Annotated in this window: 52 protein-coding genes, 10 tRNA genes, 1 pseudogene and 1 riboswitch (2 of these 64 only partly in view); of the genes and pseudogenes, 5 read left to right on the top strand and 58 right to left on the bottom strand. The window is 34.6% G+C overall.

Translation table 11 applies throughout. The features are described from left to right. From atpF to clpP, 8 genes are all read right to left on the bottom strand, one after another. Positions 1–225, bottom strand: partial view of a F0F1 ATP synthase subunit B gene (gene atpF, locus THYS13_RS13615; protein WP_042835063.1) — the 5' end (the start) only. 267 nt of this gene lie to the left of the window's left edge; only the first 225 of its 492 coding nucleotides appear in the window; the start codon lies at positions 223–225; the stop codon falls past the left edge of the window. Positions 226–263: 38 nt separating this feature from the next. Then, positions 264–485 carry an ATP synthase F0 subunit C gene (gene atpE, locus THYS13_RS13610; protein WP_042835062.1) on the bottom strand — a complete coding sequence of 74 codons (222 nt, stop codon included), beginning with the start codon at positions 483–485 and terminating at the stop codon, positions 264–266. A gap of 68 nt (positions 486–553) precedes the next feature. Then, on the bottom strand, positions 554–1,207 hold the full coding sequence (locus THYS13_RS13605; protein ID WP_042835061.1) for a F0F1 ATP synthase subunit A: 654 nt from the start codon (positions 1,205–1,207) through the stop codon (positions 554–556). Between the two features lie 174 nt (positions 1,208–1,381). Then, a complete protein-coding gene (locus THYS13_RS13600) occupies positions 1,382–1,744 on the bottom strand; it encodes a DUF2294 domain-containing protein (protein ID WP_042835060.1) in 363 nt (120 codons plus the stop codon). 74 nt (positions 1,745–1,818) lie between these two features. Further along, on the bottom strand, positions 1,819–2,397 hold the full coding sequence (gene yihA, locus THYS13_RS13595) for a ribosome biogenesis GTP-binding protein YihA/YsxC (protein WP_042835059.1): 579 nt from the start codon (positions 2,395–2,397) through the stop codon (positions 1,819–1,821). Further along, positions 2,387–4,723, bottom strand: coding sequence for an endopeptidase La (gene lon, locus THYS13_RS13590; RefSeq protein ID WP_042835058.1), 2,337 nt, complete (start codon positions 4,721–4,723; stop codon positions 2,387–2,389). The genes yihA and lon overlap by 11 nt, the downstream gene beginning before the upstream one ends. Positions 4,724–4,821: 98 nt before the next feature. Beyond that, entirely contained in the window at positions 4,822–6,096 is a 1,275-nt protein-coding gene (clpX, locus tag THYS13_RS13585) for an ATP-dependent Clp protease ATP-binding subunit ClpX (protein WP_042835057.1), read from the bottom strand. 21 nt (positions 6,097–6,117) lie between these two features. Continuing rightward, positions 6,118–6,705, bottom strand: coding sequence for an ATP-dependent Clp endopeptidase proteolytic subunit ClpP (clpP, locus tag THYS13_RS13580; RefSeq protein ID WP_003868372.1), 588 nt, complete (start codon positions 6,703–6,705; stop codon positions 6,118–6,120). A gap of 449 nt (positions 6,706–7,154) precedes the next feature. On the opposite strand from clpP, the gene THYS13_RS13575 reads away from it, so the two are divergent. Beyond that, a complete protein-coding gene (locus THYS13_RS13575) occupies positions 7,155–8,396 on the top strand; it encodes an IS110 family transposase (RefSeq protein WP_042833067.1) in 1,242 nt (413 codons plus the stop codon). A gap of 124 nt (positions 8,397–8,520) precedes the next feature. Here THYS13_RS13575 and tig read toward each other — a convergent pair whose 3' ends face one another. Further along, complete coding sequence (gene tig, locus THYS13_RS13570) at positions 8,521–9,840, bottom strand: trigger factor (protein WP_042835056.1); 1,320 nt, start codon at positions 9,838–9,840, stop codon at positions 8,521–8,523. Between the two features lie 171 nt (positions 9,841–10,011). Further along, positions 10,012–10,096, bottom strand: a tRNA-Leu gene (locus THYS13_RS13565). A gap of 141 nt (positions 10,097–10,237) precedes the next feature. Here THYS13_RS13565 and THYS13_RS13560 point away from each other — a divergent pair. From THYS13_RS13560 to THYS13_RS13550, 3 genes and pseudogenes are all read left to right on the top strand, one after another. Next, positions 10,238–11,284: pseudogene (locus THYS13_RS13560) on the top strand (ABC transporter substrate-binding protein); the annotation flags it as partial. A 68-nt stretch (positions 11,285–11,352) separates the two neighbouring features. Further along, complete coding sequence (locus tag THYS13_RS13555; protein ID WP_042835055.1) at positions 11,353–12,237, top strand: branched-chain amino acid ABC transporter permease; 885 nt, start codon at positions 11,353–11,355, stop codon at positions 12,235–12,237. A gap of 10 nt (positions 12,238–12,247) precedes the next feature. Beyond that, a complete protein-coding gene (locus THYS13_RS13550) occupies positions 12,248–12,472 on the top strand; it encodes a hypothetical protein (protein WP_042835054.1) in 225 nt (74 codons plus the stop codon). A gap of 174 nt (positions 12,473–12,646) precedes the next feature. Here THYS13_RS13550 and THYS13_RS13545 read toward each other — a convergent pair whose 3' ends face one another. The 27 genes from THYS13_RS13545 to THYS13_RS13415 form a co-directional block, all read right to left on the bottom strand. Further along, positions 12,647–13,030 carry a hypothetical protein gene (locus THYS13_RS13545; RefSeq protein WP_042835053.1) on the bottom strand — a complete coding sequence of 128 codons (384 nt, stop codon included), beginning with the start codon at positions 13,028–13,030 and terminating at the stop codon, positions 12,647–12,649. Between the two features lie 41 nt (positions 13,031–13,071). Beyond that, positions 13,072–13,557 carry an energy coupling factor transporter S component ThiW gene (gene thiW, locus THYS13_RS13540; RefSeq protein ID WP_042835052.1) on the bottom strand — a complete coding sequence of 162 codons (486 nt, stop codon included), beginning with the start codon at positions 13,555–13,557 and terminating at the stop codon, positions 13,072–13,074. After that, on the bottom strand, positions 13,554–14,345 hold the full coding sequence (gene thiM / locus THYS13_RS13535; protein ID WP_042835051.1) for a hydroxyethylthiazole kinase: 792 nt from the start codon (positions 14,343–14,345) through the stop codon (positions 13,554–13,556). The genes thiW and thiM overlap by 4 nt, the downstream gene beginning before the upstream one ends. Beyond that, positions 14,342–14,983, bottom strand: coding sequence for a thiamine phosphate synthase (gene thiE / locus THYS13_RS13530; RefSeq protein ID WP_042835049.1), 642 nt, complete (start codon positions 14,981–14,983; stop codon positions 14,342–14,344). Before thiE ends, thiM begins: the two co-directional genes overlap by 4 nt. 3 nt (positions 14,984–14,986) lie before the next feature. Further along, positions 14,987–15,781 (bottom strand): bifunctional hydroxymethylpyrimidine kinase/phosphomethylpyrimidine kinase, encoded by a 795-nt coding sequence (gene thiD / locus THYS13_RS13525; protein WP_042835094.1) that lies wholly within the window; start codon positions 15,779–15,781, stop codon positions 14,987–14,989. A 58-nt stretch (positions 15,782–15,839) separates the two neighbouring features. Continuing rightward, positions 15,840–15,942, bottom strand: a riboswitch (TPP riboswitch). Between the two features lie 66 nt (positions 15,943–16,008). Further along, complete coding sequence (locus tag THYS13_RS13520; protein ID WP_042835048.1) at positions 16,009–16,737, bottom strand: hypothetical protein; 729 nt, start codon at positions 16,735–16,737, stop codon at positions 16,009–16,011. Further along, complete coding sequence (locus THYS13_RS13515) at positions 16,737–18,002, bottom strand: NAD(P)/FAD-dependent oxidoreductase (protein WP_042835047.1); 1,266 nt, start codon at positions 18,000–18,002, stop codon at positions 16,737–16,739. Before THYS13_RS13515 ends, THYS13_RS13520 begins: the two co-directional genes overlap by 1 nt. Continuing rightward, entirely contained in the window at positions 17,999–18,448 is a 450-nt protein-coding gene (locus THYS13_RS13510) for a 4Fe-4S dicluster domain-containing protein (RefSeq protein ID WP_042835046.1), read from the bottom strand. Before THYS13_RS13510 ends, THYS13_RS13515 begins: the two co-directional genes overlap by 4 nt. Before the next feature lie 11 nt (positions 18,449–18,459). Next, positions 18,460–19,965, bottom strand: coding sequence for a glutamate synthase-related protein (locus THYS13_RS13505; RefSeq protein ID WP_042835045.1), 1,506 nt, complete (start codon positions 19,963–19,965; stop codon positions 18,460–18,462). Further along, positions 19,962–21,086 (bottom strand): glutamine amidotransferase family protein, encoded by a 1,125-nt coding sequence (locus tag THYS13_RS13500; RefSeq protein WP_042835044.1) that lies wholly within the window; start codon positions 21,084–21,086, stop codon positions 19,962–19,964. The genes THYS13_RS13505 and THYS13_RS13500 overlap by 4 nt, the downstream gene beginning before the upstream one ends. Positions 21,087–21,394: 308 nt before the next feature. Next, positions 21,395–22,105, bottom strand: a complete 711-nt coding sequence (locus tag THYS13_RS13495; RefSeq protein ID WP_042835043.1) for a type 1 glutamine amidotransferase — start codon at positions 22,103–22,105, stop codon at positions 21,395–21,397. Positions 22,106–22,165: 60 nt separating this feature from the next. Next, complete coding sequence (locus THYS13_RS13490) at positions 22,166–22,504, bottom strand: P-II family nitrogen regulator (protein WP_042835042.1); 339 nt, start codon at positions 22,502–22,504, stop codon at positions 22,166–22,168. A 92-nt stretch (positions 22,505–22,596) separates the two neighbouring features. Further along, complete coding sequence (locus THYS13_RS13485; RefSeq protein WP_042835041.1) at positions 22,597–23,937, bottom strand: ammonium transporter; 1,341 nt, start codon at positions 23,935–23,937, stop codon at positions 22,597–22,599. 149 nt (positions 23,938–24,086) lie between these two features. Further along, a complete protein-coding gene (locus THYS13_RS13480; protein WP_042835040.1) occupies positions 24,087–26,186 on the bottom strand; it encodes a glutamine synthetase III in 2,100 nt (699 codons plus the stop codon). Between the two features lie 238 nt (positions 26,187–26,424). Beyond that, positions 26,425–26,500: transfer RNA gene (locus THYS13_RS13475), tRNA-Lys, on the bottom strand. 36 nt (positions 26,501–26,536) lie between these two features. Further along, positions 26,537–26,613: transfer RNA gene (locus tag THYS13_RS13470), tRNA-Arg, on the bottom strand. Positions 26,614–26,626: 13 nt separating this feature from the next. Next, positions 26,627–26,702: transfer RNA gene (locus THYS13_RS13465), tRNA-Gly, on the bottom strand. 7 nt (positions 26,703–26,709) lie between these two features. Beyond that, positions 26,710–26,796, bottom strand: a tRNA-Leu gene (locus THYS13_RS13460). A 33-nt stretch (positions 26,797–26,829) separates the two neighbouring features. Beyond that, positions 26,830–26,905: transfer RNA gene (locus tag THYS13_RS13455), tRNA-Lys, on the bottom strand. A 6-nt stretch (positions 26,906–26,911) separates the two neighbouring features. Continuing rightward, positions 26,912–26,986: transfer RNA gene (locus THYS13_RS13450), tRNA-Gln, on the bottom strand. A gap of 3 nt (positions 26,987–26,989) precedes the next feature. Then, a tRNA-His gene (locus tag THYS13_RS13445) sits at positions 26,990–27,066 on the bottom strand. Positions 27,067–27,077: 11 nt separating this feature from the next. Continuing rightward, a tRNA-Arg gene (locus tag THYS13_RS13440) sits at positions 27,078–27,154 on the bottom strand. 4 nt (positions 27,155–27,158) lie between these two features. After that, positions 27,159–27,232: transfer RNA gene (locus tag THYS13_RS13435), tRNA-Gly, on the bottom strand. A 175-nt stretch (positions 27,233–27,407) separates the two neighbouring features. After that, complete coding sequence (locus THYS13_RS13430; protein WP_042835038.1) at positions 27,408–27,908, bottom strand: metallophosphoesterase; 501 nt, start codon at positions 27,906–27,908, stop codon at positions 27,408–27,410. Then, entirely contained in the window at positions 27,909–28,505 is a 597-nt protein-coding gene (locus THYS13_RS13425; RefSeq protein WP_042835037.1) for an XTP/dITP diphosphatase, read from the bottom strand. Continuing rightward, positions 28,465–29,250 carry a ribonuclease PH gene (rph, locus tag THYS13_RS13420; protein ID WP_042835036.1) on the bottom strand — a complete coding sequence of 262 codons (786 nt, stop codon included), beginning with the start codon at positions 29,248–29,250 and terminating at the stop codon, positions 28,465–28,467. Before rph ends, THYS13_RS13425 begins: the two co-directional genes overlap by 41 nt. Positions 29,251–29,397: 147 nt before the next feature. Continuing rightward, positions 29,398–31,167: an N-acetylmuramoyl-L-alanine amidase gene (locus THYS13_RS13415; RefSeq protein ID WP_042835035.1), complete on the bottom strand. Its 1,770-nt coding sequence runs from the start codon at positions 31,165–31,167 to the stop codon at positions 29,398–29,400. A gap of 180 nt (positions 31,168–31,347) precedes the next feature. Between THYS13_RS13415 and THYS13_RS14730 the strand changes: the two genes are divergently transcribed. Beyond that, a complete protein-coding gene (locus THYS13_RS14730; protein WP_042835034.1) occupies positions 31,348–31,527 on the top strand; it encodes a hypothetical protein in 180 nt (59 codons plus the stop codon). Between the two features lie 23 nt (positions 31,528–31,550). On the opposite strand, the gene THYS13_RS13405 is transcribed toward THYS13_RS14730, so the two are convergent. From THYS13_RS13405 to THYS13_RS13305, 21 genes are all read right to left on the bottom strand, one after another. Beyond that, a complete protein-coding gene (locus THYS13_RS13405; RefSeq protein ID WP_042835033.1) occupies positions 31,551–33,125 on the bottom strand; it encodes a hypothetical protein in 1,575 nt (524 codons plus the stop codon). 53 nt (positions 33,126–33,178) lie between these two features. Next, on the bottom strand, positions 33,179–34,141 hold the full coding sequence (locus THYS13_RS13400; RefSeq protein ID WP_042835032.1) for an ABC transporter ATP-binding protein: 963 nt from the start codon (positions 34,139–34,141) through the stop codon (positions 33,179–33,181). Then, positions 34,134–35,165 carry an ABC transporter ATP-binding protein gene (locus THYS13_RS13395; RefSeq protein ID WP_042835031.1) on the bottom strand — a complete coding sequence of 344 codons (1,032 nt, stop codon included), beginning with the start codon at positions 35,163–35,165 and terminating at the stop codon, positions 34,134–34,136. The genes THYS13_RS13400 and THYS13_RS13395 overlap by 8 nt, the downstream gene beginning before the upstream one ends. Before the next feature lie 12 nt (positions 35,166–35,177). Then, complete coding sequence (locus tag THYS13_RS13390) at positions 35,178–36,095, bottom strand: ABC transporter permease (protein ID WP_042835030.1); 918 nt, start codon at positions 36,093–36,095, stop codon at positions 35,178–35,180. 2 nt (positions 36,096–36,097) lie between these two features. Further along, positions 36,098–37,027 carry an ABC transporter permease gene (locus tag THYS13_RS13385; protein ID WP_042835029.1) on the bottom strand — a complete coding sequence of 310 codons (930 nt, stop codon included), beginning with the start codon at positions 37,025–37,027 and terminating at the stop codon, positions 36,098–36,100. A 93-nt stretch (positions 37,028–37,120) separates the two neighbouring features. Further along, positions 37,121–38,773, bottom strand: coding sequence for a peptide ABC transporter substrate-binding protein (locus tag THYS13_RS13380; protein ID WP_042835028.1), 1,653 nt, complete (start codon positions 38,771–38,773; stop codon positions 37,121–37,123). 565 nt (positions 38,774–39,338) lie between these two features. After that, positions 39,339–40,991, bottom strand: a complete 1,653-nt coding sequence (locus tag THYS13_RS13375; protein ID WP_042835027.1) for a peptide ABC transporter substrate-binding protein — start codon at positions 40,989–40,991, stop codon at positions 39,339–39,341. 509 nt (positions 40,992–41,500) lie between these two features. Beyond that, positions 41,501–42,928 (bottom strand): Asp-tRNA(Asn)/Glu-tRNA(Gln) amidotransferase subunit GatB, encoded by a 1,428-nt coding sequence (gene gatB / locus THYS13_RS13370; protein ID WP_042835026.1) that lies wholly within the window; start codon positions 42,926–42,928, stop codon positions 41,501–41,503. Continuing rightward, on the bottom strand, positions 42,928–44,394 hold the full coding sequence (gene gatA / locus THYS13_RS13365; RefSeq protein WP_042835025.1) for an Asp-tRNA(Asn)/Glu-tRNA(Gln) amidotransferase subunit GatA: 1,467 nt from the start codon (positions 44,392–44,394) through the stop codon (positions 42,928–42,930). The genes gatB and gatA overlap by 1 nt, the downstream gene beginning before the upstream one ends. 12 nt (positions 44,395–44,406) lie before the next feature. Then, the gene (gene gatC, locus THYS13_RS13360) at positions 44,407–44,694 is read right to left on the bottom strand and encodes an Asp-tRNA(Asn)/Glu-tRNA(Gln) amidotransferase subunit GatC (RefSeq protein WP_042835024.1); all 288 of its coding nucleotides are present in this window, start codon (positions 44,692–44,694) and stop codon (positions 44,407–44,409) included. Positions 44,695–44,765: 71 nt separating this feature from the next. Continuing rightward, positions 44,766–46,754, bottom strand: a complete 1,989-nt coding sequence (gene ligA / locus THYS13_RS13355) for an NAD-dependent DNA ligase LigA (protein WP_042835023.1) — start codon at positions 46,752–46,754, stop codon at positions 44,766–44,768. 17 nt (positions 46,755–46,771) lie between these two features. Further along, entirely contained in the window at positions 46,772–48,907 is a 2,136-nt protein-coding gene (gene pcrA, locus THYS13_RS13350) for a DNA helicase PcrA (protein WP_042835022.1), read from the bottom strand. Positions 48,908–48,944: 37 nt separating this feature from the next. Then, positions 48,945–49,247, bottom strand: a complete 303-nt coding sequence (locus THYS13_RS13345; RefSeq protein ID WP_042835021.1) for a YerC/YecD family TrpR-related protein — start codon at positions 49,245–49,247, stop codon at positions 48,945–48,947. 234 nt (positions 49,248–49,481) lie between these two features. Beyond that, positions 49,482–49,799, bottom strand: a complete 318-nt coding sequence (locus tag THYS13_RS13340; RefSeq protein WP_042835020.1) for a PTS lactose/cellobiose transporter subunit IIA — start codon at positions 49,797–49,799, stop codon at positions 49,482–49,484. Between the two features lie 21 nt (positions 49,800–49,820). After that, the gene (locus tag THYS13_RS13335) at positions 49,821–51,137 is read right to left on the bottom strand and encodes a PTS sugar transporter subunit IIC (RefSeq protein ID WP_042835019.1); all 1,317 of its coding nucleotides are present in this window, start codon (positions 51,135–51,137) and stop codon (positions 49,821–49,823) included. 12 nt (positions 51,138–51,149) lie between these two features. Continuing rightward, positions 51,150–51,476, bottom strand: coding sequence for a PTS sugar transporter subunit IIB (locus THYS13_RS13330; RefSeq protein WP_003870491.1), 327 nt, complete (start codon positions 51,474–51,476; stop codon positions 51,150–51,152). 27 nt (positions 51,477–51,503) lie between these two features. Next, the gene (locus THYS13_RS13325) at positions 51,504–51,743 is read right to left on the bottom strand and encodes a hypothetical protein (RefSeq protein WP_042835018.1); all 240 of its coding nucleotides are present in this window, start codon (positions 51,741–51,743) and stop codon (positions 51,504–51,506) included. A gap of 13 nt (positions 51,744–51,756) precedes the next feature. Further along, complete coding sequence (locus tag THYS13_RS13320) at positions 51,757–53,832, bottom strand: BglG family transcription antiterminator (RefSeq protein WP_042835017.1); 2,076 nt, start codon at positions 53,830–53,832, stop codon at positions 51,757–51,759. Between the two features lie 239 nt (positions 53,833–54,071). Further along, positions 54,072–55,472, bottom strand: coding sequence for a [FeFe] hydrogenase H-cluster radical SAM maturase HydG (gene hydG, locus THYS13_RS13315; RefSeq protein WP_042835016.1), 1,401 nt, complete (start codon positions 55,470–55,472; stop codon positions 54,072–54,074). 72 nt (positions 55,473–55,544) lie between these two features. Further along, a complete protein-coding gene (gene spoVB, locus THYS13_RS13310) occupies positions 55,545–57,101 on the bottom strand; it encodes a stage V sporulation protein B (RefSeq protein ID WP_042835015.1) in 1,557 nt (518 codons plus the stop codon). Between the two features lie 474 nt (positions 57,102–57,575). Next, positions 57,576–57,671 carry the 3' portion of a M20 family metallopeptidase gene (locus THYS13_RS13305; RefSeq protein ID WP_042835014.1) on the bottom strand. The gene runs 1,077 nt beyond the window's last position, so 96 of the gene's 1,173 nt are visible here — the last part of the coding sequence; its start codon lies beyond the right edge, outside the window — the gene reads right to left on this strand; the stop codon is at positions 57,576–57,578.

Raw genomic sequence — 57,671 nt, 5'->3', positions numbered from 1 at the left:
TTTCCTTTCATTGTCAGCATTTTGCAATATTTCTTCATACTTTGCTTTTAAGTTGTAAGCCTCCTGCCTCTCTTTTTCTGCTTCTTCTAAAGAAGATTTGATCTTATTTTCTCTATTTTCAAGAAATTGTGTCACAGGTTTAAACAAAAGTTTTTTTAATATATAATAAAGAACCAACAAGTTGATTATAGTAAAAATAAAAGTCCACATGTTAAATAGGCCCAACTTTTTTCCCTTCTTTCATTAGGAAATTTGCCTTACACTTACGGCTTTAATATTATTATAAGGAACGCTACCAACAAGCCGTAAATGGCTGTTGCCTCTGCAAGAGCACCTCCTAATAAAAGAAGCTGCATAATATTTCCTCTTGCTTCAGGCTGTCTAGATACGGCTTCTACTGCCTTTCCCGTTGCAATACCTATACCAATACCTGCTCCTATACCTGTTAATGCAGCAATACCTGCTCCTATAGCTAATAAATCCATTTAAATCCTCTCCTTTTCGTTTGTATTTTATTAAAATTTTTTAATCGTTTCATTACTTTTATTATACATTATTCTATAGCTTCTTCAATATATAGCATCGTCAAAAACACAAATACCAACATTTGTAAAAGACCGTCAAAAAGGTCAAAATACAAACTAAATACTGCAGGAATTACTATTGGCACAGCCCTTTCAATAAGTTCCATTATTGTAACTGCTGCAAATATGTTGCCAAAAAGTCGGGCTGCCAGCGACAAAGGCCTTGTAAATAAATCCAAAACATTCACAAAAAGGTTTATAGGAGACTTAAAAAAGTATTTTACGTACCCTTTAAACCCTCTTGCCCTTATGGAAGCTATAATAACAATAGTAATCGACATAATTGCAAGAGCTGAAGTTGTACTGATATCCTTAGTAGGAGGTGTTAAGCCAAAAATGCTTATAGTGTTGGCTAAAATCAAAAAAGCTGCTACAGTTCCTAAATAAGGAGTGTAGTCTCTCCAATGCTCTCCTAAAGCACCTTCCACAAATTTATTAAATCCCTCCACCATAAGCTCTACAACATTTTGTGTACCCTCAGGAACCAGCTTCCATCCTTTTGTAACTACTACAGCAGCAACAATCAATACAGCCATTATAATCCACTCAACTACGACTGTCATGGTAATGGGTATGCCGCCAAATAAAGGTATTGTAAACACTACCGAAGGTTCTATTTCCACTCAATCCACCTCCCTTTTACATACCCTCAACACGTATAATTATAAACCTTTAATGTAAAATTTTCAACTCAAAAACTTTTGATACAAAATATTTGTACATCGAAATATTGACCCGTTAATTAATGAATCTTACGATAATTTTATACTCTAATTTACTTCTTATATATGTTTCCTTTATCTACCTCTTAGTTCATCTTCTAAGTTTTTATCCAGTATAAACATATATACATATTCTCCTTTTTGTGGATTAACATCCTTATAAATACTTATGACATTGCAACCTGTAAGTCTTAGTATCATCTCTTGAAATTTAGGCTTTAATATCTCATCTAGCAATTCTCTTAACTGCTTCACAAGTTTTTTGCCTTCTTCTGTCGAAATAATTTGCATTTCCTCATGAGTCAAAGATTTACTAAGCCTAACAATAATCATATCATCACAGATGCGAGTTTTTGCAGCCTCTGCCCCTCTTCCAATTGCCTCTTTTGTAAGTTTTATCATTTCTTCATTAATCTTGCTCTCCAATACACCCTTCATTAATACTATCCCTCCAATAAAAAAACAAAAGCGAAATTTTTATCATTAGTAAATTTCACACAAAAGCTCATTTTTCAAGCATACATCTCAAAAATTGATAAGACTTGTGATACTCCTATTTTTTCTAACGCAGAAAATGTTATAACCTCTTCTTGTTTAATGTTAAAAATTTTACGAATATCTTCCACTGCTTTTTGGGCTTCTGATTTATTTACTTTATCCGCTTTAGTCAGCACTACAGTAAAAGGTAAATTTTTATGCTTAAACCAATTTATCATTAAAAAGTCGTCTTCAGTTGGATTTCTTCGTATGTCTATTAAAAACAATCCATGACGTAAATTTTTTGAGGTATTGAGGAAAATTTCTATATTATGTGCCCATTGTTTTTTCATCTCTTTTGAGACTTTTGCATAACCATATCCAGGCAAATCTACTAAATAAAATTTGTTATTTATTAAATAAAAGTTTATACCTCGAGTTTTCCCTGGCCTAGAACTTGTCTTTGCAAGGTTTTTTCTATTTAATACAGTATTTATCAATGTAGACTTCCCTACGTTTGACCTCCCGACAATCACTATTTGAGGAAGATTATCTTTAGGATACTGTTCCTCATTAAAAGCAGAACGGACAAATTCCACATTTTTAATTTTCATAAAAGCCCTCCTTAACCAAGGCAAGGTCAAGGACCTCATCAATCTTTTCCACAAACTTGAATTCTAATTTTCGCTTTACACTTTGAGGGATTTCATCTAAATCCCTTTTATTTTCTTGAGGAAGTATTACTTTTGCTATTCCTGCTCTATGGGCTGCTAAAACTTTTTCCTTTACTCCTCCAATGGGAAGAACTTTTCCCGTTAAAGTTATTTCTCCTGTCATAGCTACATCTTTTTTTACAGGAACTTTTTTGAGAGCAGACACCATAGCAGTAACCATAGTTATTCCCGCTGAAGGGCCATCTTTTGGAATTGCACCTTCAGGCACGTGTATATGTATATCGACATTTTTGTAAAAATCTTTATCTATATTCAGTTTCTCGGCATTTGCCCTTATATAGCTAAACCCAGCTTGGGCAGATTCTTTCATTACGTCACCTAATTGTCCTGTAAGATTGAGTTTTCCATTTCCTGGCATTATAGAGGCTTCTACAGTTAAAATTTCTCCTCCTACCCTTGTCCATGCAAGTCCAAAAACTATCCCTATTTCGTCTTTTTGATTTGCTTTGTCAGGACGGTAAATAGGTTTGCCCAGGTAAGACTGTAAATTTCTCTTTCCAACTTTTATTACTTGTGCATTTTCTTCAACTATCTTCTTTATAGCTTTCCTTATAATTTGCGATAAATTCTTTTCTAAGCCTCTTACTCCTGCTTCACGAGTATATTCTGAAATTATTCCGTAAATGGCAGATTCTTGGATTATTATCTTGTTATCTGGCACCCCATGTTCTTTTAAAATCTTAGGTATTAAATAATCTTTTGCAATGTGAAGTTTTTCTTCTTCAGTATATCCAGAAACATATATAACTTCCATTCTATCTAAAAGAGGTGCCGGTATAGTATCTACCGTATTAGCCGTTGTTATAAACAATACCTTTGAAAGGTCAAAAGGCAAATCAAGGTAATGGTCTCTAAAAGTGGAGTTTTGTTCTGGGTCAAGAACTTCAAGCATTGCAGAAGCAGGGTCTCCTCTAAAGTCTGAGCTCATTTTGTCTATTTCATCTAGTAAAAACACAGGATTTTTTGAACCAGCTATTTTTATGGAATTTATAATACCTCCTGGTATAGCTCCGACGTAGGTACGCCTATGTCCCCTTATTTCTGCTTCATCTCTCACTCCACCAAGAGATAATCTGACAAATTTTCTGTTCATAGCCCGCGCTATAGACCTGCCCAATGAAGTCTTACCAACACCTGGAGGACCTACAAGACATAAAATAGGACTTTTAATTTTGTTGTAAAAGCTTCTAACTGCTAAAAACTCTATTATCCTTTCTTTCACTTTCTTTAAGCCGTAATGGTCCTCATCCAATATTTTTTGTGCTCTTTTTAAATCTAAAATATCTTCTGTTTCGTAATTCCAAGGTAAATCCAAAATCCAATCCAAATATGTCCTCACTACAGAAGCTTCTGCAGAACCAGGCGCCATTTTAGAAAGGCGTTTTAATTCCTCTTTCGCCTTCTTTCTAACCTCCTCGGGTAAATCTTTTTCATTTAATTTCTTTTCATACTCCTCAATCTCTTGGTCAACCTCATCTGTCTCTCCTAATTCAGCTTTTATAGCTTTTAACTGTTCTCTTAAATAATATTCCTTCTGCAATTTGTCAATTTGGCTTCTCACCTTTGCATTTATTTCTTTTTCAATGTTTAGTATTTCTAATTCTTTCATTAAAAACCCTAAAAGAGTTTCTAACCTTTTATTTACATCAAAACACTCCAAAAGCTGTTGACTTTGACTCGTATTTAAAGATATATGAACCGCAATCATGTCTGCAAGCCTTCCAGGCTCTTCTATGCTTATTACACTGTATAAGCTATCTATAGGCAGTCTCGAAGTCATATTTACATATTCTTCAAAAGCAGAAATAACACTTCTCATTAAAGCTTCAAGCTCTGATGTCTTTTCAATTTCTTTTTGCTCTTCTTTTTCTATAACTTCTACTTCAAAAAATTCATCATCTCTGGTCACTTGCTGAATTTCAGCACGGCTTATCCCTTCTACCAAAACTCTTATAAGTTCTCCTGGCAGTTTTAACATTTGTTTGACTTTTGTAATAGTGCCAACTTTGTAGACGTCGTCAATAGAAGGGTCTTCTATCTCAGCTTCTTTTTGCGTTGTAACAAATATTAACTGATTTTTCATAAAAGCTTCTTCCAAAGCCCTAATTGACTTTTCTCTTCCTATATCAAAATGAAGCACCATATATGGAAAAATAGTTAATCCTCTTAAAGGAATCATTGGCAATATATACTTTTTTTCTGTCATATCTTCACCCTCTTTTATGCAATATAACCAACCCCCCTTCCCATTCACTATTTTAGTATGTGAAGGAGAAGGGGGATTGATGTAAAAATTCTCTATTTTTACGAAACAGACTCCGTCTTTTTTATTTTCTTTTTGGCTTTTTGAGCATCTGAGTAAACCAATGTTGGCGGAGCTTTCTTTAGTACCGTCTCCTCTGTAATTATACACTTTTCTATGTTGTCACTGGATGGTATTTCGTACATCACATCCAACATAATTTCCTCTAAGATTGCCCTCAGCCCTCTTGCGCCGGTCTTTCTCTCTAAAGCCATATCTGCAATGAGCCCTAAAGCTTTCTTATCAAATTCAAGCTTTACACCATCTAATTCAAACAATTTTTCGTATTGTTTTGTCAGCGCATTTTTGGGCTCTGTCAAAATTCTTACTAAGTCATTCTTACTCAATGGGTCTAATGTAACTACTATTGGCACCCTTCCTATAAACTCTGGTATCATACCGAATTTAAGAAGGTCCTGTGGCATTATATGACTTAAAATTTCGCTTAAGTCTTTTTCTTTTCTGCTCTGTACTTCTGCTCCAAATCCTAAGCTCTTTTTCCCTATTCGGGATTCTATTATTTTTTCTATGCCTTCAAAAGCGCCACCACATATAAACAATATATTAGTTGTGTCAATTTGTATAAACTCCTGATGAGGATGTTTTCTTCCACCTTGTGGCGGCACATTTGCAATGGTCCCTTCTAAAATTTTTAACAAAGCCTGTTGTACGCCTTCTCCTGAGACATCACGAGTAATAGAAGGGTTTTCTGACTTTCGCGCTATTTTATCTATTTCGTCAATGTAAATTATACCTTTTTCAGCTTTTTCTATATCATAATCTGCTGCTTGTATAAGCTTTAAAAGTATATTCTCTACATCTTCACCTACATACCCAGCCTCAGTTAGAGAAGTAGCATCAGCTATTGCAAAAGGAACATTTAGAAGTTTTGCCAGTGTCTGAGCCAATAAGGTTTTCCCAGAACCTGTGGGACCTAAAAGTAAAATATTGCTCTTTTGAAGTTCTACATCGTCTGGCTTTATCCTGCTGTTAATTCTCTTGTAATGATTGTAAACAGCAACAGCTAAAGCTTTTTTAGCTTTTTCCTGCCCAATTACATATTGGTCAAGAAATTCTTTTATTTCCTTTGGCTTAGGAAGTTCTCCAATTCCCATATCAATGTCTTCTTCAAATTCTTCATTTATAATTTCTTGACAAAGTTCAATGCATTCATCACAAATATACACACCAGGCCCTGCAACTAGCCTCTTTACCTGGTCCTGTGTCTTTCCGCAAAAAGAACACTTTAGTTGTTTTTGATTATCATATTTGGCCATAATTTCACCTCTTTTGGGGCATCATCTTTTATTCCTGATGAGAACCTCGTCTATAATGCCATACGCTTTCGCATCCTCCGCGTCCATGAAAAAGTCCCTCTCAGTATCTGCCTTTATCTTTTCAATAGGCTGCCCCGTATTTTCTGCAAGTATTTTATCCAACTTATCTCTTAATTTTAATATCCTTTCAGCATGAATTTTAATGTCAGTAGCTTGCCCCTGCATGCCTCCTAAAGGCTGATGTATCATTATTTCGCTATTAGGAAGTGCAAATCTTTTCCCTTTCGCACCTGCTGCCAGTAAAAATGCAGCCATCGATGCCGCCATTCCAACACATAGAGTCACTACATCCGGTTTTATATACTGCATTGTGTCATAAATGGCAAAACCTGCTGTTATCGAGCCTCCTGGACTATTTATATAAAGCCAGATGTCTTTATCAGGGTCTTCAGCTTCCAAGAACAAAAGCTGTGCAATAACTAAACTTGCTGTAGTATCATTTATTTCTTCTCCTAAAAATACAATTCTGTCTTTCAAAAGGCGAGAAAATATATCGTAAGAACGTTCGCCTCTATTTGTCTGCTCTACAACAATAGGTACAAGACTCATAATAATCACTCCTCGTATAATATGATTGTAATTCACATCAAAAATTTAATAATAAACACATAAATTAAATCCTTAAAAACCATTTTTACCCTGGTAAAACAATCTCATAATTAAATCTCTCATTTTTTATTTAAATGGTCCTTTGTCTCTGATAAACTTAAAAGTAGAAGGTCCCTTTTATGTTTACTGAGGTATTTTTGGCTCACTCCTGTGGCATGCTGGTAAATCAGCATCACCACTCGAATAAGACTGAACCTCTGGAGTTATTTGAGTAATACATACTCGTTTGTTGTGCCTCTTTAGCTTATCTGTCCATCGCTTGAGCATCGATGGTCAGGCACCCTATAAGCTAAATCTGAGCACTAATCACGGCGAGGGTGTATTACAAATAACTCTCAGAGACAAAGGACCTTCAAAAAACTTTTTACAAAAAGGAGCGTGAATCTACCATGAGCTCTACACTTATCGTTGGCATTGATATTTCAAGTGAATTAAATGCTGCTTCTTTTATTGATGAGACCGGCAACCGCTTAGTGAAAAAAACTTTCTTCTTCCCTAATAATTTGGATGGCGCTCAGCAGCTTCTAAACTTTACTATCTCTCTTGCTCAACAATACAATATTTCATCCATTAAATTTGGCATGGAAGCTACTTCACACTATGCCTGGCATTTGCATACTTTCCTAGCTTCTTCTCCTGAACTTGCTCCCTTTAATCCTCTATTTTACGTCATCAATCCTTCTATCATTAAATCTTTTAAAGGCGCTTATATACATCTTCCTAAAACAGACTCCATTGATGCAGCTGTTATTGCTGAATGTGTAAGATTTGGACAGGTCAAACCAACTCCTCTCCCAGACTTGAGATACGCTGCACTGCAAAGACTTACTCGCATGCGTTATCATATCGTCCGCAGCTTGGTCCGTGAAAAAAATCGAGCCCTAAGCCTTATTTCTTTCAAGTTCTCAACCTATCCTTCAGAGTGCCCTTTTAGCAACATATTTGGTAAGGCTTCCTTAGCTATCATTGAAAATTTTACTCCTGATGATATTGCTTCCATGCCTCTTGATGACCTGATCGACTTTATTGTGAAAAACGGCAATAACAGACTCTCAGACCCTACTCAAATCGCCAAAACTTTAAAAGCTGCTGCTAACAGAGCTTACAGGCTTCACCCTGATCTTGCTGAAGCAAACGACTTAGCTCTTTCTATGACACTCGAAAATATTCGCTTCCTCGAATCTCAACTTAAAAAGCTCGACGGCGAGATATCAAGACAGCTTAAAGCTTTTTCTCAAACTCTAACTACTATCCCCGGTATTGGAGACGTCCTTGCTGCTGGTATCATCGCCGAAATTGGTGATATTAAAAGGTTTAATAACGAGGCTGCTGTTGCCAAATATGCTGGCCTCATCTGGAATAAATACCAATCAGGTAATTTCAATGCCCAGGATACTTCTTTGGTTAAGTGTGGTGATCAGTACCTGCGATACTATCTTGTTGAAGCCGCTAACTGTGTTAGGGTGCACACAGTGAGGTTTAAAGACTACTACAACAAGAAGTATCGCGAGGTACCTAAACACCAACATAAACGTGCCCTCGTCTTAACTGCTAGAAGATTAATCCCTCTGATCTTTGCAATGCTCAGCAAAGGTCAAATATATCAAGAAAGAGGTGTTGCTAGTATTTAAATACTTTTTTGTTAAAAATTAATAAGGAATTTAGTTCTGGAACTTCCAATACCATTTATTGGTATATTGGAAGAAGGGTATCTTTTTGTCTTTTTGCCCTTTAAATGTCTCAAAAAATTTTTAATTACCCCCTTGACATTTTACCGTTTGTCTCTTTACTTATTATTTTACACTCACTGAAAATAAAGTCAATCGTCTTATAATAAGCTATATCCTCTTTTATGCTGTTTATCTGGCTTTCAGTAAGACTTTTCTTGAATTCTTCCAAATTTATTCTGTAATTCGCTGCCATCTCTTTTAATTTACTTTCTAATTCTTCCTCTGTAACTTCAATATTTTCCACTTTGGCAATTTTGTCTATGACAAGTTGAGTTTTTACTCTGTTTAAAGCTCCATCCCACATCTCTTTTCTTAAATCTTCTAAGCTCTTCCCTGTAATTGATAAATAGCTATTTAAATCTAAACCTTGATATCTCAAATTATAATCTAAATCCCTCAAAGAAATATCTATTTGCCTTTCCACCATAACATCTGGTATATCAACTTTTGCGTTTTCCACAACTTTCATTACTGCTTTTTCTTTCATCTCATTTTCTGCTTCTAACCTATTTTTTTCTTCTAATTTCTTTCTTATGTCGGCTTTTAACTCTTCTAATGTCTCAAATTCACTTACATCTTTTGCAAATTCATCGTCTAACTCTGGTAGCTCTTTTTTATTTAAAGCCTTAAGAGTGACTTTAAAAACAGCTGATTTGCCTCTTAATTCTTCCACTCTATAATCTTCAGGGAAAGTAACATTTACATCAAAAGTCTCATTTACATTGTGGCCTATTATTTGGTCCTCAAACCCGGGAATAAAAGTATTGCTACCTAATTCTAATTCGTAATTTTCAGATTTACCGCCTTCAAAAGGCTCACCGTCAATAAATCCTTCAAAGTCTATTACAGCAATATCTCCACTTTCTGCTGCTCTTCCTTCAATAGGTATAATTCTCGCATTTTGCTGCCTTAATTTTTCTAATTCGTAGTCTACATCCCCATCGTACACATCATACTCTATTTTTTCAATTTCTATGCCTTTATATTCACCTAACTCTACCCCAGACATGACAGGTACAGTTGCTTCTAAAATCAAGTCTTTTCCTTTGCCGATTTGTAAAATGTTAATATCCGGATAATCTACTGGCTCTAAACCAAACGTTTTAAGAGCTTCCTTGTACGCTTCGTCAAAAACATACTCTACAGCATCTTCGTAAAGGACACCTTCACCATAATATCTTTCTACAATTACTCTCGGAGCCTTTCCTCTTCTAAAGCCGGGCACATTAAATTTAGATGCATTCTTTTTAAAAGCAAAATTTAAACCCTCTTCAAACTTTTCACTTGGTATTGTAAGTTCAATCGTCGCAACACTTTTCTCTAATTTTTTAAGACTCGCACCCATTAAGTATATCCTCCTATTCTCTTTCTTTCGTATAACTCTTCTAAACTTATAATATTATAACATAAAAAAACGGTGAATCAAACTTAAGCTGTCATAATTTTATGCAAAAAAAATAATGCTTGCTGCATTATTTTTCTGTCAAGTATATATTCCCCTATTTGAAATTTTCATTGGTGCGGGCAAAGGGACTTGAACCCCCACGGGTAACCCCACCAGATCCTAAGTCTGGCGCGTCTGCCAGTTCCGCCATGCCCGCATATTAAAACGGTGCGCCATTAGGGACTCGAATCCCAGCCCCACGATTAAGAGTTTACGCAAGACCATTTTATCAAAGTTTTTTTAATATGTCAAGGACGCCTCTAAGCTTGTTAATCATTATAAAACTACTCTCATATTGCTGTCGGGAAATGTTGCTACTTTGGGTCAATCAGGCTTAAACGGAATTATGTTAGCAGTAGATGAAATTAACAACGCTGGTGGAGTTCTTGGTAAAAAGATTGAAATAGTCAAATATGACAATAAATCCGATAATACAGAAGCTGCTTCAGTTGCGACCCGCTTAATTACCCAAGATAAAGTAGTTGCTATTATTGGTTCAATGACTTCTGGCAACACCCTCTCTTATGTTAATATTGCCGAAACTAATAAAGTTCCTGTGATTTCACCATCAGCAACTAACCCTGATGTTACAGTAGATCCTAAAACAGGCAAGGTAAGAGAGTATATTTTTCGTACTTGCTTCATAGATCCTTTCCAAGGAACAGCAATGGCAAAGTTCGTTTTGAATGAATTGAAGCTTAAAAAGGTTGCTGTCTTAAAAGATAATACAGCTGCTTATTCGGTAGGTCTGGCTAAGTTTTTTGTAGAAGCTTTTAAAGCCGGTGGTGGCGAAATTTTAGCTGATGAAAACTACACTACCCAAGATCAGGATTTCCGCTCAGTATTAACCAAGATTAAAAGTTTAAATCCTGAATTTATTTATGTGCCTGGTTATTACGAGCAAGTGGGCCAAATTGTAAAGCAAGCACGGGAGCTTGGTATTAATGTTCCTATGGGCGGTGGTGATGGTTGGGATTCGCCAAAGCTCGTTGAAATTGCTGGTGCTAATGCTCTTAACAACACTTTTATTACTAATCACTATTCGTCTTTAATGCCTGATCCCAAAGTTCAGGATTTTGTTAAAAAGTATAAGGAAAAATACGGCAGTGAACCAGACGCAATGGCGGCAGTAGGCTACGATACAGTACTTGTTTTAGCTGATGCCATTAAACGAGCCGGTGAAGCTACACCAGAAAAGATCAAAGACGCTTTAAAGACCACCAAGGATGTACAAGGAGTTACTGCAAAGATTTCTTTAGACAAAAATCATAATGCTGTTAAAGGCTTAGTGATTTTGGAATACAAAAATGGTAAACAAACCTATAAGGCTTATGTAAATCCTTAAAAGATTAAAGGGGAGGAATGTTCCTCCCCTAAAAAGAAATAAATTTAACTAAGGTAGGGGTGGATGAAATGACTGAATTTATACAACAGTTAATAAATGGAATATCAATAGGAAGTATTTACGCTTTAATTGCTTTAGGATACACTATGGTCTATGGTATTATAAAACTCATTAATTTTGCCCATGGTGATGTTTATATGCTTGGAGCTTTTGCAGGATTATATGCCACTTTGATTTTAAAAATGTCTTTTATTCCAGCGTTAATTTTTTCCATGATTGTATGTGCTATTTTAGGTATTATTATTGAAAGATTAGCATATCGTCCTTTAAGAAATTCGCCTAAAATTGTAATTTTAATTACTGCAATAGGTGTTTCTCTTCTTTTAGAATATACTACAATGTTTTTTTTAGGTCCGCAACCTCGTGCATTTCCAAAGGTTTTTAAACAGGTTTCGTATTCATTACTTGATGGAAAAGTCACCATTTCAAATAGAGAAATTTTAATTATTATTGTCACGATTATCTTAATGATTTTACTCCAGTATATAGTTCATAATACAAAAATCGGAAAAGCAATGCGAGCAGTTTCTTATGATATGCAAGCTGCTCGTTTAATGGGAATAAATGTAGATACAACAATATCCATCACCTTTGCTATTGGCTCAGCTTTAGCTGCAGCAGCAGGAGTGCTGGTAGGGATATATTACAATGAAGTATTTCCTTTAATGGGAATTATGTTTGGTTTAAAAGCTTTTATTTCAGCAGTTTTAGGAGGTATAGGAATTATACCTGGTGCAATGACCGGCGGACTTATTTTAGGAATTACCGAGTCTTTAGTAAGTGGATATGGTAGTTCTTTATATAGGGACCCCGTAGCTTTTGTAATTTTAATCATTATCTTATTAGTTAAACCTTCTGGCTTATTTGGGAAAAACATTCGGGAGAAAGTGTAGGTGAAAGGGAATGCTAAAAAATTGGTTTACAAAGGAAAATCTCACAACAACATTGTTTTTAATAATGCTTATGGTAGGAGTTCAGGTTTTGTATTTAGCAGGAGTCATCAGTCCTTTTGTGATGCTGAACTTAATTATTATTGCAATTAATATCATTCTTGCAGTAAGTTTAAATTTAGTAGTATGTGAATGGGTAATTTACTTAGATACTGGAGATCATATAGATTTAAATTAAAAATATTAATTGATATATTTTTGTCTTCATTTTCATATATTTATATATTTTTTAATAATTTCAATTAGGTATTCCTCATCGGATTTATTATATTTATTCAATATATTGTTTATTAATTCTATACATGCTTAAAAGTTTTAAAATTTCATCAATCACAAAATTTTCTCTTTTCTCTTAAAAAAAACTTTGTGTTACAGTATAAATCAAAGCAGTCAAAAATATTGTTGTTATAGTAGGAGTTAAATACCATTTCAATAATGAAGTACCATTATATACCATGTAATTATACGTAATAATTCCAATGATAGATGACACAGCTGCAGGAATATTAAGGTACCCACTTTCTTCATATTTTAATATAAAGAAGCCTACAAAAACTACTGTGTATACTGGAATAAATACACTACCGATAGCATATAAAAAGTTTTGATATTTATCAATTGGAAATAAATATGCTGCTATAATACCTATCAGCGAATAAATTACTAATATCTCTTTTTTACTGAGCCTTGTTTTAATAACTGCCATTGTAGATATCGCAGCAGAGTATACATCCATAAAAGATTTTCATAATTCATACCTGCTTTCTTAATGTAAATTTATGAGATAAATTTCTTATATTTTGCTAAAACTAATACTACTACATATCCTATAGCCGAACCTATTGTACTGGAAAGCGAAAATGGAATGACAAACATAAAAGCCGCGCCGGAACTTCCAAGTATATACTTAGCTATAGGATAAGAAAGCAAAGCCCCTATAATGCCTGTACCTATAACTTCTCCTATAGAGGCAAAATAAAACTTACGTGTAAATTTATAAAGATATCCAGCAATGAATGCACCAACCATTCCTCCTGGAAATGCCAAAAGCGATCCAACACCAAGGATGTTCCTCAATAGTCCTATAATAAAAGCTACTTCTAACGCTCCCCAAGGACCCAAAAAAACTGCTGAAATAACATTAATAGCATGTTGAACAGGTGTAACTTTGGCAACACCTACACTAAACCATACATATTGAGAGGTAAATGTGCCTATAGCAATAATAAGTGCCACAAAAACCATACGATGTATTTTATTCATACTTCCACCTTCTTATCTTTTTCTATTATCTCCGGCGTAAGATTATATATCTCATCAAAAAATGTCACTTTAAAACTGCCGGGCCCTTTGACATTACTGCTTTGAGCAGCTCTTTCCCCTGCTATTCCAAAAGCTACAAAAGCTTCTACTGTAGCTTCAAAATAATCTTCACATACTCCGCAGAAGCTTGCTACTACAGAGGTAAGCATACAACCGGTGCCGGTGATAGTACCCATCATAGGATGTCCATTTTTTACATACGCAATTTTTTTCCCATCAGTAATTATGTCAGTAACACCTGACACTGCTACTACAACATTGTACGCGTTTGCTAAATCTTTTGCAGCTTCAGAAATATCATCTGCTCCGCTTTGAGACTCTACACCGCGTATCTTCCCACCTTTGCCTGCAAGTATTGAAATCTCAGCACTATTCCCTTTTATCACAGAAATTTTTACCTCTTCTAATATCTTTTTTGAGCTTTGTGTCCTAAGCTTTGTAGCTCCCGCTCCAACAGGGTCTAATATAACTGGTACTTTAAGTCTATTTGCAGCCTTCCCTGCTTTTATCATCGCTTCTACTTGTTCATTTGTAAGAGTGCCTATATTTAAAACTAAAGCATCTGCTGCACTTACCATTTCTTCTACTTCTTCCAAGGCATGTGCCATGACTGGCAATGCTCCTATAGCCAGTGTTATATTAGCACAATCATTGACAGTAACTATATTTGTAATATGGTGAACTAAAGGCTTTTTCTCTCTTAAAATTTTCAATAATTCCTTTTTCATTTCAAATTCCTCCTATCGTTTATCGCTTTTGCTATAACCTCCAAAAGTTTTCTTGTATTGTTTTCTATATCCCCATAAAATACAGCTGAAACTGAAGATATCCCGTCTACTCTTGACTTTAACATGACTTCATAAGCATTATCCCTCGTTATACCTCCTATTGCAACGACTGGAATAGCAACAGCCTCTTTTATCTTTTTCAGCCCTTCTATTCCAATGGCTTCCGCTTCCGGCTTTGTTGGAGTCTTAAACACCGCACCTACCCCTAAATAATCCGCTCCATCCCTTTGTGCTTTTAAAGCTTCCTCCACTGTTCTCGCTGATACTCCTACTATTTTATGAGGACCTATCATTCTCCTTACAACATCTGCCGGCAAATCCTCCTGTCCAACGTGAACTCCATCTGCATCTGCTGCCAAAGCTATATCCACTCTGTCGTTAATAATGAGAGGAATTTTATTTCTTTTTGTCACTTCTTTAACTTTGAGAGCAATTTCATAAAATTCCCTACTTGATATATCTTTTTCTCTCAGTTGAATTACTGTTGCACCCCCTTTTATTGCTAATTCTACTGCCTCAGCAATATCCAAATCCCTTATGTAAGACCTATCCGTAATAGCGTAAAGGGTTAAGTCCATATCTCACACCTTCCTTATTTCTATATTCCAAAAATGGTTAGTGGGACCTACTCCATGCCCTATGGATAATGAATATTTTATAGCCCCTGTAATGTATGCTTTCGCTCTTTTTATTGATTCAACTAAATCATAACCTAAAGCGATATTGGCAGCTATAGCTGAGGAAAATGTACAGCCTGTACCATGAGTGTTTTTAGTATCGATTCTCTCCGATGTAATTTCATAAAACTCTTTTCCATCATAAAATACGTCCAAAGCATCCCCTGTAAGATGTCCACCTTTTACAATTACTGTCTTTGCTCCATAATCTAAAATTTTCTTAGCCGCTTCCTTCATATCCGATATATTTTTAATTTCTTTTCCAATTAATTCTCCTGCCTCCATAAGATTTGGCGTAACTACAAGGCTTAAAGAAATCAATTCCTTTTTCAAAGCCTCTACTGCTTCCGGCTTCAATAAATAGCTTCCACTCTTTGAAATCATGACAGGGTCCAGCACAACATTTTTTACATTGTAATCTTTTAATCCTTTTGCAATCATCTTAATAATGTCTTCATTAGATACCATGCCTATCTTCACTGCATCGGGATACAAATCCTCAAAAATTGCCTTCATCTGCAAATACACCATAGCAGGACTTACATCCTCAATCCCTAAAACCCCCATGGTATTTTGCGCTGTTATTGAAGTAATGACACTCATGCCGTATACTCCATGTGCTGAAAAAGTCTTTAAATCTGCCTGTATACCTGCTCCTCCCCCAGAGTCAGAACCGGCAATAGTAAGGACTAACTTCATATGACCACCTCCAAAATAATAAATTATGCCCACCTGTTCAGGTGAGCACTTTTTACAAACTTCGTAAAACGTGCTTCCCTGCGCAGGCATTACCCTGTTCAGGTTCAAAGGGTCGGGAACAAATCCCCTCTCAGCCATTTATGGCTCCCCTAGCACTTGTCATATTCAATTTTAAATAAATTTGTCTAAACTCATTATACCACAAATCCAAAAGAATTAAAATAATTTTATGCATACATATTTCCATAGGGTCTTTTGCCTATCGGATGCAACTTGACAAAAGAATGATTCATAATCTTTTGAAAATCATAATCAAAATATTTACAAAAATTTTCAACATACTTTTGGATAAACGCGTAATCTTTGTCATCTATCTTTTCCTTAATAACTTCTTTCCCAAGTTGATAGTCTTCTACATCTCCTCTCAAATATATAACTCCTCCATGCATCCCTGTGCCACAATATTCTCCAACTATATTTTCATCATTTTTTAAGTTCAGTACAATCATGCATCCACCTGCCATATATTCACCAAAGAAGTCTCCCGCACTTCCTCCAATAACTATTACAGGAACTTTATCTTTGTATTCTTTCATGTGTATGCCAACTCTATAACCAACACTATCTTTTATATAGATAGATCCACCCCTCATCCCGTAACCAACGACATCACCTGCATGTCCATGTATAATAATATTCCCATCGTTCATTGTATTTCCTATTGCATCCTGTCCATTACCAAAAACTTCTATTGTAAGCCCGTCCATAAAAGCTGCCATGTCATTCCCAGGTGTACCTTCGATATTTATTTTGGTGGCCCCAGATAGATTATCTCCTATATATCGTTGACCATTAACATTTTTCAAATTAATTATATCTTCGCCAGAACGAACCAACTCTTTAATTATTTCATTAAGGTCTCTATAATAAATTCCTGACGCATTTATGGTTTTCATCATACCACCTCCAAGTCAAGCATTTTTGCTCTTCTTAATTCTTTTGGCAAATATATGAATCCAAAATCATCATTTAAAATATACTTCTTAAATGGAGTTATATCCGTTTCGTTTTTTATAAACCCAGTAAATAATCCAGCCCTATCAATATCATTAATTAATATAAATCCTACTAACCTATTTTCTTTTACCACAAATTTTTTATAAGACCTTCTGTTATGATCAATTTTAGAGATAATCTCAAATTCCTCCTGCTGTGGATTTGTTATACCAGCTGTTATCATATTTGTATTTTTATAACCTATTGAGTTCATAGGAAAAATCCCTTTAAAATTTTTATTTATCCCAATCATGTTGAACCCTGCAATTTCCCCTTGCATGTATGCATTTGGCCATATTGGCACAACCCTATTTGACTCAACAAGCATATCATAACCTTCGGCTACATCTCCTGCTGCATATACATCTTCAACACTTGTTTTCATAGTGTTATCTACTAAAATACCACGGTTTATAGAAATTGATGTGTTTCTTACAACATCAACGTTTGGCACAACACCTATCGCGATAACAAGATTATCAGCTTCTAATTCCTGCCCATTTTTGAGCAAAACTCCCTTAACATATTCGTTTCCTATAATTTTATCCACTGTTGTTCCCGTAATTATTTTTATGCCGTCATTTTGAAGACTTTGAGATACCAAAGATGCTCCTTTTGCATCAAGAATTGTACTTAAAATTCTATCGGCAAGTTCAACTATTGTTACATCTACCCCTAAATGGTGAAGGCCTTCTGCTGCTTTGAAACCGATGAGACCACCACCTACAATTACAGCTTTTGAACCCGGCTTGGCAGCTCCCTTTAATTTTTTAGCATCGTCCATTTTAATAAAAGTATGAACATTTATTTTATTCAATCCTTCTACTGGAGGTATTATAGGTTTCCCGCCCGTTGCAATGAGAAGTTTGTCAAAACTTATGCTGTCTCCGTTTTCAAGATGCACTTCTTTTTTTCTTTCATCAATAGAAATAGCCTTAATACCAAATACAGTTTCTACTTTATTTTTGCGGTAAAAATCTTTCTCTCTATATATCATTTTGTCTTCAGACACTAAATTCCCAAGATAATAAGAAATAAGGGGTCTTGAATACACGTGATATGTTTCATCTGAAATAACAATTATTTCAGAACTTGTATCATATTTTCTTATTGCCTCTACTGCACCTACCATCGCAACAGAATTACCAATTATTACTATTCTCATGCAAAAATGCCTCCTTCACTATAGACAAGTGCCTCATTAGGACAATTCTTGACACAAGCCGGTTCTCCTGCTTCAGCACATAAGTCACATTTTGATGCAACCTTATTATTTACATCTCTTATGATTGCACCAAACTCACATACAAGCACGCAAGTCCAGCATCCAACACATTTATCTGTGTCACAAGTTACAACACCCGTTAATGGATCTTTTCGCATCGCTCCTGTAATGCATGATTTAACGCATGGCGCATCATCGCAATGCCTACACTGGAGCGAAAAAGATACAGGTCTATTTTCCTCTATAACAATTCGTGGTGTCGGCCTTTGGGGTTCCAACTTATATGCTTTTAAAACATCTTTATACTTTGAATGAGATGTAATACAGTATACTTCACATAATCTACATCCCACGCACACTTCTTCTTTTACATAAACCTTTTTCACAAAAATACCTCCTATTCGCCGGCAGCAAGAATGCCAAGTATATCAAGTTCCTTCTGCGTCATTCCTATCCCACGAAGCATTAACCTATTGCCTTTAAGACTTTCAATATCATTTATACCCATTCCACCAAGCATTTCTTTTATCTCATGACTCCATGCTTGAACAAGGTTAACAAGACGTTTATATCCAATTTCGGGGTTTAATCTTTTTACAAGGTTAGGATCTTGTGTAGCAATTCCCCAATTACACTTACCAGTATGGCATTTTTGGCACATGTGACATCCCAAAGCAATCAAAGCAGCTGTTGCAATGTATACAGCATCTGCACCAAGAGCTATTGCTTTGACTATATCTGCACTGTTTCTAATACTACCTGCTGCAACTAAAGATACTGTATGTCTTATACCTTCAGAGCGGAGTCTTGCATCTACAGCAGCTATTGCAAATTCAATTGGAATTCCTACATTATCCCTTATTCTCTTTGGAGCAGCCCCTGTACCACCTCTAAATCCGTCTATTGCTATATAATCTGCTCCAGCTCTCGCTATTCCCGAAGCTATTGCCGCAACATTATTGACTGCTGCAATTTTTACACCAACAGGTTTTTGATAATCAGTGGCTTCCTTCAATGAATATATTAATTGAGCAAGGTCTTCAATTGAATAAATATCGTGATGCGGTGCAGGAGATATAGCATCACTTCCAGGTGGTATCATCCTTGTTGCCGAGATATCTTCACTCACCTTTTCACCGGGTAAATGACCACCTATCCCAGGCTTTGCACCTTGACCAATTTTTATTTCAATAGCCGCCGCAGTATTAAGGTATTCTCTATCAACACCAAAACGACCTGATGCGACCTGTACAATTGTATTTTTCCCATATTTGCGGAAGTCCTTATGAAGCCCTCCTTCACCAGTATTATAAAGTATCCCAAGCTCTTCAGCAGCTCTTGCCAAAGCTGCATGAGCATTGTAACTTATTGATCCATAAGACATTGCTGAAAACATTATTGGGGTCTCAAGTTTGAGTTGAGGAGGCATTTTTGTTTTAACATTGAGGTTTTCGTCTATTTCTATCCTATCAGGCTTTCTACCTAAATACACCCTTAATTCCATAGGTTCTCTCAACGGGTCTATAGACGGGTTTGTAACCTGACTTGCATTTATAACCATTTTATCCCAATATACAGGATAAGGCCTATCATTTCCCATAGATGACAGAAGAACTCCACCTGTTTCTGCCTGTCTGTATATATCTCTTATAGCATCGTAAGTCCAATTAGCATGTTCTTTAAATGTTTGAGGATGTTTAATAATTGTAAGAGCTTGTGTTGGACACAAGAGAACACACCTTTGACAATTTACACAATTTATATCATTTGAAACCATCTTATCTAGATCTTCATCATAACTGTGAACTTCAAATGAACACTGCCTCATGCAAACCTTACAATTAATGCATTTATCGTAATCTCTGAGTACTTTAAATTCTGGAGTAAGATAGCTTAAACTCATGCAGTAACCTCCTTTGTAGAATACATTTCTTTTTCGTTATCACGTATGAGCTCAGCTATAACAGGTTCTCCACCTCTAGGAATCCATACGCTTTCCGGATTTTTGCATATTTGCCTTATTGCTGACTCTTCGCTGGCTACATATATCATATCGCCTTTTTTTGCAGCAGTAAGTGGCCTTAGTTTAATTCTATCGTTTATTGCTATAAAGCCATCTCCATATGCTATTATCATTGAAAATGGACCATTTAGTAATGCTCTCCCATAAATTACTTTTAGGTTAGTGTATAAAAATTTTTCTTTTGGCGACATTCTCTCAACCTGCTTCCACAAAGGCGATGCAACTACTTTACATGCAAGCTCTATTGGTAAACCATGTTTTCTTAATAAAAGATCGAATATATATGCCGCAACTTCTGTATCAGTTTGCAATGTACAAATATATCCAAACTCTTCTAAATATTTACGATTAGTATCGTAGGAAGAAAGCTCGCCATTGTGAACAACAGAGATATTTAATAAATTAAAAGGATGTGCACCACCCCACCATCCTGGTGTATTTGTTGGAAATCTACCATGGGCCAGCCACATATATCCTTTATAAGATTCCAATTTATAAAAATTTGCAACATCTTCTGGATAACCTACCGCTTTAAATACTCCCATATTTTTCCCGCTAGAAAAAACATAAGCGCCCGGTATATTGCTGTTTATATTAAATACAAATTTAATTGTAAATTCATTCTCATCCAGTTCTGACAATTTCAATTTCTCTGGCTTTGGTATAGCAAAATATCTGTAAATTAATGGTGCATTTTTAATATGTGCCGTTTTTCGCGTTGGTATTTTTTCTTCTAAAGCCACTATATAATCTGCCTTTAAAATATTTTCTGTTTCCTGTTTAGCTATCAAATCATCATAAAACATATGAAATGCAAAATAATCTTTAAAATCAGGATAAATGCCATATGCAGCAAAACCACCTCCAAGACCATTTGATCTATCATGCATTGTCGCGATGGAATCTGTTATAGATTGCCCTGAAAATAGACGACCAGTGCGATCAATTACACCACTTATAGCACATCCCGAAGGTATTCTTACATAACCTTCCTTCAACATTTTATAACCCCCTTAAAAAATTTTTATATGCAATATTTTTTTTGAAAGTTGCATAAAGCGAAAATGTTTACTGCTTAAAATTGTCCTCAAATTGTGGTAAAATGCTTATCAATCCTAAATTGTGAGTGTTATATTAATTATAATACATTTTATTAATTTCGCAATATGTTAATATGAAAAATTCATAAATTATTTTTAGGTTAATTTTACAATTAAATAATGTAGTAATCAAAAAAGAACACCTAAATAATAAAAACACCACCACTTTTTATAAGTAAAAAGTGGTGGTGTTTCTTCCCGTTCCTTCCCTAAACATCTAAAATTCTGGAAAAATTCGCCCAAAAACGTGAAAAAACTTCCCGATTTTTTTCCCACAGCCTTTTTGTCTCCTCTTTAAGTTGATCCGCTGCTTCTGGTCCAGCAAAATCTATAAGTTCTTTTTTATAAATCTCAGTCCAATAACCGACAATGATAGGTGTAACTTCTGGATGAAATTGTAAAGCCCAAGCACAATCTTTATAAGCAAAAGCCTGGTTAGTACAAGTTTCACCTTCTGCAAGGAGAACAGCCCCTTCAGGCAGTTCAAAAGTATCTCCATGCCATTGAAAAGCCCAAAATTCTTCTGGTAAATCATCGAAAAGAAGAGTCCTTTTCCCTGCTTCTGTCAAATGTATTTTATACCACCCAATTTCTTTTATCGAGTTAGGTTTGACTGTTGCTCCTAATGCCCTGGCAATAAGCTGTCCTCCTAAACATATTCCTAACACTGGTATTCGTCTTGCTATCGCATCGCGTATAAGTTCTTGTTCTTGATAAAGATATGGGTACTTTTCTTCTTCATACGCTCCCATTGGCCCTCCCAAAATTATCACAGCATTATAGTCAGCCACCGTTTTAGGTAAAATAGCTCCAGGTTGATTCATTACGCGAATATCTAACTTCCATCCTTTCTTTGAAAAAATTTCAGCTATAAGGCCTGGTCCTTCCTGACTTACATGTTGGATAATTAAAACTTGCATTATCTCGTCTCCTTTAAACAATTATGATTATTCAGATTTAGCTTTAATTGATTTTTTTGCTTAAAGTGCTTTTTCACCCCGTTCGCCAGTACGAACTCGTATCACATCCTCCAAATTTACCACAAAAATTTTACCATCTCCAATTTCCCCAGTCCGTGCGACTTCTGATATGAGTTTTACTAACTTTTCCGCCTGATTATCAGTTACTGCAATTTCAATCTTAACTTTTGGTAATAAATTGATAAAATATTCATTTCCCCGGTAAACTTCGGTCCAACCTTTTTGATTTCCACAACCCATTACGGGATATACAGTCATACCGCGAATACCAAATTTACTTAACTGATCTTTAATAATCTCCAATTTTTCCGTTCGTATAATGGCTTCTATTTTTTTCAAACCAAATCACTCCTTTTAAACTTCCTAAAATATAGTTGATAATTAATTTTCGCCACTTATTTTTTTAAATAATGCTATATAGACTATTTTCCCTAATTATTATCATAATAACTAAAATAATTATACTTAAGTTCTGTATTATTATATGCTCCTTCACCGTGTTGAGATATATCTAGACCTACTTCCTCTTCTTCATCACTTACTCTTAAGTCCATAAATAGATTTATGATTTTAAGTATGGAATATGTCATTATAGCTGCAAAGACATATACCGCAATCACACCTATAATTTGTACTATAAATTGGTGTACATTCCCATATATTAATCCATTCGCGCCTCCGGGATTTACTACTTTTGTAGCAAATATACCTGTTGCTATAGCACCCCATGTACCACCAATACCATGTATGCCAAAAGCATCAAGTGAATCATCATATTTAAATTTATGTTTTAAGTAATTTACTGAGAAATAACACAATATCCCTGCAATAATACCAATTATAATTGCTGATACCGCAGTTACATAACCTGCAGCAGGTGTTATTGCAACAAGTCCTGCTACAGCTCCACTTGCTGCACCAAAAAGTGTCGGTTTGCCATTTATTCTCCATTCAACTATAACCCATCCAAGTGCAGCGGCTGCTGCTGCTGTGTTTGTAACTACAAAGGCATTAACAGCTATTCCATTTACTGCTAACGCACTCCCTCCATTAAAACCAAACCATCCAAACCATAAAATTGCTGTACCCATAATAACCATAGGCATATTATGGGGAAGTATATTAACATTTTTACGCTTTCCAATTAAAATTGCTGCTATAAGACCTGAAATACCAGAACTGATATGGACAACCGTACCTCCTGCAAAATCCAGTGCACCAAGATTTCTAAGCCATCCCCCGTTGCCCCATACCCAGTGTGCAATAGGATCATATACAAGTGTTGTCCATAATAGAGTAAATAATAAGAACGCACCAAATCTCATTCTTTCAGCAAAAGCACCAGTTATAAGGGCAGGTGTAATTATTGCAAACATTAACTGGTAAATCATAAAAGCCATCAAAGGAATTGTTGCAGAATACGCGTCATAAGGTTCAAATCCTACATTTTTCAATCCTAACCATTGTAAATTTCCTATTATATGTCCCACATCGCCTCCAAATGATAATGAAAAACCAAATAATACCCATTGGATTGATATTATTGCGATAATTATAAAACTTTGCATCATGGTACTTATTACATTTTTACTACTGACCATACCACCATAAAAGAAAGCAAGTCCTGGAGTCATAATCATAACAAGCGCAGCAGAAAATAACACAAAAGCAGTATCACCCGTATTGATTTTACCTGTAGAAGCAAAAACTAAATTTGGTATAATTAAAAACATAAACATGAGAGAGAATAACAAATAAATCTTCTTCAACATTTTGTATAAACCTCCTCCAAATTTTTCTATTTTAAGCCAACATAGAAAATGGCGCTTTTGCCTTAGGTTTTAGCCTGTTGCAAAAGCGCCTTTGCTTTTGTACTTTAAAATATTAATTTTTATATCTCATTAGACAATCCTGTAAAAAGTTAAATATTAAATAACATGTCAGCATAGGTCGGTAGTGGCCATAATTCTGCATCTACAATGCTTTCCAGTTTATCGCCAATTTCTCTCAAAATGCCCATTTTTGTAAATACTACATCTCTGTAATAGCAAGCCTTGCTATAAGAATCACTATTCATATTTGAAGCTTCATTAACTGCATTTTCAAGTTCAGAAATGTTTTTCTTAAATTCACTTATTAGTGAAGAAACTTCTTCTAATAATCCAGTTTGTGCACTTATATCAACATTTAGACCTGTTGCTTTTACAGAATTTATCGATTCTGCAATTTTGGTAGCAAAATTCACAGCTGCCGGCAGTATTTGCCGTTTTGCTATGTCCAACATTGTCAACGCTTCAATATTAATTGTTTTTACATAATTTTCAAGAGAAATTTCATAACGAGATTCAAGCTCAGCTTTATTTAAAACACCATGTTTTTCCATGAGCTTGACATTCTTTTCTTTGATCAAAGCAGGAATGGCTTCCACACTTGATCGAATATTAGGAAGTCCTCGTTTTTCTGCCTCTTTTACCCATTCCTCTGAATAATTATTCCCGTTAAATATAATTCTTTTGTGCTTCTCTACAATTTCTTTAAGTAACAATTGCAATTCTTCATCAAAATTGTCAGCTTTTTCTAGCCTATCTGCAATCTGCGACAGAGCTTCAGCAACAATGGTGTTTAAAATGAAATTAGCAGTTGCAATTGATGCAGAAGAACCAACCATTCTAAATTCAAATTTATTTCCTGTAAATGCGAAGGGAGATGTTCTGTTTCTATCTGTAGAATCCTTTGGTAGTGCAGGAAGAGTTGATACACCTACTTTTAGTACTCCTCCTTGTTTTGAAGTTGTTGCACCACCATTTTCGATTTGTTCAAGAATATCAGTAAGCTGTTCACCCAGGAAGACTGATACAATTGCGGGCGGTGCTTCATTAGCGCCAAGACGATGGTCATTTCCTGGTGTTGCAGCGGCTACTCTGACCAAGTCAGCATATTCATCAATAGCTTTAATTACAGCACACAGGAATACTAAAAATTGTGCATTGTCGTGGGGTGTATGTCCCGGATCTAAGAGATTTTGACCATCATCGGTGCTCATAGACCAGTTAATGTGTTTACCGGAACCATTGACTCCTGCAAAAGGTTTTTCGTGCAAAAGGCATACAAGTCCATGCCTTAAAGCAATTTTTCTCATTAACTCCATTGTTAATTGATTATGATCCGATGCAATATTAGCTGTATTGTATACTGTAGCAAGTTCATGTTGAGCAGGAGCAACTTCATTATGTTTAGTTTTGGCTGGAACTCCTAATTTCCATAGTTCTGCATCTAGATCTTTCATAAATGCTGATATTCTTTCTTTGATAGAAGCAAAATAATGATCTTCCATTTCTTGACCTTTTGGCGATCTAGCACCAAATAGAGTCCTTCCTGTAAGTATAAGATCTTTACGTTTATCGTACATCTTTTTATCAATTAAGAAATATTCCTGTTCAGGTCCTACGGTTGTAATAACCTTTTTTGCTGTAGTATTACCAAATAATCGTAGCACTCGAAGAGCTTGCTTTGATAAAGCTTCCATAGAACGTAATAAGGGTATTTTTAAATCTAGCGCCTCCCCTGTATATGAAAAGAAAGCCGTGGGGATATATAGTGTATCATCCTTTATAAAAGCAGGTGAGGTACAATCCCATGCTGTATACCCTCTTGCCTCAAAAGTAGCCCTTAAACCACCTGATGGAAAAGAAGACGCATCAGGTTCGCCTTTAATTAATTCTTTTCCGGAAAATTCAGCTATTACTCTGCCATCTTGAGTAGGAGAAATGAAGGAGTCGCGTTTTTCGGCAGTCATTCCAGTCAATGGTTGGAACCAATGTGTAAAATGAGTTGCTCCTTTTTCAATTGCCCAATCTTTCATTGCATTTGCTACAACTTCGGCAACTGCTGGTTCTAATGGAATTCCCTCATCAATTGTTTTTCTTAAAGCTTTGTAAGTTGCCTTTGGAAGGCGTTCTCTCATGACTGAATCGTTGAAAACATTTGAACCAAAAATGTCGCTTAAAGTGTTTTGTGCCATAACAATTCCTCCTCTTAAATTTTTATAAATTTAACATACTAACTTAATAATTAATTAAAGTACAAATATTAAAAAAACAAAGGCACCACCACTTATCTGATGAAACGCCTTTGTTTCATTCGCAAATTATTAAATTTCTAACCCATACATAGGTAGTATATATAGTAAATTAATAATTTTCCTTTGCCTCTTATAATAACATATTTTTATTTTAGTTTCAAGTACTTTTTTATTTGTCTGGTGCGCCATTAGGGACTCGAACCCCAGGCCCGCTGATTAAGAGTCAGCTGCTCTACCAACTGAGCTAATGGCGCATGAAAAATAATGTTATTATTTAACTTTCTCTCATCTGGTGCGCCCTGTAGGATTTGAACCCACGACCTCCAGGTTCGAAGCCTGTCACTCTATCCAACTGAGCTAAGGGCGCATAAAAAATTTTCTGGAGCGGACAACGAGACTCGAACTCGCGACCCTCACCTTGGCAAGGTGATGCTCTACCAACTGAGCTATGTCCGCATCTATATGGTGCGGGAGAAGGGACTTGAACCCATATGCCGCTTTAGGCACTAGAACCTGAATCTAGCGCGTCTGCCAATTCCGCCACTCCCGCACAAATTCAGGTCCTCACTTTTTTCTTTAAAACTGGTGACCCATCCGCGACTCGAACGCGGGACACCCTGCTTAAAAGGCAGGTGCTCTACCTCCTGAGCTAATGGGTCACATAATGGCTGGGATGGCAGGATTCGAACCTACGAATGCCAGAGTCAAAGTCTGGTGCCTTACCACTTGGCTACATCCCAGCATGGGGTGGATAGTGGGACTTGAACCCACGACCTCCAGAGCCACAATCTGGCGCTCTAACCAACTGAACTATATCCACCACACAATAAATGGTGCGCCTGGAGAGATTCGAACTCCCGACACACGGCTTAGAAGGCCGTTGCTCTATCCAACTGAGCTACAGGCGCATATTGGAGCGGGTGATGGGAATCGAACCCACGTAACCAGCTTGGAAGGCTGGGGCTCTACCATTGAGCTACACCCGCATGTAATTAACTTACTTGAGATTTTAGAAGAATTTTTCTCGCTTGTTTCTTAATTCGTCTGACAGTTTTAGATTATATCAGATGCCTTTATCTTTGTCAACACCTCGTTTAAAAAATTTTTGTAGATTAAATTGTATAGAAGACATAAGAGGTGTGATTCCTCCTCTTATGTCTTCTATGCTTCTTTTAACACTGAAACTTCTTCTAAATTCACTAATCTTGGGAATATACCGCTCTTATCAATTGTCACTAATGCTATCGTTTTTTTTGCACCTTCTCTTGGCAAAGAAGGACTGCCTGGATTTAAAAGTAAAATATCTTCATGTTTTGAAATCATAGGAATATGAGTATGCCCAAAAAATACAGCATTTACTCTCAATTCTCTTCCTCTATCTAAAATCGTTTGATACTCGTATTTAACATAATATCTGTGTCCATGAGTTAACAAAATTTTTTTGCCTTCTATTTCAATTACTTTCTCCAATTCATCTTTTGTAGGGAAATCACAATTCCCTTTAACATACTCTAATGGAATCCCAAACTCTTGAGATAATTGAATAGCATCTGAGGCATTATCTCCTAAATGAATAAGATAATCTATTCCATTAAGCTCCCGAAATTTTTTCCTAACCAACGTAAATATACCATGTGTATCACTAATAACTGCTAAAACCATTTATTTTTCCTCCAAACGTTTTAAAATATAATTCTTTAACTTCATAAGAGCATCAGCTCTATGACTTATCTTATTTTTTTCTTCCATGGTAAGTTCTGCTAAAGTCTTTCCTAAATTATCGACATAAAAAACCGGGTCATATCCAAAACCATTTTTCCCTCGAGGATGATCCAAAATATACCCTTCTAATTTACCTTCTAATAAAGTTTCTTTTTCACTTTCTAACACTGCTATCACTGTCTTAAAATAAGCTTTTCTTTTTTCACAAGGAACACCCTCTAATAGCTTTAACAATTTTTTGTTGTTATCTTCATAGGTAGCATTTTCACCAGCAAATCTTGCTGAATATACTCCAGGTTGCCCATTTAAATACTCCACAAACAACCCTGTATCGTCAGCTATAACAATTCCATCAACTTTTTCTTTTAAAAAGCGAGCCTTGATAAGAGCATTTTCTTCAATTGTATTTCCTGTCTCTTCTATATCTTCTTTTATTCCCAAGTCTGCCATAGAATAAATTTCAATAGGATAGCCTTTAAAAAAATTTTTTATTTCTTCAGTTTTGTGAGGATTGTTGGTTGCTATTATTATTTTCAACCGAATCAACTCCTATTTTATCTACAATATCAGAAAGAACTTCTTTTTGAATTTTGATAATTTGCTCAATCCCATATTCTGCAAGATTTAGAAGATCTGAAAAATTTTGCTTTGTAAATGGTCCACCCTCACCTGTTCCCTGTATCTCTACAATTTCTCCTTTGTCTGTCATAACTACATTCATATCTACTAATGCATTAGAATCTTCTTGAAAGGATAAATCTAAAAGCTCCTTACCCTCTACAATTCCTACACTTACAGCCGCAACAAAACCTTTTAAAGGAATCTTAGAAATATCGCCTTTTTCTACCAATTTGTTAAGTGCATCTGCCAATGCTATAAATGAACCTGTAATAGAAGCTGTTCGTGTACCTCCATCTGCTTGAATAACATCGCAATCTATCCATATAGTTTTTTCTCCTAACACATCCAAATCTACTACAGACCTTAAAGAACGGCCTATAAGCCGTTGTATTTCCATAGTCCTTCCACTAGGTCTTCCTTTAGTTACTTCTCGTGGATTTCTTGTTTCAGTTGCTCTTGGCAACATGCCATACTCACTGGTTATCCAACCCTTACCTGTACCTTTTTGGAATGGAGGTACTTTATCCTCAATAGAAGCTGTACAAATAACTTTTGTCTCCCCCATTTCAATTAGAACAGAACCTTCTGCAAATTTATTAAAATTTCTTATAATTTTTATAGGTCTCAGCTCATTAAATTTCCTTCCATCAATTCTATTCATTTCTTCAACCCTTTCATTTAATAAAAATAGTTTAAAGCTAATTTATTCTGCTTTATTGTTTTTATCCTTCAATATTATTTTAAAACCTTTATTAATATTTTACAAGAACATAAGAACAAAAAAATCTGGTTTAAAAAACCAGATAAATTATGGATTGCTATTTGCATTATTTGTATCATATACAGAATTAGAAACAGTCATAGAAATAGAGCCCTCTTTTAACCTTTTAAAATATTCTACAATACCATTGTATATTCCTTGAGCTACTTTCCATTGGAAGGCATCGTCCTGAAGCAAGGCTGCATCATCAGGATTTGTTATAAAAGCTGTTTCGATAAGTATTGCTGGCATTTTTGTCTTGTTTAACACTGACAAATTAGGCCCTTCTTTAAGCCCTCTGTCTACAGTGTTTATCTCTTTCATTAAGTTGTCATGGATGATTTGAGCAAAAGTCTTGTTGTCTCTTGTGTCTTCCTTGTATCCATTTGGATAATACCATATTTCTGTGCCTTTAGGAGTTGGAGTCCCAAAAGCATTAGTATGTATACTTATAAATACGTCAGCTCCCGCATTGTTCGCTTCTTGTGACCTAGTAACAAGGTCTACAAATACATCAGAATCTCTAGACATCATAGTTCTAAATCCATCTTTTGTGAGAAGGCTATTTAGCTTAAGAGCAATCCCCAAAACTACGTCAGATTCTCTTAAACCACCTACTCCTATAGCACCAGGGTCACTTCCCCCATGCCCAGGATCTATGTAAATAAGAGGCATTTCATTCGGCTGAGACTTCAAGACCAACATTATAATGTTTTTATCGAGTATTTTTACAGAATAATCCGCTTTCACAGTAGTATCTGCCACCACTCTCACTGTGTCGTTGTTATACTGTGAATACCTTATAGCCGTTATAACATTGCCTTCTACTGGTATTTGACCAGCTTTATTCCCATCTGGCATTTTAAGAACAGCATCTGATATATCCACAACTATTTTATTATCCCCTATTCTTTGAGTATTAAAATGTTCCGCATCAGCATTAATTATGACTTTATCATACTCCCCTTCTTTTGTAAAACTTATACCTGTTACATAGCTTGTTCCAACATCAAAAGAAATAGTTAAACGTGTTTTATCCTGCGATTGGACAATTCCGTAAGGGAGCATATCTTTTAAATATATCACTACTCGCACTTTAGGTATAGGTTTTGTTTGGTTTTGAGCAATTACCGCATTTAAAAGACTTTTCTTGTTAATTTCTAAATCTCTTTTTCCTTTATCCCACAGGGCATTTTCTATGTCTACATAAATTCTAATATTTCCTGTATCTTCTATAACTCCTTGGCTATATTTTATAGGATTATCTCCTGTAATATTTATAGAAAATATACCATTATTATAGTTTGTATCAAAATTTTTTATATTTACAATTTTAGGAGGAGAGGTAGTATTTATTTGATAATTCTTTTCGTCCCATTCTACTTTATAATCAAAAGTCTCAAATAAAAATCTAAAAGGAATATATGTATATCCTTCTTTACTAATTTCTATTATTCTTGCAGGAACTATCAACTTAACTTTTTTTCCGTCCACTAAGGCAATATCACTTCCAATAGTTAATTTAACTGTTTTACCTTTTGTTATAGTAACCATCTTGGTTTTGTCATCCCACTCTACTTTAGCTCCAAATCCCTTTTCTGAGATCACCCTCACAGGAATTAACGTGCTGTCTTTTAAAATTAAAGGTGGGGTTTTGTCTGTGTCGAAATTTTGACCATCTATTTTAATTGTGACATCTGGAATATTGTAATAAAAAGGTTTCCCATCTACTAAGATAGTGTTTTTATAAGCGAAGGCCATACTGTAGGAGGCTAAAATTGCTACAACTATTACAACAAATAATACTATTTTTTTCACTAAAACCCCCCCTTTTTTGTGAAAAAATTCGACTTTAAATATATCATAATACTTTAATATTACAAAATGATTACAAACTTATTACAATTTCTTAACTTTATTAGTAATTATATATATTGTATCGGTTAAAAGGATTAGTTTTTTGAGTTTTAGGAAAAATAAAAAAGGGAGGTGGCACTTGTGACTAATATTAATTGCACAGCCGATTGTATTTACCAACAAGAAGGAAAATGCACTTTATCTAATCTCTCACAGATGACCAAAATAAATAGATTAATTGATGATAATATCAATAAAAACAACGTCAACTATGAAAATTCAAGTATCAATTGTGCATATTATGTAAAAGCAAAAAAATAACAGCAGTCAAACTCTGAAAGCTTTCATTTTATCAAAAAAGGTGCATAAAACAAATTGATAAATAGAGAATCTATAATCACCATGAAAGTAAAAGCTGCAAAATTAGAATTAAATTTTTTCCCTCCAAAGTACATTTTGACAAAGACAAATGATAGAACCAATGTCAATATAGGTATAATATTCAAATTATAGGGAAATGGTATTTGTTCCATGCTATTTTTTATAACCTGAGGAGGATAGAAAAAATATTTTGCTGCTCCATATAAAGACATACCTATGTAAAAAGAATTAATCGATTCATTTTTAAACTTTCGCGGCTCAAAAAGCATGACAAACAAAAGCCATCCATAGCCAGGCAGTGAGACTGAAAATGTCATAATAAATCCTAAAAGCAAAGCAGCAGAAATAGAAAAGGTACAAAGACTTAAAGCATTTTGTATATCTAGCTTACGGATACCACTTACTTGCTTTATAAATTCAGGATTTGTACTGGCGACTTTTACTATGTATTTATAAAAACCTCCTGTTTCTATCCAAGATAAAAACAATCCTTTAGGCGTATTCAATAAATAGGGCTCAGATGCCCAACCACCTTCTTTAGTAACAGATTTTACTTTAGCAATACCTCCATCTTTAAAAGAGGCATAAATGATTTCTGTTCCTTCTACTCGGCTTTGGCCAATAATCTTGTAACTACTTAGAGCAGAAAATACTCCTGCTATTCCATCTTGGAATTCTTTTATGTCAAAAGCTCCTACGTCAGGAGAAGGAATTTTTCCATAAACATTTAATTCTAGTTTTCTAGGTTCCAACCTTTTAGAATTCTGAGGGTCAAAGTAAAAATAGTAGACATTTGAACTTGTCTTTGAAGTCAAGTTGTAAAAAATGTAGACTTTTTTATCATATCCAATCTTTATATTATCTAATTTTGAAGTAGCTGTCTGAGGTAATTTATATACTTCTATAGGTGTAGACCATCGTTGTCTTTTTATGTCATAAGATAAATAATAAATTTTGTATTCCTGCTTATCATCTACAAGCACTGAAACATACAAAGTACCATTTTTATGTACTGCATCGATTTGTGAAACATTTTTTAGATTTACCTCGGATAATTTTTTAAAATTATTTGCAATATTAAAAATTTCGATTCCCTGTGAATTGACAGTTATAATATAGTCATCAACAATTTTAAAATTTACTGCTATTATATTTAAATTTTCATAACTGTCTCCGTTTGTTTCCATTTCATTTATATTATCATTTTCAGACCAATAAATTTTCCCCTTGTAATATTCTATGTTCTTCACGGAGGTCTCATTAAAGTTCTTGATAAAAATTTTCTTTCTATCCTTTGAAAAAGGGTAAATCTGTGATATTGCAAAACCGGTATCATTAGTCCAAATTCCATATACACTTCCCCCATCCCAAAAAAGGGGTGAAGGCATATTTAAATTTTTCTCACCAACAGACAAGTCTCTGCTCCACATATCAGAAGGATTACTTGAAAAAACTTTTAAAAATTCATAAAAATGATAAGAAATTAAGAGGAGAGAAATTATCACGACTAATAGAATTGACACAGCCTTTTTAGACATTTTATCCCTTCTTTTTAGAATTTTAAAAAAGGCACTCGCTACAAGTGCCTTTTTTATTTATTAAAAAGATGACAAGCAACAAAATGACCGCTACCCACTTCTTTAAGTGGAGGAGTTTGTTCTTTGCAAATATCCATCGCATATTTGCATCTCGTTCTAAATCTACAACCAGGGGGTGGATTTATTGGGCTTGGCACGTCACCTTCAAGTATTATTCTTTCTCTTTTTCTCTCTACATTAGGGTCAGGTATAGGTACCGCAGACAAAAGTGCCTGAGTATAAGGATGTAGCGGATTAGAGTAAAGCTCAGCGCTACTAGTCATTTCCACAATCATTCCTAAATACATTACAGCAACATTATCACTTATATGCCTTACCATGCTCAGGTCATGAGCAATAAACAAGTAGGTAAGACCTTTTTCTTGTTGCAAATTCATCAAAAGATTTACAATCTGAGCTTGTATAGACACGTCTAAAGCAGATATAGGTTCATCAGCTATGATAAAATCTGGTTCTATAGCCATTGCCCTCGCTATACCAATTCTTTGTCTCTGACCACCTGAAAATTCGTGAGGAAATCTATTAGCATGTTCTCTATTTAATCCTACCATCTCTAAAAGTTGATATATCCTTTCCATCCTTTCTTTTCCAGTATAAAGTTCGTGTATGTCAATTCCTTCACCGATGATATCCCCTACAGTCATACGGGGATTTAAGGAAGCATAAGGGTCTTGGAAAATTATTTGTGCTCTTCTAGCAAATTTTTTTCTTCCTTCGTAATTTAAATGGGTAACTCTTTCTCCATCAAATATAATTTCTCCTGCCGTTGGCTCATAAAGTCCTATTATGGTACGGCCAGTCGTAGATTTGCCACACCCCGACTCTCCCACCAAACCTAATGTTTCTCCTTTTTTAATGGTAAAGCTTACATCATCTACAGCTTTTAAAATACCACCACTAACATGAAAATATTTTTTTAGATTTTTTACCTCGAGCAAAACTTTGTTATTACTCATCTACTGTTACCCCCATTCCAAACGGATTAGCAACTTTTGGAGCATAGGGGTGTTTAAGCCAACAAGCAACTTGCTGAGTCTCTGATTCTTCAGTGACCTCTGGCGGAGCTTCATAACATATTTTCATAGCATAATCACACCTTGCTGCAAAAGGACAGCCAACAGGTGGTGCAAAAAGGTCAGGCGGTGTCCCAATAATCGGTACAAGTTTTTCTTTATTCCTTGCATCTAAGCGAGGAACCGACTTTAATAGCCCCCACGTATAAGGATGTTGTGGGTTATAAAATATTTCGTCTACTGTACCTCTTTCAATAATTTTACCTGCATACATTACCACAACTCTATCCGCTATATCAGCAACAACCCCAAGGTCATGAGTAATAATAATTATTGAAGTATTAAATTGTTTTTGCAAATCTTTCATCAAATCTAAAATCTGAGCTTGTATTGTAACGTCTAAAGCTGTAGTTGGCTCATCTGCAATTAATAATTTAGGTTTACAAGCTAGAGCAATAGCAATCATCGCCCTCTGTCTCATTCCACCTGAAAATTCATGAGGATATTGATGAATTCTTTTTTCAGCATTTGGAATTCCAACAATGTCCAACATTTCTTTAGCCCTTTTTATAGCTTCTGCTTTAGTTACATCTTCATGTTTTAAAATTATTTCAGCAATTTGATTACCTACTGTCATTGTAGGATTCAAAGAAGTCATAGGATCTTGGAATATCATACCAATTTCTGAGCCTCTTATTGATTGCATCTCTCTATCTGTATAATTAGTTATATCTTTTCCATCAAATATGATTTCCCCCCCTTTTAATCTCCCTGGAGGTTCAGGGTTTAGTTTCATTACTGCATGCATTGTCACAGACTTACCACAACCAGATTCACCAACAATCGCCAAAGCTTCTCCTTTATACACTTCAAAGCTTACACCTCTTACGGCTTTAACCTCCCCGGCATAGGTATCAAAAGAATACTCCAAATCTCTTACTTCTAACAATACTTCTTTTTTTCCCATGTCAATTCCTCCTTATTTGCGCAACCTTGGGTCCAAAGCATCTCGTAAACCATCACCTAATAAGTTAAAAGAGAGCATTGTTATACTTATGAAAAACGCCGGGAAGAACAATTGGTAAGGGTACATGAGCAATACATTTGTAGCATCATTAGCTAAAGTTCCCCAACTTGCTAAAGGAGGCTGTACACCTAAACCTATATAACTTAAGAAAGCTTCTGTAAAAATTGCAGCAGGAACGTCGAAAGTTATAGAAACTATTATTGGACCTAAAGTATTTGGAATTAAGTGCTTCATAATTATTCTTCCGGGAGAAGCTCCTAAAGTTTTCGCCGCCATCACAAATTCTTGTTCTTTTAACTGCAAAACTTGCCCTCTTACAAGTCTTGCCATTCCAACCCATCCTGTTATAACCATTGCGGTAATTATAGTAACAATCCCAGGTCCCATAACAAGCATAAGCAAAATAACTAATATAAGATAAGGTATCCCATATAAAATATCTACAATACGCATCATAACATTGTCAACTTGTCCTCCAAAGTATCCTGAAATTCCGCCGTAAATTACACCAATGATACCATCCAGTAAAGCCGCTGCAATACCTATAGTAAGAGATATTCTTGCTCCCATCCACGTCCTTACAAATAAGTCTCTGCCCAGATAATCCGTACCAAACCAATGCTCAGCAGATGGTGGTTTATTTGTCATCATAAGGCTTTGGTCAGAATATTTATAAGGTAATAAATAAGGACCTATGATCGCCATTATGCCCAACAGAATGAGAAATACTAAAGAAGCCATCGCAACTTTATTCATTTTAAGTCTTCTCCATGCATCTTGCCAGTAAGTCATACTGGGACGAACTATTGCTTGACTTTCCTCAATATTTGGCCCTACCCTTTCAAATTTTTCTCTTGTAATTTCAACCACAATTATTTACCTCCTTTAGAAAGCCTTATTCTTGGATCTATGAAGCCATATGTTATATCAACAAGGAACATCATAAATACAAGTATAACGCTATAGAAAATAGTTGTCCCAAGTATCATGGTATAATCGTTGTTATATATACTCTGAACAAAATATTTGCCAAGCCCAGGTATTCCAAATATTCTTTCAATAACAAAAGTACCAGTAACAATTCCCGCAATCAATGGTCCTAATACAGTTATTATTGGTAAAATAGCATTTCTTATCATATGCCTCCAAACAATCTCAAAAGAAGAAAGTCCTTTTGATTTAGCAGTCTTTATATAGTCCTGTCCAATTACATCAAGCATACTTGCTCTCATTAAACGAGAAATTATTGATAATGAAGCAAAGGATAAAGCTATCGATGGAAGTATAGTATGAGCAAAAGTTCCCCATCCTGACACAGGAAGCCATCTTAATTTTGAAGCTATCCAATACTGCAACAATGTAGCAATTATAAAATTAGGGACAGACCTTCCTATAATCGCCAAAATCATTGAAACATAATCCCAAAAGCCATTTCTGTTTAATGCCGCCACAACTCCAAGAATCAATCCCAAAAATACTCCTATTATTATTGATTGCATTCCTATCTGAAAAGAAGCCGGAAAACCGTTTGCTATGATTTCATTTACAGTTCTGTTTAAATATTTTAATGAAATACCCAAATCACCATGTAGTAAATTTTTTAGATAATATCCATATTGCACAATTAAAGGCTTATCAAGATGATATTTAGCTAACATGTTTTGCCTTATTTGCTCCGGAACCCTTTTTTCACTTGTAAAAGGATCCCCAGGAATCATGTGCATTAAGAAAAATGTCAAAGTGACAATGACCCACAAAGTTATAAGCATATATAGCGTTCGCTCTAAAGTATATCTTAACAAATTCCTACACCTCCCATGGCGTTTGATGTAAATGCAGCGAATATATATGGCCTATGCCATATATATTCGCGTTATTATTTATTTTATTCCTTTTTATTTCTTACCTTCAATGTAAGTCCATTTCATTTCCCAATCAGGTCCAAATGTTGGGAAGTATAAGTCTTTTACATATGGTTTTACAACATACGCTCTTGCTTGGAACCACAATGGACCAATTGGCATATCTTCCATTAAGATTTTTTCTGCTTGAATCATTTCTTCATTTCTTGCTTTCAAATCGCCATTTATTTTTGCTTTCTCTATGAGTTTATCATAATTTGGATTGCTGTAGAAAGCTGTATTATTACCATTGTTTGTCTCCCACATATCAAGGAAGGTCATTGGGTCATTATAGTCAGCACCCCAACCAGCAAGAACTATTTGATAATCTCCCTTATCCATCATGTCAAGCCTTACTTTAAATGCTACGCTTTGAATTTCAACTTGTACTCCAAGAGCTTGATTCCACATTTGTTGTAAAGCTACAGCGTATTTTTTAGCAGTATCTGTATCCCCCGTTAAGAATTTTATACTAGGTAGTTTACTGAGGCCAAGCTCTTGTAAGCCTTTTTGCAAATATTCTTTTGCTTGTGCCACATCATTGTCTTTGAAATAACCTTGCCCAGCTTCACTTCTGAAATCTCCATTGTAACCAGGAATCCCCGGAGGAACTATGGCTTCTGCTGGTATAGAACCATTTTTGGCGACTTCTTTTACAAAAAGGCCTCTATTTATTGCAAGAGTAAATGCTTTTCTTATATTAGCATTTTTAAATATTTTATCTTTATTATTGAATTGCAAATACCAAACAGTCGCAAGTGCATAGTTGTGATATTCAGGCGAATCTTTATATTTGTCTATATAATCTCCAGGAATAAAGATAGAATCAAGAGCTCCTGTATCATAGTTTTGCACCAGAGAGTTATTATCTTTTATCATCGTAAAATTAATTGTTTGAAGTTTTACATTATTTTTGTCCCAATAATATGGGTTTTTCTCAAGCACAATATTTTGTTCATGGTTCCATTCTTTTACTATAAATGGACCACTGTATACCATCGTGTTAGGATCAGAACCAACTTTATCTCCATATTTTTCATATATTGATTTTTCAAGAGGCATATAAGTGACGAAAGAAGTTAATCCTAAAAATTGAGGTGCTGGTGCCTTCAAAGTAACTTGCAGAGTCTTATCGTCTAAAGCCTTAACCCCTACCTGGTCAGCACTGCCTTTACCCGAATTATACTCTTCAGCTCCTTTTATATAAAAAAGCTGATAAGCATATTGTGATGCTGTCTTCGGATCAAGGGCCCTTTTCCATGCGTATTCAAAGTCATAGGCTGTTATAGGATTACCGTCACTCCATTTAGCATCTCTTAAGTAGAAAGTATAGGTAAGCCCGTCATCTGATATTTTCCAATCTTTTGCAAGACCTGAGCCCTTCTCAATCTTTCCATCTTTATTGTATCTTACAAGCCCTTCTAACACGTCATTTAAAATTGTAATAGAAACTTCATCTGTAGCCTTTTGAGGATCAAGTGTTGGCGGTTCATCACCTAAATTCAAATTTAAAACCTGTGCACTTTGATTATTTACAGAAGTTGTACTTGTTGCAGTTTTACCTTGGCCACTGCAACCTGCTAGTAATGCAGTTAAGATTAATACTAGAGAAAGCAATGTTACTAGAAGTCGTTTGTGTTTTAACATTTACATCTCCTCCTATTTTCTGTAAAATAAAATTTAAATCAACTTGACCCCCCAAAAATATAAAAAACGCTTTTATTTCTCTTTAACTTCACCTCCTTAGTGAAGTGAATAATTGAAAATTGTATGGTGTTTATAAATGATATATACATTTTATATCATTTAGCAATGATAATCAATATACAAATTTAAACACTCAGGAAAAGCTTTTCTTCATATATTATTATAATTAGACAAAAATTCAAAAAATCCTTCAATCTTTTATTTAATATTTAAAATTTTTTTGTTAAGTATTATATCAAAACTTAAATTTTACAAATAATTAACATTTATATGTGACGTTATCGCATTAAAGTTTTATCTAGTTAAATTTATTTTCTTTCCGCCTTAATTATTATCCATCTTAATTTTTTTTAAATCAAGCAAATTATTTGTATATATTAAACTCCTTGTGTAATTGTGTTGAAAGTCAAATTATATAAAATATTTGAATTTTATCTTCATGAAAAGCGACCAGGTCTTAATAGACCTGGTCGCTTTTCATTTTTGCGTAATTTATATTTTACCTTTATTTGTTTTTCCCCTCTATATATGTCCACTTCCATTCGTTGTCAACACCAACCGGGAATCTTACCCAGTCTTTTACGTATGGTCTTTGCAGGTATGCTCTTCCTGCAAAGTAGAGAGGACCAATTGGCATGTCTTCCATCAATATCTTTTCTGCTTCGTGCATTGCCTGCATTCTCACTGAATTATCATTTGTAGAGTTAGCCTTCTTTATAAGTTCATCATATTTTGGATTGCTATAGAAAGCTGTGTTATTTCCACCACCTGTTACCCAAAGGTCCATAAATGTCATCGGATCGTTATAGTCAGCACCCCACCCAGCATATACTATGTCATAATCTCCTTTGTCCATCATATCAAGTCTCACCTTAAAAGCAACATTTACAATATCAACACTTACACCCAAATTTTTGTTCCAGAATTCCTGCAATGCCTGTGTATGCTTTTTAGCAACGTCACTATCACCACCTACAAATTTTATCTTTGGAAGTTGAGTTATTCCCAATTCTTTCATCCCTTTTGCAAGGAGTTCTTTTGCTGTAGCTACGTCATTATCTTTAAAAAAGTCTCCGCCTTCTTTTCTAAACTCACCTTTTTCACCTGGTATTCCTGGTGGAACAAAGGAAAGAGCAGGTATTGAACCATTCTTTAAAATGTTATCAACAAAAGCTTTTCTATCTACTGCATATGTGAAAGCTTTTCTCATGTTAACATTTGAGAATATTTTGCTCTTATTGTTAAATTGTAAATACCAGGTTATAGCCATTGCCATTTGATGAAAATTAGGATCGTCTTTGTACTTATCAATATATTGCCCTGGTACACCTATAGCATCATACTGACCTGCTTCATAGTTTTGAATTATCGTATTATCGTCTTTTACCATGTCCATATTTATTTTCTCAAGTTTTACATTGTCTTTATCCCAATAATTGGGATTTTTAACAAGTACCATGTTTTGTTCGTGATTCCATTCTTTGATCATAAAAGGTCCAGAATAAACCATGGTATCAGGTGAAGAGCCATATTTGTCTCCATATTTTTCCACAGCAGCTTTTTGCGCTGGCAAATAGGTAATAAAAGACGTTAACCCCAAAAATTGTGGTGCTGGTTTTTCTAGTGTAACTTCGAGAGTTTTATCATCAAGAGCTTTTACGCCAACGTCTTCAGCCTTTGCTTTACCACTGTTATAGGCCTCGCCATTTTTGAGATAGTAAAGCATATAAGCATATTGAGAAGCTGTTTTTGGATCAAGTGCTCTTTTCCAAGCATACTCAAAGTCATAAGCGGTAATGGGTGTGCCATCACTCCACTTAGCATCTCTTAAATGAAAAGTATACTTTAATCCATCAGGTGATATTTCCCAATCTTTTGCTAAACCTGATCCCTTCTCAACTTTGCCTTCTTTATTTAATCTTACCAAACCTTCAAGTGTAGCATTTAATACGTCAAAAGAAACTGTATCTGTTGATTTTTGTGGGTCAAGCATAGGTGGTTCTTCCCCAAGGTTGACGTTCAAAACCTGTTCATCCTGAGATTTGGCTTGCGATGTATTTTCACTCGGGGCAGTTTGTTGTTTTGAACAACCAGAAAAAAGTACTGACAAAACAAATAAAACAGCAATTCCCAACACCAAAAGTTTTTTACTTTTCATTAAAAAAGCCTCCCTCTTGTTAACAAATTTATCTTTTTGAACCTTCATTATTTATAAACCATCTCTCACCCCCAGCTAGTATTCGAGAAATTTTCAGCAAAATTTAAATTAAAAATCTTATCTATAAATTATATATTAGATAAAATATACAAAATTCCTGCTTAAATTTTATAAATTTTTTATTATTGTAATTGCAAATGCAAAAGAATAAACTATTATCTTATTATTTACTATTTTAACTGGAAATTTATAAGCTATTCAAAATATATTAAATTTGTTTTTCACCCTGAAGAACTAATAAATAGCATAAATCCTAAAATATAGCGTTTGTTTAATTTGTTTATAATTATATCATCAAGCATTTACATATACAAGATTATTTTATGAATTCAGTGAAAAATGTTTAAGTAATAAAATACAATTGTAATTGTCACTATTTTGCGAATAAAACAAAAAAGCAGCGTACAATATATAATGTATGCTGCTTTTTGATTAATAATTACGAGTTATTACTTTGACAATTCTTCTTTTAAGATTTGATTAGTAAGCTGAGGATTTGCTTTTCCTTTTGTCATCTTCATAACTTGCCCTACTAAAAAGCCCATTGCTTTCTCTTTGCCGTTTTTGTAATCCTCTACTGATTTAGGATTTTCAGCTATGACTTTTTTGATAATTTCTCTTAATTCATTCTCATTAGCTATCTGTTTTAATCCTTTTTCTTCTACTATTACCTCTGGCTCTTTCCCTGTACCAAACATCTCTTCAAAAACAGTTTTAGCAATGGATCCGCTTATCGCACCCTTATCAATTAATTTAAACAATTTTACTAACATTTGTGGTGTCACAGGTACTTCGTCTATTTCTTTCCCTGTCTCATTCATGAGGCGAGAAAATTCTCCCATAAGCCAATTACTTACAGTTTTTGGAGAATCATATTCGAGAGCACACTTTTCAAAAAAGTCCGCCATTTTCTTTGAAGAAGTTATAATTTTAGCATCATATTCAGGCAAACCGTACTCGGCAATAAATCTTTCTCTTTTGTGGTGAGGCATTTCAGGCAAAGACTTTCTAATCTCTTCTTTCCACTCATCTGTTACAATTATTGGAACTAAATCTGGTTCAGGGAAATACCTGTAGTCATGAGCTTCCTCTTTTGTCCTCATAGGCTCAGTAATTCCTTTTGATTCATTCCATCTTCTTGTCTCTTGTACTATTGTTCCGCCTTCTTCTAAGACTTTTATCTGCCTTTTTATTTCATATTCCAACGCCTTTTGAACGGCTCTAAAGGAGTTTAAATTTTTAAGCTCTATTTTTGTCCCTAATTCAGTACTTCCCACAGGCCTCACAGACACATTTGTATCAACCCTTAAAGAGCCCTCCTGCATTTTGCAGTCAGAAACTTCTGTGTATTCTAAAATGCTCTTTAATTTTGTTAAGTATTGATAAGCTTCTTCAGGTGTAGACATATCTGGTTCAGAAACTATTTCAATGAGAGGCACTCCTGCACGGTTGTAATCTACTAAAGAACCATCTGTATTTTCATGTAGCAACTTTCCAGCATCTTCTTCAATGTGTATCCTCTTTATTCCTATTTTCTTTGTGTACCCATCTACTTCAATTTCTACATACCCGTTGCTGCACAAGGGAAGGTCATATTGAGAAATCTGATAAGCTTTGGGTAAGTCAGGATAAAAGTAGTTTTTTCTGTCCATCTTGCTGAAGTTTGCAATTGTGCAGTTTAAAGCAAGTCCCGCTCTTACAGCATATTCTACAACTTTTTTATTTAAAACTGGTAAAGTGCCGGGAAGTCCAAGACATACCGGACATACGTGGGTATTAGGTTCTCCGCCAAATTTGGTAGTACAGCTGCAAAAAATTTTGCTCTCTGTCAAAAGTTCGGCATGGACCTCTAAGCCAATCACTGCTTCGTACTTCATTATCTTGCACCTCCTATGGCCTGTGGTTTAGCATTAAATTTGTTAGCTTGTTCAAAGGCATAAGCAACATTTAATATTTTCCCTTCGTCAAAATGTCTACCAATTATCTGAAGTCCAACAGGTAAACCATCTGAAAGACCACAAGGTATAGATATGCCAGGGAGCCCCGCTATGTTAACCGATACAGTGTATATATCTGCTAAGTACATGGCTAACGGGTCGTTTGCCCTTTCTCCAATTTTAAAAGCTACAGTAGGACTTGTTGGACCTATTATTACATCGCATTTTTCAAAAGCTTTTTCAAAGTCATTTTTAATGAGAGTTCTGACCTTTAATGCTTTTTTGTAATAAGCATCATAATAACCAGAACTTAAAGCATAAGTCCCTAACATTATCCTTCTCTTTACTTCTTTGCCAAATCCTTCGCTTCTCGTAACCATGTACATGTCAATCAAATCTTCATATTTTTCTGCAATATGGCCGTATCTTATGCCATCATACCTTGCAAGGTTGGAACTAGCCTCTGCTGAAGCGATTATATAATAAGCTGGAAGAGCATATTCTACATAAGGAATAGATATATCTATGATTTCTGCTCCTAAATTCTGTAAAACTTTTATGGATTCTTGTACAGTTTCTTTTACCCCTTCTTCTATTCCCTCGCCAAAAAATTCTTTAGCCACTCCTATCCTCAAACCCTTAATGTCTTCTTTGAGATAAGAAGTGTAATCAGGCTTGTCTATCTTTAAAGAAGTAGAGTCTTTTGGGTCATGCCCTATAATTGTATTTAATACAATAGCACAGTCTGTAACATCTTTTGTAAAGGGCCCAATCTGGTCAAGGGAAGAGGCAAAAGCTACAAGGCCATATCTTGACACCAATCCATAAGTAGGTTTCATCCCTACTACACCGCATAAAGAAGCTGGTTGTCTTATAGAACCGCCTGTATCTGAACCCAAAGCAAAAGCCGCCTCGTCTGCCGCTATAGCTGCTGCAGAACCACCAGAAGACCCTCCGGGAACGCGGGATAAGTCCCAAGGATTTTTTGTAGTTTTAAAAGCGGAATTTTCTGTAGAAGACCCCATTGCAAATTCGTCTAAATTGGATTTTCCTAAAATTATCACTCCTTCTTCTAGTAATTTTTCCACTACTGTAGCATTATATGGAGGAATATAGTTTTCTAGCATCTTAGAAGAACAAGTGGTTTTTATTTCCTCAGTAGAAATGTTGTCCTTTATTATGACAGGAATGCCTGTAAGGGCCGTGTCCTCTCCCTTTTTGATTTTCTCATCTGCCTCTTTTGCTTTTTGCAAGGCAAAATCCTCTGTAATTGTGACAAGAGCATCTATTTTAGGTTCTACTTCTTTTATTCTTTCAAGATAGGATTTTGTCACTTCCAAAGCGCTGATTTCTCTCTTTTTGAGAAGTTCTCTAAGTTCGTGAATTGTCAAACTATATAATTCCATTTATGTACCTCCTCATTCTATAATCTTAGGCACTTTAAAACAGCCGTTCTCTTTATAAGGTGCATTCATCAATATTTTGTCTCTGTCCATTGAAGGCTTTACCTCGTCTTCTCTAAATACATTATGGATTGGCACTATATGAGATGTAGGCTCTACATTTTCAGTGTCCAATTCGTTTAATTTGTTTACATAGTCGATAATTTTGCTCAATTGCACTGTAAACTCTTCTATTTCCTCTTGCGAAAATTTGAGGCGGGCTAGTTTAGCCACATGCTCAACTTCGCTCCTACTAATAGCCATGTTACCACACCTTTCTCTTATTATTTACTTATAGTTTACCACAAAAACATATTTTTTGAAGAATAGAGTTTTTAAATATTTTCACCTTTTAACATTTCTTCAAATTGTTTTTCATCAATTATCTTTATTCCTAATTCTTGGGCTTTTTTAAGTTTAGAACCAGGATCTTTACCTACTAATACATAGTCTGTTTTTTTACTTACTGAATTTGTAACTTTTCCACCTCTTTCTTCAATCATTCTGGTAGCTTCTTCTCTCGTGTAATTTTCCAACGCTCCTGTCAAAACAAAAGTTTTCCCTTCAAATATGTTGCTTACTTTTCCTTTTAAAAGCTTTTTCATGTTTACTCCAGCATTTTTAAGTTTTTCAATTATCTCTAAATTTTGTTTTTCGGCAAAAAAGGAAACTATGCTTCTTGCCATCTTAGGTCCTATGTCAGGCAACTGTGTAAAGTCTTCAAATTTTGCCTTCATGATATTGTCCATTGTCTTAAAATGCTCAGCAATCACTTGGGCAGCTTTACTGCCTATTAAATCTATACCCAAGCCAAAGAGCAATCTATCTAAATCTCTTGTTTTGCTCTCTTCAATAGCATTTAATAAATTTTTAACAGATTTGTCCCCCATTCTTTCTAATTGTATTAAATCTTCGTATTTAAGATAATACAAATCTGCTATGTTGTGAATTAGACCTTTTGACAAAAGCTGATTTATTATAGCTGGCCCCAATCCTTCTATATCCATTGCATCTTTTGAAGCAAAGTGGATAATGCCTCTTAGAAGCTGTGCAGGACAATTTAGACCTGTGCAACGCCTTATAGACTCCCCCGGAAGCCTCACAGCTAAAGCACCACATTCAGGGCATCTATCTGGCATTACAAACTCTCTTTCTTGTCCAGTCCTCTCTTCTTTTACCACTTCTACTACTTCAGGAATGATTTCTCCCGCTTTTTGAACTATTACCGTATCTCCTATCCTTATGTCTTTCTCTTTTATGTAATCTTCATTGTGAAGTGTAGCTCGGCTCACAACTGAACCTGAAATAGTTACAGGCTCTAATATAGCTGTAGGAGTAAGAGCTCCAGTCCTTCCTACTTGAACTATTATATCCAAAACTTTTGTCTTTTTCCTCTCTGCAGGATATTTAAAAGCAATAGCCCACCTGGGGTCTTTTGCAGTCTGTCCTAAAATTTCTCTCTTTTCAAGGTCATTTACTTTTACAACTGCTCCATCAATGTCGTAAGGCAGCTTATCTCGCAAGTTTCTTATTTCTTCTATTTCTTTTATTACTTCATCTATATTGCTACATTTTTTATGAATTGGTATTACTTTAAATCCTTGTTCTTTCAAAAATTCTAATGTCTCTATGTGAGTTTTAAATTTTCTGCCCTCAATCTTCTGAAGGTTAAAAATAAAAATGTCTAAATCTCTTTTCGCCGTCACTTTAGGATCTAATTGCCTTAAAGAACCTGCTGCAGCATTTCTGGGATTTGCAAAAAGGCTTTCCCCTAATTTTTCTCTCTCCTCATTTAATTTTTCAAAAGAAGTGCGGGGCATGAAGACCTCTCCTCTTACAACAAGGCTCACATCATCCTTAAGCCTTAAAGGAATTGACTTTATAGTCTTTAAATTTTGTGTGACATTTTCTCCTACGATCCCGTCTCCTCTTGTAGAACCTACAGTAAATATGCCATTTTCATAAATTAGTTCCACAGATAAGCCGTCAATTTTTAATTCTACTACGTACTCTACATCTCCCACTGCCTCTCTTACTCTTCTGTCAAAGTCTCTAAGTTCTCCCTCAGAAAAAGCATTAGCCAAACTTAACATTGGAACTACATGGGTAAAAGGCTCAAATTCTGTTAAAGGCCCCCCACCTACTCTTTGGGATGGAGAGTCTGGAGTTTTAAGTTCGGGATATTTTTCTTCTAATTCTATAAGTTCTCTCATCAGCATGTCGTACTCATAGTCTGAAATCTCTGGTTGGTCCAAAACGTAATATCTGTAATTGTGATAGTTTATTTTTTCTCTCAATTCCTTTATCCTTTCTTTTGGCTCCATAATCCAACCTCCACAACTTAAGAAATAGCTTTAATAGGAGCAAACTTTAAGTCTAACTTTTTTATGCCCACATTTGGAAAGGCAACTGTAATCTCTTCTCCTTCTACTTTTACTACAGTACCTATCCCCCATATTTTATGCTCCACTTTATCTCCTAAATTATATTGAGCCTTTTCATAAGTTTTCCTTTCTACATAGCTAGATACAGGCCTATACTCTTCTCTTGGCTTTGATAACTCATGGTATCTTACTAAAAACCTCTCAGGTATTTCGCTTATAAAACGGGAATATGAGCTGTACTGAGATTTGCCGTATAAATTTCTCCTTCTTGCATAGGTCAAATAAAGTTTTTCTTTAGACCTCGTAATGCCAACATAACAAAGCCGTCTTTCCTCTTCTAATTCATACTCATCTGTAAATGACTTAAAAGAAGGAAATATTCCTTCTTCCATGCCCACCATAAAGACTATAGGAAACTCTAATCCTTTCGCCGAATGCAACGTCATGAGAACAACGCTTTCTCCAATTTCTCCAGCCAAGTCAATATCAGAAACCAATGTTATGCCGGACAAAAATGCTTCTAAAGATTTGTCCTCTGAAGACTCTTCAAATTCATAAGCCGCATTTAAAAACTCATTTAGGTTTTCTATCCTTCCTTCTGCTTGTTCTGATTCTTCTTTTTCTAACTCATCTATATATCCAGTCTCTTCTAAAATGTATTTAATTATTTCACTGACAGTCATTGTATCTTTTTTATCAATTAATTCTAAAATAAACTCCTTAAATTCTAAAAGGCTATTTTTAGTCCTTTGGCTTACTTTTACATCATCTATTGCAAAAAAAAGACTGGTGTCTTTCTCCAAAGCTGTAGCCTCTAATGCTTCAATGGTTGCAGCTCCAATACCTCTTTTGGGAACGTTTATTATCCTTTTAAAAGATATGTCATCATAAGGATTTACAAGTATACGCAAATAGGCAATTATGTCTTTTATTTCTTTTCTGTCGTAAAACCTTAAAGCTCCGACCACTTTGTAAGGAATTCGCACCCTCATTAAGGCTTCCTCAAAAGCACGGGACTGGGCATTTGTCCTGTATAAAATAGCAAAATCCCTAAAACTTCTATTTTCCCTTTCTTTTAAGTTGATTATTTCCTGTATAACAAATTCCGCCTCTTCCTTCTCATTCTCTAATTCACAGAGAATTATCCTTTCTCCTTCTTCATTATTTGTCCATAAAGTCTTTTTCTTCCTTCTTATATTATTATCTATGACATAATTGGCTGCTTCCAATATTGTTTTGGTAGAACGATAGTTTTGCTCTAATTTTATAACTTTAGCCTCAGGATAATCCTTCTCAAAGTTTAATATGTTTTTTACATCTGCCCCTCTCCAACCATATATGCTTTGGTCATCATCGCCAACCACACATAAGTTTCTGTATTTCTGGGCTAACATATTCACAAAATGGTATTGAGGAGTATTTGTATCTTGATATTCGTCTACCATTATGTATTTAAATTTTCTCTGGTAAAATTCTAAAACTTCGGGGCTTTCCTTAAAAAGTTCAATAGTTTTTATAATTATGTCATCAAAATCAAGGGCATTGTTTTTCTTTAATTTCTTTTGGTATAGTTTGTATATTTCACTTATTTTCTTGCTTCTATACTCATTCCCAAAAATATAAATATACTCTTCTGGAGTTACCATTTTATCCTTTGCAGAAGAAATGGCATTTATGACAGTTTTCACAGGGTACTGTTTTTCACTTAAATTTAGTTCTTTAAGGGATTCCTGTATTAAAGCCTTTTGGTCAGTAGTGTCAAATATGACGAAATTTCTGTCATAACCTATTTTGTCAATATCTCGCCTTAAAATTCTCACACAGGCAGAATGAAAAGTAGATACCCACAGGTCACCTATATAACCTAATAAATCTCCTACTCTTGTTTTCATTTCTTCTGCTGCTTTATTTGTAAAAGTGATAGCCAGTATGTTAGAAGGGGATACTTTTTTTTCTTTTATAAGATAAGCAATTCTATGAGTTAGGACACGAGTCTTGCCGCTTCCAGCTCCCGCTAATATCAAAAGAGGTCCTTCTGTAGTCATAACTGCTTCTCTTTGTTTGTCGTTTAGGTTACCTAATATGTTGTTCATTTTTTTCACTCCAATTTAGTCTTAAAAAAGCCCGGTTTTAATCCCGGGATTCTGTTTCTAATCTATCTAATATAATTTTATATCCATTTGCTCCATAATTCAATGCCCTATTTACTCTGCTTATGGTAGCAGTACTTGCTCCTGTCTTTTCTGCAATTTCTATGTAAGTTTTCTTTTTGCGAAGCATTTTTGCAACTTCCAATCTTTGTGCTAATGCCTTTATTTCATTTATTGTAGCAATATCTTCAAAAAATCTGTAACATTCCTCTATGTTTTTAAGTTTTAGAATAGCCTCAAACAACTGGTCAACAAGTTCATCTTTAATTTTAGATTCATACATAATTATCCCTCACTCAACAAAATAATTAAATTGTTTACAAATATATTGTAATAAATATCAAAAAATAATTCAATACTTTAAAGCGATTTTTTATAACGTATTCAAAATAGATTTGTAGTTGTTTCTATAGACAAATGCTTTTTAAAGTTTCGGATCATAATGACAAAAAAGAAAAAAGGCGATATAATTATTATAGAAATACTACCCGGTCTTTCTCCGGGTAGTATTGAACGCCTATTTTTGTCTTTTTTCTAATTGATTGACTCTTTTATAGAGTTCAATCATTCTTTTTATTAAGTTTTTTTCAGCAAGAGCTGTCATAAGCTGGTCTTGTGCATGAATTACTAAGAAATTAGGAGCTTCACTTTGTTCTCCTTGTGTCAGCATATTTTGGTATTTGTGCCCTTCATAAAACTCTTCATCTGCTTTTTCAAGATGCTTCTCAGCTTCTTCAAAGTTTCCTCTTTCAGCTGCATCCAATGCTTCATAAGCTTCCGCTCTTGCATTTCCTCCATGCAATACTAAATTGTATATTATTTGTTCTAAGTCCATTAGTTTCACTCCCATCACAAATTATTCGTGGTCTTTTTCCCCTTTTTCGTTCTTTAAAAGTTGAGCTTCATACATTTTAAAGAAGGGATAGTATATAATCGCTGTTACAATTAAATTTACCATTTGCAACAAAGTACCTTGCCAATGGCCACCGGAAGATAAAAATCCGCTTATAAAAACTGGAACTGTAAAAGGCAATTGTATCAAAGGTCTTGGTACTAAGTTTACAGCAAAAGCAAAGTAATTTATTGTTACAACAGCTGCTGGAGCTAATATAAACGGAATAATGAGTATTGGATTTAACACAATAGGAGCACCAAAAATCAATGGTTCGTTTATATTAAATATTGCAGGTATAAGCTCAGCTCTTCCAATTGTTCTAAGTTGTGCAGAAGCAGAAAGTAAAAACATTATTGTCAAAGGCCATGTAGTACCTGAACCGCCTAAGTGGGTAAACACATGGAAGAAAGGTTCAGTTACAATACCTGGTAAAGGCAGTCCTTTTGCTGCAGCCGCTGCATTTGCAGCCAATTGAGTCATCCAGAAAGGATAAGCAATTGAAGAAACAACATTCATACCGTGAATTCCTAATGACCACAAAAGCATCATGAGTATTATTTCAGCTAAAGCTGCAGGATAACTATTTGATGCAGCAACAAGTGGCTTAAATAAGTCAAGTACCAATTGTGGCAATGTTATGTGGAAGTTTACCCATACAATCCATTCTACAATCCATGCTGACACTATCATTACAAACATAGGAATTAATGCTAAGAAGCTTCTTACCACATAAGGTGGCACACCTTCAGGCATTTTTATTACCAAACCACTTTTGTTAAAGAATCTCACAACTATCGCCGTAATTATGCCTATTATTATTGCTACAAACAAGCCTTGACCGCCGAGATAATTTAGTACATCTCCAAAAGTAACTTTTGTCACATCTGTTGCAGGAAAGCTTGTTATAAAAAAAGCTAACATTGAAATAATCCCCGTCATCGTTTCATCGAGGTCCCATCGTGTAGCAAGGCTATAAGCTGTACCAAAGGCTACCATCATAGCCATTATCCCAAAAGTAAGTTGGAAAGGTATCATGATTTGAGCTGCAATAGGTTTTACTGCTCTTGCCCATGCATGTATAGGTGCCCAATTAATTCCCTCTGGTGGATTTGCTATAATCAAGAAAAGCGCACCAGTCAAAATCACAGGCAAAGCAAAGCTTGAAAATGCGTCTCTAATTGACTGCAAATACACGTTTTGTGCTATACGGGCAAGAACTGGCATTAAAGATTCTTCCATCCACTTCATAAACCAATTGTTTGAAAGCCTATCGTTCATTTTATTCCCTCCTTAAACTTCTTTTCCACTTTTTTTAGCAAGCTCAATTATTTGATTTAATATTTTTTTGCCATCCATCATAGCGAAGGCCTGCATATCGACTATATCAACAGGTATATTGTATTTAGAAGCGATTGATTCAATTTCTTTTTTGAGATGTCTTACTTGCGGTTCTAATAACGCTACATCATATTCCTCTGCCTTCTTTTTGAACTCTCCTGTACCGCCAGCATCTACCACAACATCCAATCCTTGCTTTTTAGCTTCATCTGTTACTTTTTTAGCAAGTGCACTGGAAGTTGCTCCCCAGCTGCAGAGTATTACTCCTCTTATTGCCATCCTTCGCACCTCCTTTCAAAGATTATTTCATTTTTTCTTTTTAAGCTTTTTATGTTGTTTTTGTAGGTTGCTATCATAAAGTTGTATCATTTTTATGACATAAGTCTGTATTGCAAACACTATTAACATAAAGGCACTTCCAAAAGCCATTATTTTTAAGCCATTAAGGAAGCTATCATGAAACATGGCATAAAATCCTGTAGAAAACCATACTACCCCCAAGAGCAAATAAAATATTTTTCTTTGAACTCTCGATATGCTAAACATTTTTGATCCTCTCCTAAATTATCCTTTTTATTTCTTCATAAAATTTTTTCAATAACACTTCTTTTATTTTTTCTTTGACCTCTTTTTGGGACTGTGCTTCGTTAAGAGTATTCACCAAATCTTCTCTTTCAATTAAAGACACGCTTAAATCTCCCAAAACTTCAATTCCTTCTCTATCACCTTCTGGTGCTACCATTAAAAAAGCTGTCCTTATCTTTTCATAATCTCCTACAAGATTTTTCATTTTTACTTCCTCTATAACTTTCCCTACAACTACTAATGGAAAATCTATATTTTCAATTGTGCAATGATATATGACAAATCCTTTGTTTGGTAATACTATTTTACCTAAGCTTTCTCTTTTTAAAAGTCTTTCTTTTATTTGCTCCTTTTGATTTTCATTTATTAAACTTTTATCTATCAAATTCTTAAGAATATATTCTATTATTTGAGTAGACTTTTCACCTTTTACAGTCATATAGGTTATGGTATCGCTTAATTCCAAAATTCTCTTTCCATAATTGGCTATGTGTAAAGCCTCTTTTTTAAAATTTCCTTCTTCTTTTTTTATTCCATATTCCATAATAAAGTCCGTATTTAATGCTTTTTTTAGCTTTTCTACATCTTCCTTTAAAAGCAAGGGATTTACTACAACGACTTTTTTATCTTTTATGTCAAGAGGTATTGTAGAAACAATTAAGTCTATATCATCTCTTCCTTTTAGATCTTTTAGTTTTATACTGGAAGTAACGTCTACTATGTTTATTTGTGGAAACATCTGAAGTTTTGACATCAGCATTCTGGAGGTTCCAATACCACTAGCACATACCACCATTATGTTGTACCTTTGGGAAGCCTCTTTTTTCCTCTCTAAAGCTGCACCAAAATGCATAGCAATATATCCAACTTCATCTTCTGGAATATCCATGTTTAATTTTTTTCGCAAAACATCGCAAACTCTATTGCTTTTTTCAAAAAGCAAAGGATATTTTGTTTTTATATCCTCCAACAAAGGGTTTCTTATGTCAAGTCCCATCTCCAATCTGTACACCGCGGGAACTAAATGACTCTTTAAGCCATCTTCCAAAAACTCATCTTCTGAAAAACTGACATCAAAAATTTTTTCTGCTTCTTTTATCATGTCCCGAGCAATAATCTCTATGTCTTTGTCATTGTAATTTTGAGTAGTTGACCTGTACTTTGCACCTATAAGGTGTATTGTCACATAGCCAATCTCATCTTCAGGTATAGGTATATTCAATTCTTCTTGTAAATATTTAGCTAACTTTTTAGCAAATTTGTATTCGTTAGTCTTTTTAAGTTCCTGTAAATTGTCTTCCCCCATTTCAATAGTTTCACCATTTTGAAGCCTTTTTATAGCCAAGGCAAGGTGAACAACAAGGCCTAAATAGGAACTTTCTACAATTTCATAGTCAATTTGCGATTTTAATTTTAAAATTGCCTTTTCTATTTTCAAGACAGTATCGTAGTCAATTAAGTTTAAAAGCCTCAAATCTATGTTTTTTTCAATATTGTTTTTTGCAAGATATCCTGTTTTTAAGAAATCAATCAAATCTGCAGTATCAAAATTCTCATACAAAAAGTTAGCTATAGCTTTTCTAAAAGAATTTTCGCTTCCCGATATATAAACGCCATAACCTGGCTTTGTTATTAAAGTTAATCCTTGTTTTATAATCCACCTTTCTAATTCTTTAAGGTCATAACTTATTGTAGAAGTGGTGACACCAAATTTCTTGCTGAAATACTCTAATTTAACGGGTTCATGTAGCTGCAAAAGCTCCGACAATATCATTTTTCTTCTCTCTTCTGTTTCAAACTCTGAACGATATCCTACTATATCTAGCTTTAGCTTCTCAATATCAGCAACATTGCCTTCTATAACCAACCCATCAGTTTTATTTACAATTTTTGAGTTGTAATTTTTAACAAATTCATTTATAGAAGCAATTTCTCTGTATACTGTCCTTTTGCTTATATCAAATTCTTTCATAATGTCTTCCATTCTTGTATGTGAAGAGGACAGTATTTTTCTTAAAATTTGCAGTTGGCGCCCACTTAGCTTATTCATTTTACATCATCACTTTTCTGTGACATTAATTTAATAATAGTATCTCTTTTTACAACTATATTATACACTTAATTGCTAAATTAACAAGGGAAAGATGTAAATTATCTGGCATTAGCATTGTGCCATATTTTTAATTGTAAAAATATACAAAGGAGATATTTTACATCGTCGCTCCTTATGCAAAATATCTCCTTTACGAAAGTTTGTTGATAAGTTTTATTTTGTTGGCATTTTTCATATTAAAAGAAAAGATCTCTTTCTCCATTTTCTATTCTTGTAAGCCTTCTCTTTGTCTCTTCCCTTACAGTTATTGATGGAATTTTCTCTAAATTTACCGCTATTGCTTTTTCTCCAATTTCCTTAGTTTTTTCATCTCCGTAATCAATCAAAAACTCTTTGAAGGTTAGTATCGCATTTGGTAGGCAGAAGTTGTGTATTTGGCCTGATTTTGCAAAACTCATAAACCTGTCTCCTGTACGTCCCATTCTGTAGCAAGCAGTACAATAACTTGGAAGATACCCTTGTTCACACAAAGTTCTTAAGATTTCATTAGGACTTCTTTTGTCTTCTACCTCAAATTGTGGCTTTGAACCACCTTTTTTGGATATCTCTTCATGATATCCACCTACTCCTGTACAAGAACCTGCACTAATCTGAGAAATGCCAATGCTTATTACTTCTTCTCTAAATTTAGGCTTTTCTCTTGTAGACAAAATCATTCCAGTATAGGGCACTGCCATTCTTATGACTGCTACTAATTTTTTAAAGTCTTTATCTGATACAATATATGGAAATTTATCTATGGAAGTGTTAAGAGCTGGTCTAAGTCGCGGTACTGAAATAGTATGTGGCCCAACTCCAAATTTTTCCTCTAAATGATTCGCATGATAAAGCATAGCAACAGTTTCGTACTTGTAATCATAAAGCCCATACAAAACTCCTAATCCTACATCGTCAATGCCTGCCTCCATAGCCCTGTCCATAGCAGTCAAATGATAGTCGTAATCATGTTTTGGTCCCTGTGGATGCATGTATTCATAAGTGGGCCTATGGTAAGTTTCTTGGAATAAAATATATGTCCCTATTCCTATTTCTTTAAGTTTTTTGTAATTTTCCACAGTAGTTGCCGCTATATTGACATTTACTCTTCTAATACTTCCATTTTTAAGTTTTGTATCGTATATCGTCTTTATTACATCGATAATATAATCTATAGGGCAATTTACAGGGTCTTCTCCAGCTTCAACTGCTAATCTCTTATGTCCCATCTCTTCCAAAATCTCAACTTCTCTTCTCACTTCTTCCATTGTAAGCTTTTTTCTTTCCTGCTCATTAGAATGTCTGTAACCACAATATCTACAGTTGTTTACACAGTAGTTACTTACATAAAGGGGAGCAAATATTACAATCCTATTTCCATATATTTCTTCTTTTATATACCTTGCTACTTTAAACATCTCATTGAGCAAATCCTCATCTTCTACATTTAAAAGTACCGCTGCTTCTTCAGGAGTAATGCCTTTTAGCTTTTTAGCCTTCTCTATAATTCCCAATGCATCTTTACTTGTCGCTTTTTTAGCCTTTTCCAAATCCTGTAATATCTTCTCATTATTAATAAAATCTGCTTTTTCTTTTATCATATTTTATCTCCTCCCTTACCCTCAGGAAAATCCCCTTGGGCTTAGTTTTATTTTTATTATATACTATTATTGTTAATTTTTCAACAAAATTATTTTTCTTAAATCCTCAATATAAGGTAGTTTCAACGCAGAGCAAAGCAGTAAATAGGCAGGAATTCCTATAAAAATTGATAAAAAAATATTTATCCACATATTAGCATTAATTGTAAACAATTTACTGTGTATAATTATAACAATTATTCCCATAATTGTTGATGCTGTTATCGGTTTTATAAACCAATTTAAATAGTCTATTCTTAATTCTGTCATTTTTATGAGTTCAAACATATTTAGCATTAAAATAAAAGCATCGGCAAATATAAAGCTATATATATATCCAAAAAGTCTAAGTTGTGGCATGGCGGTTAAGTAATACATACCTATAATACAGACTCCCAACCATATAATAGAATTTTTTAAAACCACATTTTGCTTTCCTAATCCATGGAGAATGCTAGCCACCACCGCTTCTAAAAATGCAAATATACTTCCCATGGAAATCGCTCTCACAAAAGCCCCTACTCCTGGTGAAGATGGATACAAAAGCTGAGAGATTTGATCAGGAAGAGCTAAAAATAAAATTATGGCAGGAAAAGCTACTAAAGTAGTATAGCCAATTGCTTGGTTAATCCTAAGTCTTACTGTATCCCACTTTTTTAGAGCAGCTGCTTCAGAAACTGCAGGAAGTACAGTAGTGGAAAGACTTGAAGTTATAACTGCTGGCATGTAAGCAAGAGGTACTGCCATACCTAACATTTTGCCAAATTCAGACATCGCTTCACTGTGAGTGAGACCTGAGACAACAAGTCTTGAAGGAATTATTAAAGATTCCGCTAAATCCAACACATTTACAATTAATTTTGAAAAAGTTATAGGTATGGAAGTAACAACTAACGTTTTTGTTATAGAAAAAGTATCCCATTCCTTTCCATCATAAGGCATTTCTTTGTTTATAATTTTTACTTCTCTTTTGTAAAAAAGTATATACATAAGAAAACTGACAATTTCACCTACAGATATGCCAAATATAGCTATCGCTACTAAATATTCAAGTTTCACTCCTGTGAAAAGTTGTATTAAATATAAAGTTGTTGATACCCGTACTATTTGTTCAACAATTTCTGAAACTGAAGCAGGTATCATATTTATAACTCCTTGAAAAAATCCCTTAAGCACTGATGAAGAAGCAACAATGATAAGTACCGGTGCAAAAATGAGAATTGATAAAAGTGCTCTTGGTTCGTGAAGTAACTTTTCAGCTACGTACCTAGCATTAAAAAATAGCAACAAAGTAATAGTAAAAGCAAACATTAATACTATCAAAAAAGTAATTTTTAAAATTTTAAACATATTTTTTTTGTTTCCTTTTGCTCTTTCTTCTGAAATAAAGCGAGAAGTGACAGCCATCGTACCAGAGGTTAAAAAAGTTATTGAAACAAAATATATAGGAAGAACTAATTGATAAATACCCGTACCTTCCGGGCCTAACATATTTGATAAAATTATTCTAAAGATAAATCCAATGCCTCTGTCTATAATATTGGCAATAGTTAATATAAAAGCACCGCGAATAAAAGACCTATTGTGCATAAACAACACCTCACAATAGTTTATTCGCAGTGCTTTTTATATATGAAAAAAACCGGCAGTATGCCGGTAGTAAAGGGGAGATTAGGGGGAGAAATTTTTAAGTACATAAAATTAGGGGGGTTAAGATTTACACATTCCTAAGGCTTCCTCTCACCTATTGGCAGAGGTGATAAATTCACATTACCTCTCTTCCGCCAAATATTATGCATCATTTGATGAAAAATGTCAAGATTTGATTTAAATATTTTTTTATATGAAATTTTCCCTGCAGTTTTGTAAAATTATTAATCACTGCAAATAAATAAAACTGCAGTAAATCTTTTTCGTAAGTTTTAGAAGAATATTTATAAATAAATCCAGTTTGTTGACAAAGTAAAAAAATATTCAAAAGAGATATTTTGCATCGTCGCTCCGATGCTCCAAAGCGACAAAACTAATTTTTTTCAAATATTTTTTAACCTTTCAAATAATTTTTTAACCATTTGAGTTTAAATATTTTAAAACTGTAGAGACGTGTACAGCAAGGCCAATTTTAATACACTCCTCATCAATATTAAATTGGTTGTTATG

It is taken from the genome of Thermoanaerobacter sp. YS13, from assembly GCF_000806225.2.
In the GTDB taxonomy this organism is placed as follows: Bacteria; Bacillota; Thermoanaerobacteria; order Thermoanaerobacterales; family Thermoanaerobacteraceae; genus Thermoanaerobacter; species Thermoanaerobacter uzonensis.
The sequence above is the reverse complement of the archived record's forward strand: the minus strand, read 5'-3'. Positions and strand labels throughout refer to the sequence as shown.

Bases quoted from the DNA above. Each gene is read 5' to 3' on its own strand.
- atpE (WP_042835062.1), bottom strand. From the start codon at position 485: ATGGATTTATTAGCTATAGGAGCAGGTATTGCTGCATTAACAGGTATA.
- THYS13_RS13600 (WP_042835060.1), bottom strand. From the start codon at position 1,744: ATGAAGGGTGTATTGGAGAGCAAGATTAATGAAGAAATGATAAAACTT.
- yihA (WP_042835059.1), bottom strand. From the start codon at position 2,397: ATGAAAATTAAAAATGTGGAATTTGTCCGTTCTGCTTTTAATGAGGAA.
- lon (WP_042835058.1), bottom strand. From the start codon at position 4,723: ATGACAGAAAAAAAGTATATATTGCCAATGATTCCTTTAAGAGGATTA.
- clpX (WP_042835057.1), bottom strand. From the start codon at position 6,096: ATGGCCAAATATGATAATCAAAAACAACTAAAGTGTTCTTTTTGCGGA.
- clpP (WP_003868372.1), bottom strand. From the start codon at position 6,705: ATGAGTCTTGTACCTATTGTTGTAGAGCAGACAAATAGAGGCGAACGT.
- THYS13_RS13575 (WP_042833067.1), top strand. From the start codon at position 7,155: ATGAGCTCTACACTTATCGTTGGCATTGATATTTCAAGTGAATTAAAT.
- tig (WP_042835056.1), bottom strand. From the start codon at position 9,840: ATGGGTGCGAGTCTTAAAAAATTAGAGAAAAGTGTTGCGACGATTGAA.
- THYS13_RS13555 (WP_042835055.1), top strand. From the start codon at position 11,353: ATGACTGAATTTATACAACAGTTAATAAATGGAATATCAATAGGAAGT.
- THYS13_RS13550 (WP_042835054.1), top strand. From the start codon at position 12,248: ATGCTAAAAAATTGGTTTACAAAGGAAAATCTCACAACAACATTGTTT.
- THYS13_RS13545 (WP_042835053.1), bottom strand. From the start codon at position 13,030: ATGGATGTATACTCTGCTGCGATATCTACAATGGCAGTTATTAAAACA.
- thiW (WP_042835052.1), bottom strand. From the start codon at position 13,557: ATGAATAAAATACATCGTATGGTTTTTGTGGCACTTATTATTGCTATA.
- thiM (WP_042835051.1), bottom strand. From the start codon at position 14,345: ATGAAAAAGGAATTATTGAAAATTTTAAGAGAGAAAAAGCCTTTAGTT.
- thiE (WP_042835049.1), bottom strand. From the start codon at position 14,983: ATGGACTTAACCCTTTACGCTATTACGGATAGGTCTTACATAAGGGAT.
- thiD (WP_042835094.1), bottom strand. From the start codon at position 15,781: ATGAAGTTAGTCCTTACTATTGCCGGTTCTGACTCTGGGGGAGGAGCA.
- THYS13_RS13520 (WP_042835048.1), bottom strand. From the start codon at position 16,737: ATGAAAACCATAAATGCGTCAGGAATTTATTATAGAGACCTTAATGAA.
- THYS13_RS13515 (WP_042835047.1), bottom strand. From the start codon at position 18,002: ATGAGAATAGTAATAATTGGTAATTCTGTTGCGATGGTAGGTGCAGTA.
- THYS13_RS13505 (WP_042835045.1), bottom strand. From the start codon at position 19,965: ATGAGTTTAAGCTATCTTACTCCAGAATTTAAAGTACTCAGAGATTAC.
- THYS13_RS13500 (WP_042835044.1), bottom strand. From the start codon at position 21,086: ATGTTGAAGGAAGGTTATGTAAGAATACCTTCGGGATGTGCTATAAGT.
- THYS13_RS13495 (WP_042835043.1), bottom strand. From the start codon at position 22,105: ATGCAAGTTTTAATTATCCAACATGTAAGTCAGGAAGGACCAGGCCTT.
- THYS13_RS13485 (WP_042835041.1), bottom strand. From the start codon at position 23,937: ATGTTGAAGAAGATTTATTTGTTATTCTCTCTCATGTTTATGTTTTTA.
- THYS13_RS13480 (WP_042835040.1), bottom strand. From the start codon at position 26,186: ATGGCACAAAACACTTTAAGCGACATTTTTGGTTCAAATGTTTTCAAC.
- THYS13_RS13430 (WP_042835038.1), bottom strand. From the start codon at position 27,908: ATGGTTTTAGCAGTTATTAGTGATACACATGGTATATTTACGTTGGTT.
- rph (WP_042835036.1), bottom strand. From the start codon at position 29,250: ATGAATAGAATTGATGGAAGGAAATTTAATGAGCTGAGACCTATAAAA.
- THYS13_RS13405 (WP_042835033.1), bottom strand. From the start codon at position 33,125: ATGTCTAAAAAGGCTGTGTCAATTCTATTAGTCGTGATAATTTCTCTC.
- THYS13_RS13400 (WP_042835032.1), bottom strand. From the start codon at position 34,141: ATGAGTAATAACAAAGTTTTGCTCGAGGTAAAAAATCTAAAAAAATAT.
- THYS13_RS13395 (WP_042835031.1), bottom strand. From the start codon at position 35,165: ATGGGAAAAAAAGAAGTATTGTTAGAAGTAAGAGATTTGGAGTATTCT.
- THYS13_RS13380 (WP_042835028.1), bottom strand. From the start codon at position 38,773: ATGTTAAAACACAAACGACTTCTAGTAACATTGCTTTCTCTAGTATTA.
- THYS13_RS13375 (WP_042835027.1), bottom strand. From the start codon at position 40,991: ATGAAAAGTAAAAAACTTTTGGTGTTGGGAATTGCTGTTTTATTTGTT.
- gatB (WP_042835026.1), bottom strand. From the start codon at position 42,928: ATGAAGTACGAAGCAGTGATTGGCTTAGAGGTCCATGCCGAACTTTTG.
- gatA (WP_042835025.1), bottom strand. From the start codon at position 44,394: ATGGAATTATATAGTTTGACAATTCACGAACTTAGAGAACTTCTCAAA.
- gatC (WP_042835024.1), bottom strand. From the start codon at position 44,694: ATGGCTATTAGTAGGAGCGAAGTTGAGCATGTGGCTAAACTAGCCCGC.
- ligA (WP_042835023.1), bottom strand. From the start codon at position 46,754: ATGGAGCCAAAAGAAAGGATAAAGGAATTGAGAGAAAAAATAAACTAT.
- pcrA (WP_042835022.1), bottom strand. From the start codon at position 48,907: ATGAACAACATATTAGGTAACCTAAACGACAAACAAAGAGAAGCAGTT.
- THYS13_RS13345 (WP_042835021.1), bottom strand. From the start codon at position 49,247: ATGTATGAATCTAAAATTAAAGATGAACTTGTTGACCAGTTGTTTGAG.
- THYS13_RS13340 (WP_042835020.1), bottom strand. From the start codon at position 49,799: ATGGACTTAGAACAAATAATATACAATTTAGTATTGCATGGAGGAAAT.
- THYS13_RS13335 (WP_042835019.1), bottom strand. From the start codon at position 51,137: ATGAACGATAGGCTTTCAAACAATTGGTTTATGAAGTGGATGGAAGAA.
- THYS13_RS13330 (WP_003870491.1), bottom strand. From the start codon at position 51,476: ATGGCAATAAGAGGAGTAATACTCTGCAGCTGGGGAGCAACTTCCAGT.
- THYS13_RS13325 (WP_042835018.1), bottom strand. From the start codon at position 51,743: ATGTTTAGCATATCGAGAGTTCAAAGAAAAATATTTTATTTGCTCTTG.
- THYS13_RS13320 (WP_042835017.1), bottom strand. From the start codon at position 53,832: ATGAATAAGCTAAGTGGGCGCCAACTGCAAATTTTAAGAAAAATACTG.
- hydG (WP_042835016.1), bottom strand. From the start codon at position 55,472: ATGATAAAAGAAAAAGCAGATTTTATTAATAATGAGAAGATATTACAG.
- spoVB (WP_042835015.1), bottom strand. From the start codon at position 57,101: ATGCACAATAGGTCTTTTATTCGCGGTGCTTTTATATTAACTATTGCC.